This is a genomic window from Pseudomonas sp. 9_2_1 (genome assembly GCF_059295275.1).
This window is the reverse complement of record NZ_CM181239.1, coordinates 2,620,984-2,677,612: the sequence shown is the minus strand read 5'-3', so window position 1 is coordinate 2,677,612 and position 56,629 is coordinate 2,620,984. Positions and strand designations below refer to the sequence as shown.

Sequence of the window (56,629 nt, the reverse complement as noted above, 5' to 3'; positions counted from 1 at the left end):
ACCCGGCAATGTAATCGCAGTCAACCCGATGCACCTGGCCGTCTTTTTCAAACGTCAGGTAGGGCTTCTCTCCCTTGAGTTCATGCGGCTGGACATTGCTGGCCGCGTAGATGATCGGCGCACCATTGGCCTCACGGGCCTGCATCAGGTCACGGGTAACCTCGGTCTGGCCGTATACCATTACCGTCTTGCCCCCGGTCAGGGCCTTGAGGTCCAGGCGCTGACGGCGGCCGCCAACCAGCAACTCGACGCCCTCATGTACCAGGCCTTCACTGTCCATACGCCGGGATACGCCAGCTTCGCGCAGCAGATCGACGGTGCCCTGCTCCAGTACCCCGGCGCGAATGCGACCGAGCACGTACTCTGGCGTCTGGCGCTCGACAATCACATTGTCGATGCCGGCCTTGTGCAGCAGTTGGCCAAGCAGCAGGCCGGACGGACCTGCACCAATAATTGCAACCTGAGTTTTCATTGTTGTTATCTCTGTTCGGACAATGCCGGCCCCGCACTGGCAGTGGGTCGGCATCTGCTTTTAGGGTTTACCCTTGCATTTTTACTGGCAAAAACTGCCATAGAAGTGTGTTATTCCATGCAAAATCTGCACTTTTAAAAAATTCGTTCGATTAACGGACAGGCCAACCCGCATGAAATCCACCCTACCCGGCGTTCCCTTGTTCAAGTTGTACGGCGAAAATCAGGCCTGGCCGGGCACCGACCTGCTGCACTGCGAGTCGATCCCGGCGCGCAGCCGCCTGCACCATTGGGAGATCAAGCCGCACCAGCATGCCGAGCTGTTCCAGCTGCTGTATGTGCAGCGCGGCGAGGCCCAGGTGGAGATCGAAGGTTTACGCAGCGCCATTGGCGAAGCCGCCATCCAGGTGGTGCCGCCGATGACCGTGCACGGCTTTCGTTTCAGTGCCGATATCCAGGGCCATGTGCTGACCTTCGGCCCGGCACTGGTGGCGGCCCTGGAGCAGCGCCTTGGCGCGCCACTGACGGTGCTGGCCAACCCGGCGTGTTACCGGCTGGGCAAGGACCGTATGCACCTGCGCAGCCTGATCGACACCCTGCAGCAGGAATACCAGGGCAACGCCCCGGCGCGGGCGGCCCTGCTCGAGGCGTTGGTGACCGCGCTGATGGTGTGGATCAGCCGCCGCCAGCAACTGGGCCAGGCGCCGCGCAACCGTGATGAACGTGACCGCCAGTTGCTCGGGCAATACCTGCGCCTGGTCGAGGCGCATTACCGGGAACATTTGTCGGTGGAGGATTTTGCCGCGCGGCTTAATGTTCCAAGCCTGCAACTGAATCAGCTGTGTCGGGCGTTGAGTGGGCAGACAGCGCTGCAGGTCGTGCACCAGCGCTTGTTGCTGGAGGCGCGGCGGAACCTGGTGTACACGCGCATGAGCATCGGGCAGTTGTCGGATAGCCTGGGGTTCACCGACCCGACGTATTTCGCGCGGTGGTTCAAGCGGTTGAGTGGGCAGACACCCAATGGCTATCGGCGGGCGGTGCAGCCGGACTGATCAGTGCCTGCCTGTGCCGGCTCCTGCTTGACGTAAACGTCAACCTACCCTCAGGATACCGCCATACCCCACGCAGAGCCCGAGCATGAGCACCCAGACCTACAGCATCTCCGACCTGTCCCGCGAGCTTGACATCACCACCCGTGCCATTCGTTTCTACGAGGAACAGGGCCTGCTCAGCCCGGAGCGCCGCGGCCTGGAACGCATCTATTCGGCGCGCGACAAAGTCAGCCTGAAGCTCATCCTGCGCGGCAAACGCATCGGTTTCTCACTCGCCGAGTGCCGCGAACTGATCGAGCTGTACGACCCCACCAGTGGCAACCTCAAACAGCTCAACAGCATGCTGCTGAAAATCGCCGAGCGCCGCGCCCAGCTGGAACAGCAGATGCTCGACATCCACCAGATGCAACTGGAACTGGACACCGCCCAGGAGCGCTGCGAACAGGCCCTGGCCGCCACCCTGAACAACAAAGACCACCGCTGAACGCCACAGGAAACCCGCCATGCACTTGCCCAAAGAAGTCCGTCTGGTCGAAGTAGGCCCCCGCGACGGCCTGCAGAACGAAGCCCAGCCCATCAGCGTCGCCGATAAGGTGCGACTGGTGGACGACCTCACCGAGGCGGGCCTGGCCTACATCGAAGTGGGCAGTTTCGTCTCGCCCAAGTGGGTGCCGCAAATGGCCGGTTCTGCCGAGGTATTCGCCAGCATCCAGCAGCGCCCGGGGGTCACTTATGCGGCTCTGGCGCCAAACCTGCGCGGCTTCGAGGACGCCCTGGCCGCGGGCGTCAAGGAAGTGGCCGTGTTCGCCGCCGCCTCCGAAGCGTTCTCGCAGCGCAACATCAACTGCTCGATCAGCGAAAGCCTCAAGCGCTTCGAGCCGATCATGGAAGCCGCGCGCAACCATGGCGTGCGTGTACGCGGCTATGTGTCCTGCGTGCTCGGCTGCCCCTATGAAGGCAAGGTCAGTGCCGAACAGGTCGCCCCGGTAGCCCGCGCCCTGCACGACATGGGCTGCTACGAGGTGTCGCTGGGCGACACCATCGGCAGCGGCACCGCCGGCGATACCCGGCGGCTGTTCGAGGTGGTGTCGGCACAAGTACCACGGGCACAGCTGGCCGGGCACTTCCACGACACCTACGGCCAGGCCCTGGCCAACGTCTATGCCAGCCTGCTCGAAGGCATCAGCGTGTTCGACAGCTCGGTGGCTGGGCTCGGTGGCTGCCCGTACGCCAAAGGCGCTACCGGCAATATCGCCACTGAAGATGTGGTGTACCTGCTGCAGGGGCTGGGTATTGAAACCGGCATCGACCTTGATCGGTTGATCGCCGCCGGGCGGCGGATCAGCAGCGTGTTGGGCCGCGACAACGGGTCGCGGGTGGCACGGGCGCGCAGCGCACAATAAGTCATACGGCTGTCACATGTGCGTGGGTGGAGTGTTACCGCCCCCACGCTTCACAGTAGAAAATCGGGTAACAGGGAAACAAATCGACAGAATTTCAGGCGACGGGATTTTGCGCAAAATCGTTAAGCCATTGATTTTAAAGGCTTTTCAAAAGTTGGCACGCACCCTGCTATATCTTTGGTACAAGAACAACAAAAATGCGATACCCAATAAAAACAACAGGTAACGGCTCTGACATAACAAGAACAACACGGCAGAGGCGTAGCAAGCAGATCTTTTTGGAGTCGACACGCTTTTCAGGGGTACGCCCCGCGGTCTGGCACAGAACAATAAAACTACCACAAGGTAGCAGCAGCCAGGTTCGGATCAGCAATGATGAAGGCAGGTCAGCGCTCAAAAAAATACGTTTGCTCTTGACCCCGCATGGGGGTCGCTCGCAACACCAGGACAGGCTTACAAAAACAATAAAAGGCCCGTCCCAATAATAAAAAAAGAGCAGGCAGCAACGCTTTGAGGGGAGCTTAGGCTCCCCTCAGTGCTTCCCGTCCTCTTCCTCCTTCTGCTTTTCCTCGTTCTGCCCTTCTACCTTGTCTACCAGCATCGGCATCGTGCCCAGCACCAGCAGGGCCAGCACCGTGCTGATCAGCGCCGTGGCTTCGCGCCCCATGCCGGCAGCCGTACCGATTGCGGCGGTCATCCATAGCCCCGCGGCCGTGGTCAGGCCTTTCACGTGGCTGGTGTCCTGGCCGTTACCCTTGAGGATAGTGCCCGCACCCAGGAAGCCGATACCGGCGACGATGCCCTGGATCACCCGGCTCAGCGCCTGCTCATCAGCCCCGGCCATGCTCGGTGCCAGCACGAACAGCGCCGCGCCCAGCGAGACCAGCATGTGCGTGCGCACCCCGGCGGACTTGCCCTTGTGTTCGCGTTCGAAGCCCAGGACTGCACCCAGCACGGCCGCCATCAGCAGCCTTACGGAAATCTGGGTCACCTCGCGCCAGTCGGTGATATCGGCGAATTCGGCCTGGATCGTTTGCCAGATCAGCTCCATTGCGGCCGCTCCCACGCTGAGCATTGAATTGCCAGGACCGCGAAAGGACCGGGCCTGCCATCTGCAACTGTGGACCACTGCGCCTTTCATAAAGTGCCGCTCAGCCTGCCGATGCAGCATCTGCCTCTGCCCCGTGGTCCACCCTGTAACAACCCCAGGAGGACCACACCATGCCTGTTGAAGTCGACGAAACCACCCGCCGCTGCACGCTGGTTGGCGAAGACGTGCGTATCGAGGGCGACGGCCCGGACATCGAAATCGTCACCGACGAGCAGTTGCGCATGTCGGTAGCCCTGCTCGCAGGCCAGCGCGTGCCCATTACCGAAGCCGAGGCCGATGCACTTACCGTGGCGGGTGCGGTGGATAGCCGCAGGCATCTGAAGGCCAGTACGCCAGGCTCGGTAATCTGAGGCCTGGCGGGGCGCACCCCAGCAACTGATATGGTTTTTATCGTAAAATCTGAACCTGTGCTGATAACAGCTTCAGGGCCATAGTGCTCATGCCTGATCGAGGCCTGATGAGCACAGAACCATGAGCGATAGAGTCCCTTTCACAGAGATCACCACTGCCCCAGCCAGTCCCCGGACGCGACGCTACGACAGCGGCATCCACACCCGCAGCTTCACCGGGCTGTACCGCAACCTGCGCATCGGCTTCGCCGGTGTGCTGTTTGTGCTGTTTTTCGGCACCGCCTGGCTGAACTGGGATGGCCGCCAGGCCGTGCTGTGGGATTTGGAGAACAGCAAATTTCACATCTTCGGCGCCACCTTCTGGCCCCAGGACTTCATCCTGCTGTCGGCACTGCTGATCATCTGTGCCTTCGGCCTGTTTGCCATCACCGTGTATGCCGGCCGCGTGTGGTGCGGCTACAGCTGCCCGCAAAGCACCTGGACCTGGCTGTTCATGTGGTGCGAGAAACTCATCGAGGGTGACCGCAACCAGCGCATCAAGCTGGCCGCCGCGCCCTGGACCCCGGGCAAATTCGCCCGCCGCACGCTCAAGCACAGCCTGTGGCTGGCCATCGGCGTAGTTACCGGGCTGACCTTCGTCGGCTACTTCACCCCTATCCGGCCACTGGCGGCGGAGCTGTTCACGTTGCAACTGGGCGGCGTGGCGCTGTTCTGGGTGCTGTTCTTCACCGCCGCCACCTACATCAATGCCGGCCTGCTGCGCGAAGCGGTGTGCCTGCACATGTGTCCTTATGCCCGTTTCCAGAGCGTGATGTTCGACAAGGACACCCTCGCGGTGGCCTACGACCCGCGTCGCGGTGAAACCCGAGGCCCGCGCAAGAAAGGCAGCGACGCACGCGCCCAAGGCCTGGGCGACTGCACCGACTGCACCCTGTGCGTGCAGGTATGCCCCACCGGTATCGATATTCGCGATGGCCTGCAGATGGCCTGCATCGGTTGCGCCGCGTGCATCGACGCCTGTGACGGGGTGATGGACAAGATGGGTTACCCGCGCGGGCTGATCGGCTACAAGTCAGAACACAGCCTGCAGGGCGGCACCACCCACTGGCTGCGCCCGCGCCTGCTCGGGTACGCCGCCGCACTGGTGCTGATGATCGGTGCGCTGGTGCTGGCCCTGCAGTTGCGCCCGATGGTGTCGCTGGACGTTATCAAGGACCGCGGCCTGTTCCGCGAGAACGCCCTGGGCCAGATCGAAAACATCTACCTGCTGAAAGTCATCAACAAGACCGAGCGCACACAGCACTATGCACTGCGCTTGCTGGACGCCGACGGCTTCACCTTGCAGGGCAACAGCACCCTGGTGATCCCTGCCGGTGAAATGAGTGAACTGCCAGTATCGGTGGCGATGCTCGCCGAGCGCCCGACCAGCAGTTCGCAGACCCTGAATTTTGAAATCAGCGAACGTGACAACCCTGCTGTGCGCAGCGTGGCCGAGAGCCGCTTCGTCGCACCGATCAACCGCTGATCCCTTACACTGACACCACCTTGCCTGCCAGGCTTCGACAGAAGGCCAGAATGAAACGTTACGAACGCTTCGCCGACGACATCGCCGAACTGATCCGCTCCGGGGTGCTGGGCCCCGGCCAGCGCGTGCCTTCGGTGCGCTATGCCAGCCAGACCCACGGGGTCAGCCCGTCCACCGTGTTCCAGGCCTATTACCTGCTGGAACGGCGCGGGCTCATTCGTGCCCGGCCGCGCTCGGGTTACTTCGTCAACACCCACGCCCCACGCCAGTTCAGCGAGCCACAGGCGCTGCAGCCGGTCAGCGAGTCCACCGACGTCGACGTCAGCGCGCTGGTGTTCTCGATCCTGGATTCGATCAAGGACCCCAACACCATACCGTTCGGCTCGGCCTTCCCCAGCCCCGAACTGTTCCCGCTGCAACGTCTGTCGCGCTCGCTGGCCAGCGCCAGCCGCAGCATGGACCCGCGCATGGTGGTGACCGACCTGTCGCCCGGCAACCCGCAATTGCGCCGGCAGATTGCCCTGCGCTACATGGTGGGCGGGCTGATGCTGCCAATGGAAGAGCTGCTGATCACGAACGGCGCGCTGGAAGCATTGAACCTGTGCCTGCAGGCGGTAACCGAGCCCGGCGATCTGGTGGCCATCGAAGCCCCGGCCTTTTATGCCTGCCTGCAGGTGCTGGAGCGGCTCAAGCTCAAAGCAGTGGAAATCCCCGTGCACCCGCGCGAAGGCATGGACCTGGGTGTACTGGCGCAGACCCTGGAAAAACACCCGGTCAAGGCCGTGTGGTGCATGACCAATTTCCAGAACCCGGTAGGCGCAAGCATGCCGGAGGCGAAGAAGCAGGCCCTGGTAGAAATGCTTGCGCGCCATCAGGTGCCCTTGATCGAGGACGATGTGTATGCCGAGTTGTACTACTCGCAGCAGGCACCCAAACCCGCCAAGGCCTTCGACACCCAGGGCCTGGTCATGCACTGTGGTTCGTTCGCCAAAAGCCTGGCACCCGGCTACCGGATCGGCTGGGTCGCGGCCGGGCGCTTTGCGCAGAAGATCGAGCGGCTCAAGCTGATGACGTCGCTTTGCGCTTCGATGCCGGCGCAGGCGGCCATTGCCGACTACCTGCAGCACGGCGGATACGACCGGCACCTGCGCAAGCTGCGCTATGCCCTGGAGGGCCAGCAGGCCAACATGCTGGCCGCCATCGCCCGCTACTTCCCGGCTCAGACACGGGTAAGCCAACCGTCCGGGGGCTACTTCCTGTGGCTGGAACTGCCCGAGCAGATGGACGCCCTGAAACTGTTTCACATGGCCTTGGCCCAAGGCATCAGCATCGCCCCCGGGCCGATCTTTTCGCCCACCCGGCGCTTCGGCAACTGTATCCGCCTGAACTACGGCAGCCCTTGGCATGACGGCGCCGAAAGGGCCATGGAAACCCTGGGGCGGATCATCCGCTCGTTCTGATGCCTAACCACCCAATGGGCAGCATGCCGACCGGGTATCCGCCTACAGGCGAACAGGTTAAAGTCTTTGCCTTCTCCTGCTTCGGACCTCGGCATGTCATCCCGCGACCTGCTTTCCCTGCATCAACAAGTCGAAGCCCTGCAGCGGCAGAACGCGCTACTGGAGGCACAGGTTGCGAGCCTTCAAGGCCATGATCAGAACCTCTACCGTTCGCTGTTCGACACCATGGACGAAGGTTTCTGCATCATCGAGTTTTTCGACGGCCCGCACGGGCCGCTCAGTGACTATGTGCACGTGCTGGCCAATGCGGCGTACGCCAAACACGCCGGCATCGCCAACGTGGTCGGGCAGAAGCTGCGCGAAATGGTGCCCGACGAAGCGGATGGCTGGGTGGCACGCTATGGCGCGGTGCTGCGCACGGGCGAACCCTTGCAATTCGAGCAGGAACTGGTGGCCACCGGCCATGTACTGTCCGTTACCACTTTCCGCGTGGAGCCGGCCGAAAGGCGCCAGGTGGCGGTGCTGTTCAAGGACGTCACCGAACGACGGCGGGCGGAACAGGCCTTGCAGCGCCTGAACGAAGAGCTTGAACAGCGGGTGAATATCGCACTGGCGGAGCGCCGACTGTTTGCAGAGCTGATCGACCACAGCGTCGTCAACGTGCATGTGGTCGGTAACGACATGCGCTGGCTGGCGGTCAACAGCCAGGCGAAACACGACTTTCGGTTGCTGTATGGGCAAGCACCGGAGGTCGGCGATTACGTCCCGACGCTGATCGACGATGGCAGCGATGGCCAGACCCCAATTTTACCAATGTGGCAGCGCGCCCTGGCGGGCGAGCAGTTCACCGAAATCGGCCGCTTTGGTCAGGTAGCCGCACAACGCCATTACGAGCTGCGCTTCAACGCCCTGCGTAACGCCGAAGGTGAAATCCAGGGTGCCTACCTGTTTGCCTATGACATCAGCGAGCGGGTGCGGGAGCAAGAACGCCTGGCCAAGGCGGAGGAAGCCTTGCGCCAAGCGCAGAAAATGGAAGCCGTGGGCCAGCTCAGTGGGGGTATCGCCCATGACTTCAACAATTTGCTCGGCGGCATCCTGGGCGCCCAGGAGCTGATGCGCCAACGCCTTGAGCAGTCGCGCTTTGACGCCCTGGAACCGTTGCTGGAGCTGTCCAGCGGTTCGGCGCAGCGGGCTTCTTCGCTGGTGCACAGGCTGCTGGCCTTTTCTCGCCAGCAGACCCTGCAACCTTGCTCCACGCAAGTGGCCACGCTGGTAACCGGCATGGAGGAGCTGCTACGCCGCACCATCGGCCCGGCAATTACCCTGAGCAGCCAGTTCGCCAGCCAGTTGTGGCCAACGTTCATCGACCCGCCACAACTGGAAAGCGCCCTGCTCAACCTATGCATCAATGCCCGCGATGCCATGCCCGCAGGCGGTGCGATCGATATCATCGGCGACAACCTGCTGCTCGACCCCAATCAGGCCCAGGCACTGGAACTGCCAGCCGGCGGGTATCTGCGGCTGAGTATCATCGACGATGGCAAAGGCATGTCGGCAGAGGTGGCCGAGCGCGCCGTCGAGCCGTTCTTCACCACCAAACCGGCGGGCCAAGGCACCGGTCTGGGGTTATCCATGGCCTACGGCTTCGTGCGGCAGTCAGGCGGACAACTGCGGGTGCTGTCGGTGCTGGGTGAGGGCACGCGCATCGAACTGCTGCTGCCCCGCCACCACACGCAACCGCAGGCGCCGGCCCCCAGACCGCGCCGTACACCTTTGGCAAGAAGCGCGTCGACAGAGCAACGCATTCTGCTGGTCGAGGACCAGTCCGCGCTGCGCCTGGTGGTCTGCGAAGTGCTGGAGGAGCTGGGCTATCGGGTCGACGCGTTCGAAAACGGCCCCGCCGCCCTCGCCCACCTGCAAAACGCTGAGCGGCCAGACCTGCTACTGAGTGATATCGGCCTGCCCGGCGGCCTGAATGGCCGGCAGGTGGCCGAGCGTTGCCGTGAGCGCTATCCCGATCTGAAGGTGCTGTTCATCACCGGTTACGACGAAAGCGCGGCGCTCAGTGACGGCCAGTTGCTGCAGGGTACGCTGGTGCTGACCAAGCCGTTCGAACTGGAAGTGCTGGCCGAGCGGGTACGGGAACTGATCGAAAGTTGACGGGGGCGTTCAGCGCCCGCCGCTGAGGTCGATGAAGGTGCCGGTGGAGTAGGACGCCTTGTCGGAGAGCAGCCACAGGATGGCCTCGGCCACTTCCTCGGGATGCCCGCCACGTCCCATGGGCAGACCGGCTTCCAGCTTGCTGACCCGGTCGGGGTCGCCGGACAGCGCATGGAAACCGGTGTGGATATAGCCCGGCCGTACACCATTCACGCGAATGCCCTCGCCTGCCACTTCCTTGGCCAAGCCGATGGTGAAGGTATCGAGCGCGCCCTTGGAGGCGGCATAGTCGACATATTCGTTGGGCGAGCCCAGGCGCGCGGCCATCGACGACACGTTGACAATGGCCCCGCCTTGCCCGCCATGCCGGCGCGCCATGCGCAGCAGGGCGTGCTTGGTGCAGAGCATGGGGCCGACGACATTGGTCTTCATGACCTTTAGCAGGCGGAACTCGGACATGTCCTCGACGCGGCTCTGCTGGCCAATGGTGCCGGCATTGTTGACCAGTGCAGTGACCGGGCCGAGCTCCTCGTCGACGCGCCGGAACAGCTGGACAATCTCGTCTTCAACGCTGGCGTCGGCGCGCACGGCGATAGCCTGGGCGCCCAGAGCGCGGACCTGGCCGAGGATATCTTCGGCTGCCTGTTCGTCGGCGTGGTAGTTGATGCAGATGCGGTAGCCCTGACGGGCAGCCAGCAGCGCTGTGGCGGCGCCAATGCCCCGGCTACCGCCGGTGATGACGATGACTTTCTGCATGAATGTGCCAGTTGTTCGGGAAGGGAAACTCGACAATAGGCGAAAAATCTGCACAGTGGAATGACCAAGATCAGCGCTGTTGCTATAGATCTTGATCTTGATCTTGATCTTGATCTTGATCTTGATCTTGATCGTCGCGACTTCAGGAGGCCGAGCGCAGGCCTTGCGGAGGGAGGTGACGGGCAAGGATGCCCGTCAAGCGCTGGGCCCCAGGATGGGGCCTGCAGCGCGGTCCTCCCGGGAGCAAGGCCGGAGTGAGGGGACCCCGAAGCGAAGCGTAGGGGCCGGATGATGGGAGCGAGCGGTTTTTGGTTACTTTTTTCCAAGAAAAAAAGTGACTCGCCGTAAGGGCGAAAAGGTGAGTAAGCGTCGCCATCGCAAATGGACTGTTCGCCATATCTAAACCGGCGCATAAGCTTCAAGCTTCAAGCTTCAAGCCATGGGCATTCATATCAAGTAGACATTCATTAGCGAGGGTGGCGCTGATTCACCTTTCCGCCCTTACGGCGGGTCACTTTTTTTCTTGGAAAAAAGTAACCAAAAACCGCCCGCTCCCATCATCCGGCCCCTACGCTGCGCTTCGGGGTTCCCTCGCTCCGGGCTTGCTCCCGGGAGGACCGCGCTGCAGGCCCCATCCTGGGGCCCAGCGCTTGACGGGCATCCATGCCCGTCACCTCCCTCCGCAAGCCCTGCGCTCGGCCTCCTGAAGTCGCAACCTGTGTCGCCGGGACTATCGCGCGCTTAGAAGCAAAGCAAGAGCAGGAGCAGGAGCTGTTGCTGTTGCTGTTGCTGTTGCTGTTGCTGTTGCTGTTGCTGTAGATCTTGATCTTGATCTTGATCTTGATCTTCGCGACTTCAGGAGGCCGAACGCAGGCCTTGCGGAGGGAGGTGACGGGCAAGGATGCCCGTCAAGCGCTGGGCCCCAGGATGGGGCCTGCAGCGCGGTCCTCCCGGGAGTAAGGCCGGAGTGAGGGGACCCCGAAGCGAAGCGTAGGGGCCGGATGATGGGAGCGAGCGGTTTTTGGTTACTTTTTTCCAAGAAAAAAAGTGACTCGCCGTAAGGGCGAAAAGGTGAGTAAGCGTCGCCATCGCAAATGGACTGTTCGCTGCATCAAAACCGGCGCACAAGCTTCAAGCTTCAAGCTTCAAGCTTCAAGCTTCAAGCTTCAAGCTTCAAGCTTCAAGCCGCAGCATACCCATCAATGCCCCGCCGAAGCCGGCCCCGCCTTGGCCGTAAATGGCGGCTTGGCAAACCACACCAGCAATATCAACCCCGCAAACACCCAAGTCATCAACGTGAAGTAATCCACCGTCGACATCATGTATGCCTGCCCGTTGAGAATCTGCTCCAGCTGCGCATAACTCTGCGGGCTTGCCCCACCCAGTTGTTCAAGCGTATGCCGCGTAGTCGGGTCGAACTGGCTGATGTTCTCGCTCAGGTACGCATGGTGCTGGTCCGCCCGGCGGATCCAGATCCAGGTCGTCAACGACGCCGCAAAGCTCCCCCCCAGGGTACGCAGGAAAGTTGCCAACCCGGAGCCATCGGCAATCTGGTGCGGCGGCAGGTCAGACAGCAATATGCTCAACGTCGGCATGAAGAACAGCGCCACACCAATCCCCATGAACAGCTGCACCAACGCCACGTGCTGGAAGTCCACCTCACTGGTAAAGCCCGCCCGCATGTAGCAGCTGGCACCGATCGCCAGAAACGCCAGCCCCGCCAGCACCCGCAGGTCGAACCGGTGCGCATACTTGCCCACGAACGGCGACATGATCACCGGCAGCAGGCCGATCGGCGCCACCGCCAGACCCGCCCAGGTGGCCGTATAGCCCATCTGCGTCTGCAGCCACTGCGGCAGGATCAGGTTGATGCCGAAGAACCCCGCATAGCCCCCCACCAGCACGATGGTGCCCACCCGGAAGTTGCGGTGCACAAACAGCCGCAGGTTCACCACCGGGTGCCGGTCGGTGAGTTCCCAGATCACGAACACCGCCAGGAACACCACCGAAATCACACTGCCGATGATGATGAACGACGACTCGAACCAGTCCAGGTCGTTACCCTTGTCCAGCACCACCTGCAGCGCGCCAACGCCGATGATCAGCGTCAGCAGCCCGATGTAGTCCATCGGCTGGCGACTGGTAACCACCGGCCGCGAGCGCATCTGCTGGCGCACCACAGCGGCAGCGAACAGGCCGATCGGCACGTTGATGAAGAAGATCCACGGCCAACTGTAACTGTCAGTAATCCAGCCCCCCAGGATCGGCCCGGCAATCGGCGCCACCACCGTGACCATCGCCAGCAGCGCCAGGGCCATCCCCCGTTTCGCGGGCGGGTACACCGCAATGAGCAACGTCTGGGTCATCGGGTACAACGGCCCGGCAACCACCCCCTGCAACACACGAAAGCCCACCAGCTCAGGCATCGACTGGGCGATGCCGCACAGGAACGAGGCCACCACGAACAGAAGCGTGGCCCAGATGAACAGCTTCACCTCACCAAACCGCCGGCTCAGCCATCCGGTCAGGGGCAAGGCGATGGCGTTGCTCACAGCAAACGAGGTAATAACCCAGGTGCCCTGCTCGTAACTCACCCCCAGGTTGCCGGAAATGGTCGGCAGGGCGACGTTGGCAATGGTGGTGTCGAGCACCTGCATGAAGGTCGCCAGCGACAGGCCGATGGTGGTCAGCAGCAGGCTCGGTGGCGTGAACTGGGCCGCAGCATTGTTGCTCATCGTTGGGCCGTCTTGCCGGTTGCGCTGTTTTCGTGGATCAACCGGGCGATCAGGTTGTCCGCTTCGACCAGCTGACGGTCATACACCTGGGTGGTGTAGCTGGCCTGCTGCGGTGGCTGCTGGGCCAGGGTCGGGCCGCTCTGGTCGTGCAGGTCGACTTCCACCACGGTGGACAAGCCGATACGCAGCGGGTGGTCCTTGAGCTGGTCGGGGCTGAGGTGGATGCGTACCGGCACGCGCTGGACAATCTTGATCCAGTTACCGGTGGCATTCTGCGCCGGTAGCAAGGCAAAGGCGCTACCGGTGCCGGCCCCCAGGCTGTCGACCGTGCCGCTGTATTTGACCTCGCTGCCGTACAGGTCGGCGCTGATCTCGACCGGCTGGCCGATGCGCATGTCACGCAGCTGGGTTTCCTTGAAGTTGGCGTCGATCCACACCTGGTCCAGCGGGATCACCGCCATGGTCGCAGTGCCTGGCTGCAGGCGCTGGCCCAGCTGCACGGTGCGCTTGGCGACGTAGCCGGTAACCGGCGCTACCAGGGTGGTGCGGGCGTGGTCGAGGTAAGCCTGGCGCAGGTCGGCGGCAGCCGCCATCACCTCGGGGTGCGAGGACACTACCGTGTCGTCGACCAGCGCGCTGCTGGTGCTCAGTTGCTGGCGGGCACTGTTGACGGCGGCCTGGGCCACGCTCAGATCATCGCGAGCGTGGGACAGCTCTTCGGCGGCAATCGCACCGCTGTCGGCCAGCACCTTGCGCCGATTGAAGTCCTGCTGTGCCTTGCGCAGTTCTGCCTGGCGCGTCTCCAGCTGTGCCTTGAGCGAGTCGACATTGCTGTAGAGCCCGCGCACCTGGCGCACGCTGCGGGCCAGCTTGGCTTCGGCGGACTGCAAGGCCACTTCGCTGTCGGCCGGGTCGAATTGCAACAGCACCTGGCCGGCATGGACCAGGTCACCGTCATCGGCGCCGATGCTGGTGACGGTGCCGGTGACCAGCGGGGTGATCTCCACCACGTTGCCATTGACGTAGGCGTCATCGGTGCTCTGGTGCCAGCGCCCAACAAGGCTGTACCAGGCCCAGACGCCGACACCGCCAACGATGATCAGCAGCAGCAGGCCAAGCAGCCAGACCTTGCGTTTGCGCGACGGCTCGGGTGCGGCGGGGGGATTTTGAGTGTCTGCGGAAGTGGCCATGACAATACCTTGAATAATTCGTGACAGGGTTCAACGGTCGCCGAAGCGGCGGATCGTCAAAGGGTCGCCAGCGCCGAGCAGCACCTTGGCCAGCAGGCCTTCCAGGGTCTTCAGCTCCTCGGGTTGCAGCACACCGCACAGCTCGTTCATGGCCGCAGCGCCGATTTCCGGCAGGCGGTCGGCCAGGCGCTGGCCGTCGGCGGTGAGCGCCAGGCGCACCTGGCGGCGGTCATCGGCGCAGCGGTTGCGCACGATCAGCTCCTTCTGCTCGAGGCGGTCGAGCATGCGGGTCATCGAACCGCTGTCCAGGCCGAGGTAGCGGCACAGCTCGGCCGGAGTGTCCACCTGATACTGGGTGACGATGATCAGCACCTTGAACTGCGCGGCAGTGACGCCCTCTGATTCGAGGTGCCAGTCGAGGATGCGGTCCTTGAGGATCGCCGCGCGGCCAAGCAACATGCCGATGGCGCAGGTCTGGAAGTTTTCGGGTGAGAAATGGGCCATCAGGGACTGCTCGGGTAATTGTGTACAAATATTACTGCCTAGGCAGTGAATGTCAAAGCCTTGATTAGCTAGCTATGCAAAATTTCATGATATTTGCCCTACGCAGCCCTGGAGAGGCCTGTGGTAGCGGGCGTGCCCGCGAACACCGGCGCAGCCGGTGCCATGCACCGCGTTGGATTCTTCGCGGGCGCGCCCGCTCCCGCAAGGTACGCGGTGCACCCAGCATCAGTTCTTTTGGGATCTCCTACACGGTTCGCAGGCCCAACGCCTCGACCGCCCCGCAAGCAATCGCAATCCCCACCAGCTCGGCCAGGCTGGTGGCCTGCAACCGCTTCATCACCCGCCCCCGGTACAAGTCCACAGTCTTCACGCTGACGCCCAACCGCTCTGCAATCTCGCGGTTGCTCAAGCCTTGGGCCAGCGGCACGAACACATCACGCTCACGCGGCGTCAGGCCGTCGATGCGCGCTTGCACCTCGGCCAGCGCCTGATCGCACTTACGCGCCCGCTCGGCGGACTCCAGTGCGGCCTGCACGCTGTCGAGCAACAACTGGTCGCTGTAGGGCTTCTCGATGAAGTCGCAGGCGCCAGCCTTGAACGCACGCACCACGATCGGCACATCGGCATGGCCGCTGACAAAGATTACCGGCAGCGCCAAGCCGCGCTCGCGCATGGCCTGCTGTACGGCCAGCCCGCCCAGCCCCGGCATGCGCACATCCAGCAGCACGCAGGCCGCCCCATCGTCCACACAGGCGTCGAGAAACGCCTGCCCACTGGCGAACGGCAAGGCCTGCAGGCCCACTGACTGCAGCAACCATACGGTCGAATCACGCATCCCCTGGTCGTCATCGACCACATACACTTTCGCTTGCACCACTACCCCCTTTATCCCCTGCTCACCGCCAGCCGGCAGCACAGTACCAGGCCGCCGTTGTCACCGGCCCGCGCCCACAGGCTGCCGCCAAACCCTTCAATCAGGCTGCGGCTCATGCTCAAACCCAAGCCCAGGCCGTCGGCCTTGCTGGTGGTAAATGGCGTGAAGATGTCATCCAGCCGCCCAGGCGCCACGCCCGGGCCCTGGTCGGCCACCTCGACCCGCACACCGTCGCCTTCGCGCACGGCGCCGAGCAGGATACGTGAGGGCCGCTCGCCATGCTGCTCGCGGTTGGCATCGATGGCGTTGCGCAGCAGATTGAGCAGCACCTGCTCCAGCAGCACCCGGTCGGCGTACACCAAGGGCAACTGCGCGCTCATGCGCAACTCGACGGCCACCTGATCACGCGCGGCTTCCCAGGCGCAAAGGCGCATTGCTTCGCCAGCCACCTCGGCCATGTCCAATGCCTGCAGCCGGCGCGGCCCTTTGCGCAGAAACGCGCGCAGGCGGCGGATCACTTCGGCGGCGTGGGTGGCCTGCTCACTGATGCGCTGCAGGCCCTGCCCGACCCGCTCGCGGGCTTGCGGGTCGCGCTCCAGGCCCTGCAAATAGCGCTGGCTGGCATTGGCGTAATTGACCACGGCGGCCAACGGCTGGTTGATCTCGTGGGCGATGCCCGAGGCCAGTTCCCCCAGCGTCGCCAGGCGGGCACTGTGCGCCAGGTTCTCCTGGGCTTCGATACGCAGGGTGATATCGCGCGACACGCTGACCACTTCCACCACGGCACCGGTGTAGGTCTCGCGAATGGCCCGGCTGGCGATCTCGAACCAGCGATAACCGCCCGCCGCCTGACGCACCCGGCAGGTGGTGGTGTGGTAACCGTCCTGATCCAGCGCGGCGGCCGCCTGGCGCAGGACCTGGCGGCGTTCATGCGGGTGCAGCAGGCTGTACACGGCCCGGCCGCGCAGTTGCTCGGGCCACAGGCCAAGCAGACGATAAGCTGCCGGCGAGGCATCGAGGAAACGGCCGTCGGGGCTGTGTCGGGAAATCAGGTCGGTAGTGTTTTCGATGATAAGCCGGTAAAGGCGCCTGGCGCGGCTGGCTTCGCGTGCACCCTGGCGCTCTTCGCTGGCGTCACGGCAGCGACCTAGCACCTGCTGGCCCTGGTCATCAGGAATGAATGTCCAGAGCACCGCTCGCTCGCCAACCTGTACCTCGACATCGGCAATCGCCCGGTGCTGGCGCAGGCAGGCACGTACCAGGGCTGCGCAATTGGTCGGCAGCCAGTGGACCAGCGCCGGGCCTTCATCGACCCAGGCCTGCAACGTCGGGTTGAGCAGCAACGGGCTGGCGTCACTGGCCAGCAGCAGGCTGGGTTGCGGGTCCTTGGCAAGCAAGGGGGAAGCGGTCTTGTCCACGGCAGGCGGCTCGCTGATCTAGTAGTTTTACTATATTGCTATAGTCGATATTCCTACTACCATAGCGACTCGCGTAAAACAGCGACAGAGGGGAACGGCCCACCGCCCGCCTCCCGACACCCTGAACAGAGCTAACAATCAGCCATCGGGGGCCAGGCGCACAGGCTGTGCCTGCCTCCCTCACAGGATTACCGCATGTCGATCTATGCCCAGGGCCTGATGCCCGCTGCCGTCAACCATGTCGCCCTCACCCCGCTGAGCTTCATCGAACGCACCGCCACCGTATACGGCAACTATCCGGCGGTGATCCACGGCGCCATCCGCCGCAACTGGCAGCAAACCTACCAACGCTGTCGGCGCCTGGCCAGTGCACTGGCAGGCCGGGGCATCGGCAAGGGCGACACGGTGGCGGTGATGCTGCCCAATACCCCGGCCATGCTCGAAGCGCACTTCGGCGTGCCCATGACCGGGGCCGTGCTCAATACCCTGAACGTGCGCCTGGACGCCGAGGCCATCGCTTTCATGCTGCAGCATGGCGAAGCCAAGGTACTGATCACCGACCGCGAGTTCCACGCCGTCATCGAGGACGCTTTGGCATTGCTCGAACACCCGCCGTTGGTGGTCGATGTGGATGACCCGGAGTACGGCGAAGGTCGCGCAGTCAGCGAACTGGACTACGAGGCGCTGCTCGCCGAAGGCGACCCGGAATTTGCCTGGGAGTGGCCCGATGACGAATGGCAGGCCATTTCCCTCAACTACACCTCCGGCACCACCGGCAACCCCAAGGGCGTGGTCTATCACCACCGCGGCGCCTACCTCAATGCCCTGGGCAACCAGATGACCTGGGCCATGGGCCACCGCCCGGTGTACCTGTGGACCTTGCCGATGTTCCACTGCAACGGCTGGTGCTACCCCTGGACCATCACCGCCCTGGCCGGCACCCACGTGTTCCTGCGCCGGGTCGACCCGCAGAAAATCCTGACCCTGATCCGCGAACACCGGGTCAGCCACTTGTGCGGCGCGCCGATCGTGCTCAACGCCCTGGTCAACATGCCCGAGGCGGCCAAGGCGGCCATCGAGCACCCGGTCCAGGCCATGGTTGCCGGCGCCGCGCCACCGGCCAAGGTCATCGGTGCCGTCGAAGAGATGGGTATCCAGGTCACCCACACCTACGGCCTGACCGAGGTCTACGGCCCGGTCACCGTGTGTGCCTGGCATGACGAATGGGATGACTTGACGCTGGAAGAACGCGCGCGCATCAAGTCACGCCAGGGCGTGCGCTACCCGACCCTGGACGGCCTGATGGTCGCCGACCCGCAAACCCTCGAACCTGTGCCACGCGACGGCAACACCCTGGGCGAGATCTTCATGCGCGGCAACACGGTGATGAAGGGCTACCTGAAAAACCCCGAAGCCACCGCCGAAGCCTTCCGGGGTGGCTGGTTCCACACCGGGGACCTGGCCGTGTGGCATGCCGACGGGTATGTCGAGATCAAGGACCGGCTCAAGGACATCATCATTTCCGGCGGCGAGAACATCTCCACCATCGAAGTCGAAGACGCCCTGTACAGGCACCCCGCCGTACTGGAAGCCGCCGTGGTGGCGCGCCCGGATGAAAAATGGGGCGAAACCCCGTGCGCCTTCATCGCCCTCAAGCCAGGCCGCGAAGATGCCCGCGAGGCGGACATCATCAGCTGGTGCCGCGAGCACCTGGCCGGGTTCAAGGTGCCGAAGACCGTGGTGTTTGGCGAGCTGCCCAAGACCTCTACCGGCAAGATCCAGAAGTACGTGCTACGCGACCGGGCCAAAACCCTCTGATGCCTTGGTGGCCTGTTCGCGGGCTTGCCCGCGAACAGGCCAGCCCTGATCTCCTACTTTTCGAGAGCTCCCCATGACCACCTACTCTGCCCCCCTGCGTGACATGCGCTTCGTCCTGCATGACGTGTTCAACGCCCCGGCCCTGTGGGCCCGCCTGCCCGCCCTGGCCGAACGCATCGATGCCGACACTGCCGACGCCATCCTTGAGGAAGCGGCCAAAGTCACCGGCCAGCTGATTGCCCCGCTCAGCCGCAACGGCGACGAGCAAGGTGTGCGCTTCGACGCAGGCGAAGTCACCACGCCTGACGGCTTCCGCGAGGCCTGGCACACCTACCGCGAAGGCGGCTGGGTCGGCCTGGGTGGCAACCCGGAATACGGCGGCATGGGCATGCCAAAAATGCTCGGCGTGCTGTTCGAAGAAATGCTCTACGCCGCCGACTGCAGCTTCAGCCTGTATTCGGCGTTAAGCGCGGGCAGCTGCCTGGCAATCGATGCGCATGCCAGCGAAGCGCTCAAGGCTACCTACCTGCCACCGCTCTACGAGGGCCGCTGGGCCGGCACCATGTGCCTCACCGAACCCCATGCCGGCACCGACCTCGGGCTGATCCGCAGCCGTGCCGAGCCCCAGGCTGACGGCAGCTATCGCATCAGCGGCAGCAAAATCTTCATCACCGGCGGCGAACAGGACCTGACCGAGAACATCGTCCACCTGGTGCTGGCCAAGCTGCCAGACGCGCCGGCGGGGGCCAAGGGCATCTCGCTATTTCTGGTGCCCAAGTTCCTGGTCGAGGCCGATGGCCGCCTGGGCACGCGCAACGCCGCGCATTGCGGTTCGATCGAGCACAAGATGGGTATCAAGGCCTCTGCTACCTGCGTGATGAATTTCGATGACGCCGCCGGGTATCTGCTGGGTGAGCCGAACAAGGGCCTGGCGGCGATGTTCACCATGATGAACTACGAGCGCCTGTCCATCGGCATCCAGGGCATCGGCTGTGCAGAAGCCTCGTACCAGAGCGCCGCCCGCTATGCCGGCGAGCGCCTGCAAAGCCGCGCTGCCGGCGGCCCCCAGGCGCAGGACAAGGTGGCCGACCCGATCATCCACCACGGCGATGTGCGGCGCATGCTACTGACCATGCGCACCCTCACCGAAGGCGGCCGGGCATTTGCCGCCTACGTCGGCCAGCAGCTGGACCTGGCGCGCTATGCCGACGACGCCGGCGAGCGTGAGCATGCGCAGCGCCTGGTGGCGCTGCTGACGCCGGTAGCCAAGGCATTTTTTACCGACAACGGCCTGGAAAGCTGCGTGCTCGGCCAACAGGTGTATGGCGGCCATGGCTATATCCGCGAATGGGGCCAGGAGCAGCGTGTGCGCGACGTGCGCATCGCGCAGATCTATGAAGGCACCAATGGCATCCAGGCCCTTGACCTGCTCGGGCGCAAGGTGCTGGCCGACGGAGGCCAGGCGCTGGCCAGCTTTGCTGCCGAAGTGCGGGCCTTCAGCGTGGGTGCGCCGCTGCATCGCGAGGCCTTGCAAGCGAGCCTGGCACAGCTGGAGGCCACCAGCGCCTGGCTGCGTACACGTGCGGGTGTGGATGCCAACCTGGTCAGCGCGGTGGCGGTGGAGTACCTGCAGCTGTTCGGGCTGACCGCGTATGCCTACATGTGGGCGCGGATGGCGGCGGTGGCATTGGCCAAGCACGATGGGGACCCTGGGTTTTATGGGGCCAAGCTGGCATGTGCCGAATTCTTCTTCCAGCGTGTCTTGCCACGCAGCCTGGGGCTGGAGGCAAGTATTCGGGCGGGCAGTGGCAGCCTCTACGGGCTGGGTGCGACGCAGTTCTGAGAGCCTGACGCGGTCCTGCCTGTGTAGGAGCAGCCTTGTGCTGCGAAGAGGCCAGTGCAAGATGCATGGGTTTGCACATAACTTACTTCAGCAGGGACCCTGTGGGAGCGGGCGTGCCCGCGAACATTGGCGCAGCCGGTGCCATGCACCGCGTAGATTCTTCACGGGCGCGCCCGCTCCCACAGGCTACGCGGAGCGCCCAGCATCGGTTCTCTGCGCGCCAGCGCAGCCCAATGGGCTGGGCACTCTCCTACCCTAACCGTTACAGGCGTCATTCCCGCGCGCGAAGGGTTCTCAAACGCTGAAAACCATTGCAAATCCGACGAAAAACCGGCACAACTGATAGTCATTCGCCATTACGTTGGTTCTCGGCAGCCCTCTAGCAAGGGTAGAATGCGCAAAACCGGAGCCGCAATGAACCACGACCGCCTCAACCCCAGCCCTGACGATGCCATCACCGACGCCGCCGCGCACTGGTGCATGCGCCTGCACGCCGAAGATTGCACGGCGGCCGAGCGCGAGGCATTCGCCCGCTGGCTGGCGGCCGACCCTCGGCATGCCGAGGAATACCAGGCAATGCTGGAAATCTGGCAAACCGCCGACCTGCTGCCACGCAATGCCACCGTCATCGACTTCAACCCGCCCGCCCGGCAGGCCGCCCGCACACCCAACTGGCGGCCGCTGGCGTCAGCTGCTGCAATTGCCCTGGCGGTGCTGCCCCTGGCTGGCTGGCTGGGCTGGGAACAGGGCTGGCTGCCCAACCACTACCAGCACTTCGAAACTGGCGAGCGCATGCAGACCGTCGAGCTGAGCGACGGCAGTACGGTGCAACTGAACCTTAACACCGAGTTCACCTACCTCAACTACAAGGACCAGCGCCAGGTCACGCTCAAGCGCGGCGAAGCGTTCTTCAATGTGCAGCACGACAGCAGCCACCCGTTCATCGTGCATGCCGGCCGCGGCCAGACCCGGGTCACCGGCACCCAGTTCAACGTGTGGAAGTATCAGGACCAGGTCAAGGTCACCCTGGTGGAAGGTTCGGTACTGGTGTCCAGCGATGGCAGCGCCGGTGGCTATCGCCTTGGCCCAGGCATGCAGGCCAGTTATCACAAGGGCGACTTTGAACCGCAGCTGGAACAGAGCAACGACTACGGCAACAGCCTGGCCTGGCGTGGCGGCAAGCTGGTGCTCGACAACCTGAGCCTGGAACAGGCACTGCCGGTGATCAACCGCTACCTCGACACCCCGCTGCTGCTGGCCGATGCTGCCACCGGGCGCATTCGCATCAGCGGCATCTACAACACCCGCGAGGTTGGGCGCCTGGTCAACAACCTGCCCAAGGTGCTGCCGGTCTATCTGACCCGCAGCAAGGACGGCAGCACTGTGCTCAATCGCATCTCGCCGCCGCCCCACAAGCGCTGACGCCCGCTCCCCTCAAAGCGTCATGGCCGCCAACCAGCCAAACGCCAGCAGCGGCAGGTTGTAGTGGAGGAAAGTCGGCACCACGGTGTCCCAGATGTGGTGGTGCTGGCCATCGACGTTCAGGCCGGAGGTCGGGCCCAGGGTCGAGTCCGAGGCGGGCGAGCCGGCATCGCCCAAGGCACCGGCAGTACCGACGATGCACACCGTGGCCAACGGGTCGAACCCGAGCTGCACACACAGCGGCACGAAAATCGCGGCCAGGATCGGTACGGTAGAGAACGACGAGCCGATGCCCATGGTTACCAGCAGGCCCACCAGCAGCATCAGCAAGGCACCCACACCTTTGCTGTGGTCGATCCACTGCGCGGACGTTTCCACCAGGCTCTGCACTTCACCGGTAGCCTTCATCACGTCGGCAAAACCGGACGCGGCAATCATGATGAAGCCGATCATGGCCATCATCTTCATGCCTTGGGTGAACAGGTCGTCGGTGTCCTTCCACTTGACGATGCCCGACAGCGAGAAGATCAGGAAACCGACCATGGCGCCGATGATCATCGAATCCAGCAACAGCTGGACGATGAATGCCGCACCGATCGCCAGCCCGGCCACCAGCAGGGTCAACGGGTTGTACTGCACGCTCACCTGCTCTACCTGCTCGATGCGCCCCAGGTCATAGTCGCGCTTCTTGCGGTAGCTGACGCATACCGCCAGCAGCAGGCCTGCGAGCATGCCGGCGGCGGGGATGGCCATGGCGTGGGTGACATTGACCCCGCTTATGTCAACACCGGCGCGGGCAACGTTGGCCAGCAGAATCTCGTTGAGGAAGATGTTGCCGAAGCCCACGGGCAGGAACATGTACGGGGTGATCAAGCCGAAGGTGATCACGCAGGCGATCAGCCGACGGTCGATGCGCAGGCGGGTCAGCACGTACAACAGTGGCGGCACCAGCAGCGGAATGAAGGCAATGTGGATGGGCAGGATATTCTGCGACGACACCGCCACCACCAGCATCAGGCCGATCATCAGCCATTTGACCTTGCCGCCATTGGCATGGCCCTGGCGGTCGATCATGGTCAGGGCCCGGTCGGCCAGGGCATGGGCCAGGCCGGACTTGGCGATGGCCACCGCAAAGGCGCCCAGCAGCGCATAGGACAAAGCCACCGTGGCCCCGCCACCCAGGCCGCCGTTGAAGGCCTTGAGCGTGCCTTCGATGCCCAGGCCACCCACCAGCCCCCCCACCAGGGCGCCGATGATCAGGGCGATGACCACATGCACGCGGGACAGGCTGAGTATCAGCATGATGCCGACCGCGGCGATCACTGCATTCATGGTTGGCTTACCTCATTACGACGGAAAAAGCGCGAACTCTGAAGCAGTGGGCGGCAGATGTCAAAAGCGCCATGTTGCGGCGGATTTCGCAGAGGCCGAGATTTAAATTGACTGTTTGAATAAAGAAAAAATGGAGGGGGCCGATATCGTGAGAGGCCAGGCCCCTGTCGGCCCAATCCGAAACCATCCCAAAGCCACCCCAGCCCCAAAGCCATAACCCTTACTGCTCAAAAAAAAAGGGATCCGCCCCATGCCTTTGCGACAACTCTCCATCCAGTGGAAGATCACCCTGCTCGCCGGCCTCTGCCTGGCCGGCATCGTCACCTTGCTCGTCGGCCTGTCGCTGTACCGCATGGACCACAGCTCGGACCTGGTCAAGGCCAGCAGCATGCAGATGCTGACCGAGGCCGCCCAGTCGCGCATCGAGTCGCAAGGCGAAGTGCAAGCGTTGAACATCCGCCGCCAGTTCATGGACGCTTACCAGTACGGCGCGGGCTTCGCCCGCCAGGTGCTGTTCCTGCGCGAGCAGGCAGAAAAACGCTTTCTCGATGCCTTCGACCTGCGCGAAGACCTGACCCGCCAGGTGCGCGCCGCCCTGCAGGCCAACCCCGACCTGCTGGGCTTGTCGCTGGTGTTCGAGCCCAACGCCCTGGACAACAAGGACAGCCTGTTCGCCGACAAGGCCGAACTGGGCAGCAACGAAACCGGGCGCTTTGCCCTGTACTGGTCGCAACCGCGCGCCGGCCAGCTGACCGCCATGGCACTGCCCGAGCATGACATGGCCGACACCCAGATCGGCCCCAGCGGCCAGCCGGCCAACACCTGGTGGGTATGCCCGCGCAATACCGGCAAGGTGTGCGTGGTGGAGCCCTACTTCTACACCATCGATGGCCAGCAGGTGCTGATGACCAGCATCGTTTTCCCGCTGGCCGTCAATGGCAAGATCATTGCCACCCTGTCCATCGACATCAACCTCAACAGCCTGCAGGCCCTGAGCCAGGAGGCCAGCCGCAGCCTGTACGAAGGCCGCACCACGGTCGGCATCCTCAGCCCGGTCGGCCTGCTCGCTGGCTATAGCGCCGACGCCAGCAAGCTGGCCCAGCGCTTCGACCAGGTCGACCCGGCCAAGGGCGCCGAACTGGTGCGCAAGCTGGCCGATGGCAAGCTGAGCATCCTGCACGACCAGCAGCGCCTGAAGGTGCTGGCCGCGTTCCGGCCGATCCCCGATGCCCAGCCTTGGGGCGTGTTGCTGGACGTGCCGGAAAACGCGCTGACCGGGCCCGCCGAAGCACTGCAGCAGGAACTGGACGCCCTGAACACCAGCGGCACGCTGCTGGAGCTGGGCCTGGGCCTGGCTGCGGCCATTGCAGGCTTGCTGATGGTCTGGCTGATGGCCCGAGGGGTTACCCGTCCCATCCTCGGCGTGGCCAGCATGCTCAAGGACATCGCCAGCGGTGAGGGTGACCTGACCCGCCGCCTGACCTACCACAAGCAAGACGAACTGGGCGAGCTGGCAGGCTGGTTCAACCGCTTTCTCGACAAGCTGCAGCCCACCATTGCCGACGTCAAACGCTCGGTGCAGGCCGCCCGCGGCACCGCCGACCAGTCCTCGGCTATCGCCACTGAAACCAGCGCCGGCATGGAGCAGCAGTACCGCCAGGTCGACCAGGTGGCTACTGCCTCGCACGAAATGAGCGCCACCGCCCAGGACGTCGCCCGCAGCGCCGCGCAGGCCGCACAGGCAGCGCGCGATGCCGATCAGGCCACCCGCGAAGGGCTGGCGGTGATCGACCGCACCACGCACAGCATCGACGCCCTGGCCGCCGACATGAGCAATGCCATGGCCGAAGTCGAAGGCCTGGCACAGAACAGCGAGAAGATCGGTTCGGTGCTGGAAGTGATCCGCTCGATTGCCGAGCAAACCAACCTGCTGGCCCTCAACGCCGCCATCGAAGCCGCCCGCGCCGGTGAGGCCGGCCGTGGCTTCGCGGTGGTCGCCGACGAGGTGCGCAACCTGGCCCAGCGTACCCAGGAATCGGTGGAAGAAACCCGCCAGGTGATCGAGGCGCTGCAGAACGGCACGCGCGAAGTGGTCGGCGCCATGGACAACAGCCACCGCCAGGCGCAGAGCGGTGTGCAGCAGGTGGGTCAAGCCGTCACCGCGCTCCAGCGCATCGGCCAGGCAGTGACGGTGATCACCGACATGAACCTGCAGATCGCCTCGGCCGCCGAGGAGCAAAGTGCGGTGGCGGAAGAGATCAACAACAACGTGGCAACCATCCGCGATGTCACCGAATCGCTGTCGGGCCAGGCCAACGAGTCGGCGCGTGTCAGCCAGTCGCTGAACAGCCTGGCCAACCAGCAGCAGGCGCTGATGGACCAGTTCCGCGTGTAACCACGTCGGGGCCGACGCTTGTCGGCCCTCGCTCATGCCTCGAACACGCCTCCACCCAGAATATGATCCAGCAGGACCAATGCGCCATGCACATTGGGCCGTGCCCCCATTGGCAGTACATCGGTGTCGGCTAGCCTCGCGTCGTCGTAGCCAGACTGCATCACCAGTTGGTGCATCTGGTTGCCGTTGAGGTAGATGTGATGGTGCTGCATGGCATAGGACTGGATGAGACTCAGTGCACCACACACCATGGGTGTGGCGCTCGAAGTGCCACCATAGGTGGCGGTGTAGTCCCGGTCACTACCGGCAAAATCCTGCAAGTCCGAATAGGAAAGCGTGACTACCCTGTCGCCCCAGGCATTGAGCATCCGATAAGGATAGTGGTGGTTGGAATACAGATGGGGCTTGCCATCGTATGACCGGCAAGCCCCCACCAGGATGACGCCTGCATCACCATGGTCCTGGAAATAAGACCAGTTGCTCAGGTCCACACCTTCGCTCTGCCGTGTACCTTTATTCGCGATGGTCTGGTTACTGCCATTGGCCGCAGCATTTACCACCACCGCACCACGCTGCGCCAGTTGCTTCATCACTGACCACCAGAGTTTGTCGTGCAAGGCGGGCAGCATGGTGCTCAGCACACTGACATGGGCCGTCTGGCGATTGATCCCGACAATGTCACCAGGCTCTACGTTGCGCAGTAGATCCTTGAGTGCCTGGTAGCTCCCCTGTGCATCTGTCTTGATGTGGTTGTACACGTACAACTCGCTGTCATGGCTGATCCCTGTTGCGCCGAAGCCATTGCGTGCGGCCAGTATCAGCCCGACTGAAGCAGTGCCGTGGTCCGCGTAGGTTTGAGGTTCTATCGAGACAATTTTCAGATTGGGGTTGTCCCGCAAGTCTTCATGCCGGGCGTGCAGCCCTTCATCGCTGAAATGGATACGGCTACCTTTGCCAGTCACATCGCCCGTCCACGCTTTTCGTACATTCAGCCCCTGCCAGCGCGGCCCCGGCTGATCCAGGTAAGTCTGACGCGCTTCGAAATCAGGCGTTGCCGTGGCATTTTCGTGTGCGCGGTTACCGGCCACCACTGCAGCCCCCGTCAATACCGTCGCTATCAGGCCTGCAATACCGAGTACGAAAATATTGGGGGGCGCGACTGGCGGCAAGAAATGCATGTTCTGCACGTAGTCCAGAGCCGAAAGCGTCTTCAACAGCTCGATGTACGTGTCGTTGAGCATGCTCGCAGGCTGGTCGAGCAGACAGCAATCACGCAGCGCTTCAAGCTTGTGCTCATCCCGCTCCTGCTCGCTCAGCACTGGCCGGGGCATCAACACCGTTTTCAGATTCGGCCAGTAGCGAACCAGAACCGAACCGGAGGTTGGCTCCAGGTCATTCAGCAGGCGCGCATGGCCACCTTCGCTGAACACCACAATCAACGTCGGGCAAGACACGCCCGGCGCCAGCACGGGCAGCGCTTGGGCGAGCAGTTCGGGCACCACCGTTGGCGCAACTTCGCGTTTGCGACGTGCGTCAGTCGAAGACAACGGCACTTTGTCCAGAACACTACGGTTGATCTCCTCGGCCTGGATATCGAGCACCAGCGGCGGCATGTCGATCACACCAGCAGCCCCGGTCGGCCGGTTCATCGCCCGTGCATGCTCATCCAGCAAGACCACCCTGGGCAGTATGGAATAGACGCCCGCTGCTTCTTCCGCAACCAACGTGGCCGGGCAACCGTGGTCGCTCAGTTTGCCGCTGCGCGCCTGGGAATAGGCTGAAACACCTTTGAACGACACCGGCCCATCCGGCCCGGCCCGTTCGAGTTCGTAGCGGATGCGGTTGACCTTGTGCAGGTCGGGCCCGCTACAGCGAACGTGCAACTTGCCGTCGAAGCGGAAGTTTCGGTAATAGACAAAGTCAAGGTTCAGGGTCATGGGATGAGGCCTCGCGAAAAAGTGGTCGCCACATGGCGGCGACCACCTTTGCAACCTGCCAGCCCCGGTGGCACTGGGGCCCCGTTCCCTGGCAGCAACGCAGGCTTGCGCGGGCGTCGTCTACACTTGCCGGCAGCCACCCACCGGCAACCCACGAGGCCCTGATGAAAACAATTCAAGCGCTGCTGGCCGGCCTGCTGCTGGCTGCAGGCGTGGCCAGCACCGACAGTGCTGCATCGGCAGATCGCCACACACCTATCCACTTCGGCGCCCTCACCTGGGAAAGCGGGGCACTCACCACCGAGATCCTGCGGCTGATCACAGAGCACGGTTATGGCTACCTCACCGCCACCCTGCCCGGCAGCACCGTGAGCCTGGAAGTGGCGCTGGCACGCAACGACCTGCAGGTGATCGCCGAGGAATGGGCCGGGCGCAGCCCTGCCTGGATCAAGGCCGAACAGGCCGGCCAGGTGTTCGCCCTGGGCGACACGGTGAAAAATGCCGAAGAAGGCTGGTGGGTACCGGACTACGTGATCAACGGCGACAACCAGCGTGACTTGAAACCCGCTGCGCCAGGCCTTAAAACGGTCGAAGACCTCAAGCGCTACCCAGAGGTGTTCCGCGACCCCGAGTCACCCGGCAAAGGGCGGTTTCTCAACAGCCCCAGCGGCTGGACTTCGGAAACGGTCAACACCCAGAAACTGAAGGCCTATGGCCTGGATGAGTTCTACACCAACTTCCGCAGCGGCTCCGGGGCAGCGATGGATGCAGAAATCAGCGCAGCCATCCGCCTGGGCCATCCCGTGCTGTTCTATTACTGGAACCCGACGCCGTTGATGGGGCGCTACAAGCTGGTACGCCTGGAAGAACCCCCGTTCGATGCCCAGGCGTGGGCCACCCTCACCGATGCCGGCAACCCCAATCCAAAAGGCAGCCAGTCGCTGCCCGCCAAGCTATCGATAGGCGTTTCCAAAGCCTTCCGCGAGGGCTATCCCGAGCTGGTGTCGATGTTCGAAAAAGTAGACATCCCGATTGACCGTCTGAACCAGGCACTGGCGGCAATGAGCGAAAATCGCACGCCCCCTCGCGAGGCTGCCCTGGCGTTTCTGCGTGACAACCCCGAGGTGTGGAAAGCCTGGTTGCCTGCCGAGGTCACGGCCAAGGTCGAGGGCAGCTTGTGAACGACGGCTTTCCCAAAGCCCTGCAATTCTCCTTTGCCGACAGCATCAACCGGCTGGTCGACTGGCTGGTGCTGCATTACGGCGATCACCTGCGCAGTGTCTCGGACCAGCTGCTGCAACTGCTGGTCGGCCTGGAAAACCTGCTGCGGCTGACACCCTGGTGGCTGTTGTTGCTGGTGGTCGGCACGCTGGCCTGGCACGCCAGCCGCAGCCTGCTGCGCAGTATGGTGCTGGTCGCGTTGCTGGCATTCATCGGCATGCTCGGGCTGTGGGACAAACTGCTGCAGACCCTGGCCCTGGTGCTGGTCAGTACCGGCCTGTGCGTGCTGGTGGGTGTACCGCTGGGCATCCTCCTGGCCACCCGCCCGCTGGCACGGCGGCTGTTGCTGCCGATGCTCGATGTGATGCAGACGCTGCCGGCCTTTGTCTACCTGATCCCGGTGCTGATGTTGTTTGGCCTGGGCAAGGTGCCCGCTGTGTTTGCCACGCTGGTCTACGCCCTGCCACCGCTGGTACGGCTGACCGAGCTGGGCCTCAGCCAGATAGACCAGTCGTTGCTGCAGGCCGCCCACGGTTTGGGCGCCAGCCGTTGGCAGCGGCTCCGGCGGATTGCCTTGCCGCTGGCGCTGCCCAGTATCATGGCCGGGCTCAACCAGTCGGTAATGATGGCCCTGTCGATGGTGGTGGTGGCATCGATGATCGGCGCGCGCGGGCTGGGTGAGGACGTGCTGGCGGGTATCCAGACCCTGAATGTGGGCCAAGGGGTAGAGGCCGGGTTGGCCATCGTTGCGCTGGCCATGGTGATCGACCGGATCAGCCAGGCGTATGGGGGGAGCAGGCGCTGAATCGGGTAGCCTGGATCGGCGCCAAGGGCGATCCCCGTGCGCCTTGCCGCCAATCCCCCCGAGCCTGACAATGCAACCCTGCCAACACAAACCGGCCCCCTCGGCATGTCCCTCAAAGCCCTGCGCACCCTGGTGACCATCGCCCGTCACGGCACCTTTGCCCGTGCCGCCGACCTGCTAAGCCTCACCCCCTCGGCAGTGAGCCTGCACATCAAATCGCTGGAAGACGAACTGCAGGTGACGCTGTTCGACCGCAGCCGCCGCCAGGTCGTGCTGACCGAAGCCGGCCAGCTGGCGGTGGCCCGTGCCGAAAGCATTCTGGCCGCTTATGACGAACTGGCCGACGCCCTGGCAAGTGGCCCTGGCCTGCGCGGCCGCCTGCGCCTCGGGGCCATCCATACCGTGCTGGCGCGGCGGCTGCCCAGGGCCCTGGTGTGGATCAAGGCCCACCACCCGCAACTGCACATCAGCGTGGCCTCCGGCATGTCGGCAGAACTGGCGCGGCGCGTGGAAGACGGCGAGCTCGACGCGGCGATCACCACCGAACCGGTCAGCCCCTACCCGCAGAACCTCGACTTCACGCCCTTGTTCGAGGACCGCTTCTGGGCCATTGCCAGCCCTGAGCTGGCCGGCCACAGCGTGCCGCAGCTGCTGGCCAGTCAACCCTTTCTGCGCTTCGACAAACGCGCCTGGGCCGGGCGACAGATCGAACAGGAACTGCGCCGGCAGCACTTGCAGGTAAGCGAGCAGATGGAACTGGACAGCCAGGAAGCCCTGGCACGCATGGCGGTGATGGGCCTTGGGGTGGCCATCATCCCAATGGCCGATGACGACCTGCAACGCCTGCCACCGGCCACCTGCCTGCCATTTGGCGAGCCCCAGCTGACCCGGCGGGTGGTGTTGCTGGAGCATGAAAAAAGTCAGCGGCGGCATTTGAGTGCAGTATTGAAAACCGCGCTGGAAGCGTGAGGGCGCCGAGGCCACAGCGCGGGCCGGAGTAACATGCATTTTTCCTCAATGGTCAGTTAAGAAAACAACGTTTCTACAAATCAGTTGCCGCCAGTAATGTGATCCCGTACCCGACTACGGAACGTCACCCATGCTCCAGTTGCTGCTGACCACCTTGCTGCCGATAATCTTGCTGATTGCCTTGGGCAGCTTCCTGCGCCTGCGCAGGTTTCTGGCTGAAAGCTTCTGGCCCGGGGCCGAGCGCCTCAGCTACTACGTACTGTTGCCGTCACTGTTCCTCCACGGCCTGGCCACCGCCAACCTGGACGGCGTACCGGTACTGGGCATGGTCGGTGTACTGATGCTCTCGACACTGGCGGGGGCCGTGCTGCTGGTGCTCTACCAGGGCGCGATCAACCACGATGGCGCCGACTTCACCTCGGTGTTCCAGGGCGGCATCCGCTTCAACAACTACATCGGTGCCACCCTGGCTGCGGGCATCTATGGAAGCGCCGGGATTGCCCTGGCGGCGGTGGCCAACGCGGCCATCGTGCCGCTGGTCAACCTGCTTTGCGTGCTGGTGTTTGCGCGCTTCAGCGCTCGCCATAGCTCGCCCGCCACGGTGCTGAGGGCGATCTTCGCCAACCCGTTGATCGTCGGTTGCGCAGGCGGCCTGTTGCTACGGGTAACTGGCCTTGGCCTGCCGGCCGGCATCGAACCTACGGTCAAGGCCCTGGGCCAGGCTGCCCTGCCGCTTGGGCTGCTGTGCGTTGGCGCGGCCCTGGGTGGCGCCCGCCTGGGCCAGCAGGTGCGGCCGCTGATGGCGGCATCGGCGTTCAAGTTCCTGGTCATGCCGCTGACCACCTGGGGCCTGTGCCGGGTGCTCGGCCTGAGTGGCCAGGCCGCCGTGGTGGCGGTGCTGTTCCAGGCTCTGCCTACCGCTTCGTCATCCTATGTGATGGCCCGTCAAATGGGCGGCAATGCGCCCTTGATGGCGACGATCATAGCCCTGCAGACCGTGGCCGCCGCCGCCACACTGCCTTTGGTATTAATGCTTACGCTTGGCTAGACTCAGATTCAACCCACACTTCGGAAGCTTGGACCATGCGCCTATCGTGGATGGTAGTTGGCTTGACCTCGGCCCTGCTCGCAGGCTCCTTGCAGGCCGCTGACCCGGCCAAGGCTGCGGTCGCCGAGGACAAGGCCGAAGTGCTGGAGCAGAAAGTGGCGAACGATGCGCCTGCGCCGAAAAAGGCGGAAACCCTGACACCGAGCGAAGCGAAGGCCGTCGACCCTGCCGGCCAGGCGCCGCTGGACGACAGCATTACCTGCCTGGCCCGCACCATTTACTGGGAGGCCAAGGGCGCCGACGCCAAGGACATGGCCGCCGTTGCCAGCGTGGTGCTCAACCGCCTGGGCCATGATGGTTTCCCGGACACCATCTGCGGGGTGGTCAAGCAGGGTGTGGAGACCAAGGCCTGCCAGTTTTCCTGGTGGTGCGACGGGCGCTCCGACCAGGTCGAGGAAGCGCAGCGTTACGACGTCGCCAAGGAGATCGCACGCAAGGCGCTGAACCAGCAACTCAAGGACCCCACCGGGGGTGCACTGTACTTCCATGACCGCACGGTGCGCCCGGACTGGGCCAAGGCCTATCGACGCACCGCGCAGACCACGCACTTCCTGTTCTACAAGCCGAACCAGGCGTTGGCACGCTAGATCTGAAGTCGAGCGTTCCCGTGAAGCGTCGATGTTACGAATGATTACCAAACCGCCGCACTTTTCCGGCGACCAGTGGTCTACTCCCTCTTGTGCCGGCAGCAACCCACGCCGGCGTTTTCATTGCTTTGCATGACCCCGGGCCAAAAGCCCCGGGCTTGTGTAGGATGAGCAGCGCATACCACGACGCTGCCAGTCACAGGGAGATCCACATGCGCGTCCTGCCATCACTTGCCGCCTTGTCACTGGGCCTGGTCGTCTCGACCGCGGCGCTGGCTGTTACCGGCGAAGAGGCGCAACTGATCGACTCGATCAACGTCTACCGCAGCAAGGCCCAGCCCTGCGGTGGCGAGGCATCGCTGGAGCTGCCGCCGCTCAACAGCGATACCCGCCTGGCGCTGTCGCCAGAGGGTACCCGCGACCTGCAGCAGGCCATGACCCGCGCCGCCTACCCCATGGTCAACGTCCAGGCCATAAGCCTGTCCGGGCCGCGCGATGCGCGCGCCGCAATGCATGCCATTGAAGAAAGCTTCTGCCAAGTGGTGCTCGACCCGCAGTTCGTCGATATCGGCGTCAGCCAGGAGGGCCGCGACTGGCGCATCGTGCTGGCGCGGCCGCTGCTCAGTGGCCGCCTGGGCGACTGGCAGGCCGAGGGGCAGAAGGTGCTGCAGGCAATCAACGACGCGCGCAAGGTGCCTCGACAATGCGGCGGCCAGCCCTTCGCCGCCGCCCCCGCGCTGGCCTGGAGCACTGCGCTGGCCGGCGTCGCCGCCAACCACACGCGGGCCATGGCCAACCAGAACTTCTTCGACCATATCGACAAGGATGGCCGTACCCCCGGTGACCGTGCAGAGCTGGCTGGCTACCTGTATCAGCAGATCGGCGAGAACATTGCGGCCGGGCGCGACACTGCGCACAAGGTAGTCGAGGGCTGGCTGGACAGCCCGGGGCATTGCGCAACGCTGATGAATCCGGACTTCCGTGAGCTGGGTGCTGCCTATGCAGTAGACCCGAAGAGCGACGCAGGGATCTACTGGACAGGGTTGTTCGGCTCGCCGCAGTAAGCCTGCCTGAGCGCCAGCGCGGTACAACCAAACCGCCGCCGCACGCACTTGCCCAAGTGACTGGCGTCGGCAAAACCCACCTCATCGGCAATTTGCATCAGGCTGTGGCTGGAGTTGCACAAGCGCCAGCGCGCCTGCTGCAAGCGCATCTCCAGCCACCAGGCCTTGGCGCTCACGCCGTGGCTGGCCTGGAACTGCCGGTCCAGTTGCCGCCGGCTGATGCCCAGTTGCGCAGCCAACTGCTCCACCGCCACTGGCGTGCCCAGGTGATGGCGCATCAATGCCTGTGCCCGCTCCGCTTGCCGTCCTGGCCCGCCGCCGAGTTCCAATGAGCGCAAGGCATGGCGGCTGTCGCGGGTTTCATCCACGAGCATGTCGGCAAGCCCCGAAGCGCAGCTTGTCGAGAAAGGCACCGAACGGCAGCAGGGCAAAATCCGGCAAGGGCGGATAAGCAAGCGGATGTCAGGCTGCATGAAGCTGTGTCCAGAAATCACCGTCGAATGTCCGGATCATACCCTGACAGAGAAGACCTGGCGCCATAGACTGGCGCTCTTCGGACCAACAAGGCGTTTCCCGACATGGCTCTCGACACCTGGCTTATTTACCTGCTGGCAAGCATCGGCCTGTCGCTGACGCCAGGCCCGAACAGCCTGCTGGCGCTGACTCACGGGGCCCTTTATGGCGCGCGCCGAACGTTGTTCACCATCGTTGGCGGCGTATTCGGCTTCAGCGCGCTCATTGCCTTGGCCATGTTCGGCCTGACAGCGTTGCTGCAGACCTCGGCCTCGCTGCTGGAAGTGCTGAAGTGGGTCGGCGGGGCTTACCTGGTCTGGCTGGGAATTCAGCTGTGGCGCAGCCCCGGTCTGCACCTGGAACTGAACGAGCGCAGCGCCCGTCTTGGCAACGCCGGCCTGTTCCGCCAAGGCCTGCTGTCGGCCCTGGCCAACCCCAAGGTGTTGCTGTTTTACGGTGCGTTCCTGCCGCAATTCATCGACCCGCAGCGGGGGTTGCTGCTGCAGTTCGTGGTGATGGCGGCGACCTTTGCCAGCGTGGAGTTTCTGGTCGAGTACCTGCTGGCGCGCCTGGCATTTCGCATTCGCCCTTGGCTGGCCAAAGGCGGCAAGGGCTTCAACCGCTGCTGCGGCAGCCTGTTTGCCGTGATTGGCGTGGCCCTGCCGCTTGGCCGCTGATGCCCAGGCTGGGGCGCTCAGCCTCGATGCGCTCTGGCCAGGAAAACCAGCAAGGCAATGCCCGGCAACCCTGCCCCCACCAACGTGATGCCTTGCCAGCCAAACTGGCTGAACACCGCACTGGCCACCGCCGAACCCAGCGCCCCACCGAGGAAGATGCTGGTCATGTAAACCGCGTTCAAGCGCCCGCGGCTGGCCGGGTCCAGCGCGTACACCTCGCGCTGACCAATGACCATGTTCATCTGCACCGCGAAGTCCAGCAGCACTCCGGTAAGCCCCAGACCGATCACGCTGTAGCCCGGCGCGGTCAGGCCCAGCAACAATGCCGCCGGAGCCAGCAACAATGCCAGCAGCGAGCCGGCCCGCGCATGTCCGGCGTCGGCCAGGCGGCCGGCCAGCGGCGCGGCTACGGCCCCTACCGCGCCCACCAGGGCAAACACCGCGATCTGGCTTTGCGACAGCCCATGCTCACCTGCCAGGGCCATCGGCACCGCTGTCCAGTAAAGGCTGAACGCTGCAAACATCAATGCCTGGTACAACGAACGCTGGCGCAGCAATGGATACCGCCGCAGCAACGTGAGCAGCGACAGCATCAGCTCGGCATAGCTGGCCTTGTGCTCAGGCCGCCGCTGCGGCAGGGTCAGGCCCAGCAGCAGGATGATCGCCAGCATGACCCCGGCAGCGCCAATGAACACCGCCCGCCAGCCGAAGTGGTCAGCCACCAGGCTCGACAACGGCCGCGCCAGCAGGATACCCAGCAGCAGGCCGCCCATGATATTGCCCACCACCCGCCCGCGCTGCTGCTCCGGTGCCAGGTGCGCGGCCAGCGGGATCAGCATTTGCACCGCTACCGAACTGAAACCGATCAGCAGCGCGTAGCCCAGGAACAAACGGCCCTGGCCGCTGCTGCTGGTGCCCGCCAGCAACAGGCTGACGCAGGCCAGCACGGCGGTGGCCACCATCAGGCGGCGGTTTTCCAGCAGGTCGGCGAGCGGCACCAGCAACAGCAGACCAAGCGCATAGCCCAGCTGCGTGAGGGAAACGATCAGGCTGGCATGCTCGGTGGACAGCCCCAGGTCCGGGGCGATCAGCGCCACGATTGGCTGGGCATAATAGATATTGGCGACTATTGCGCCACAGCAGAACGCCAGCAGCACGACCAGCGTGCGGCTGAGGCCGGCGGCTGCAGGCTGCGCGGTGGCAAGGGTGGGATTCATGGCGGTGTCCTCGGCGAGGGGGGTGGAATATGTCGGCTACCTTACCCAGTCGCGGGCGGGTCGAGAATCCGGCGACGACGCAACGCGGCTTTGCGTGCAGCGCAACGCTAGGTGCGCGGTTGCAGCAAATTTTCGCAAAAGTCGATGAACGCGTTCACCCGCCGCGAACCTCGGTGATTGGGCAGGTACAGCGCATTGATGCTGTCATTGGCTGTGCCAGGGCTTGCCCGCCAGGCGGGGAACAATCGCTGCAGCCGCCCGGCGAGCACATCCTCGCGCACCAGCCAGTCGGCCAGCAGCGCAATGCCACTGCCCGCCAGTGCAGCTTCGCGGAGCATGTCGGCATTGGCGCTGCGCAATGGCCCGCGCACGTCCAGTTCCAGGCTGTCCTGGCCCTGGGTCAGGCGCCAGGGACGGGCTTTTTGCCCATAGCGAAAGCGCAGGCAGGCATGATCAAGCAACGCCTTTGGGTGCTGCGGCGGCTCACCCCGGGCGAGGTAGGCCGGGCTGGCTACCAGCCAACGCTCGAAGCGCCCCAGCTGACGACACACCAGCTCGTCATTGGGCGAGGGGTCGCCGAGACGAATCGACAGGTCATAACGCCCGTCGAGCAGATCATCCAGGCGGTCGCTGAGGTCGATGTCCAGCTCCAGCGCCGGGTGCTGCGCCAGGAACTGCCCCAGGTGCGGGGCGACGACGCGCCTGCCGAACTCCACGGGCAAGCACAGGCGCAACACGCCGACCGGCGCCTCGCCACGGTCGGCAACGCTGGCATCGGCTTCATCCAGGGCTTCGAAAATACCCCGTGCGCGTTCGTAATAACGGGCGCCCGCTTCCGTCAGGCTGACCTGGCGGGTCGAGCGGTTGAGCAAGGTGGCGCCCAGTTCGGCCTCCAGAGCATCGACCAGGCGCGTCACCGACGATGTCGCCAGCCCCAGCCTGCGTGCAGCGGCAGAAAAACCCTGGGCATCGATGGTGGCCACGAACATCTTCATTGCCTGGAGTTTGTCCATTTGCCGCCCACGCTCCAAAACTCAGAAAGTTCTTACAAACCGCCGGGCCGGTCAAGAAGCGCGCTGCTGGGCAATAGCGTTCATAGTGGAATCAAATCCTTCCCATGAGGCTTTCCATGACACTGACCAACCTGCTGACTGCCCTGCCCGCCGCCGACCCAACCTGCGCCGAACGCGTGGACGAACTGCTCAGCCGCCCGGGCGTGCGCGTCGAGCGTATCGTCTCCAGCGGCCAAGCCAGTCCGCCAGGTTACTGGTACGACCAGGCCGAGGGCGAATGGATCGTGCTGCTCAGCGGCGCCGCCGGCCTGCGTTTCGAGCTCGAAAACCATACCCGGCTGCTGGCGCCGGGCGATTGCCTGGACATCCCACCGCACTGCCGCCACCGGGTGGAATGGACGGCACCTGGCATGCCGACCGTCTGGCTCGCCGTGTTCTATGCCAGTGCCACCCCGTGGCCCACCTGAAAGGCCGCCCGTAGTGTCTGCAGGAGCAGCACCAAGCTGCTCTTGGCACAAACGCGGTCGCCACTCGACCAAAGTATCAATGCAAATTTAATAACCTGCATGAACACCCCGTTTAATGCTTTTTTCACCGCCTGATCTAAGCTTTTAGCCACACCTTGGCAAGTTCAGCCCTGCGACAATCAGCCTCACAAAGTTATGTACTAACTTGTTAATTAGCAAGCTAAGGGCTTAAACTGCGCCCATTCCACCTGCTGAGATCCCTGGCATGAAAGAAACACCGCGCGCGTCTGGCGCCACAAACATCATCCTTGTCGGCCTGGGCGTGATCATCGCCCTGCTCGGCCTCCTCCTGGCCGCTGGCGGCATCAAGCTGGCCGGCCTGGGCGGCTCCTGGTACTTCCTGATCGGCGGCCTGGCCATGGCCATTGCCGGTATCCTCATCGCCCGCCGCAAAAAGGCCGGTGCCTGGCTGTACGCGGCGTTTCTGGTCGGCACTGCCGCCTGGGCGCTGGTCGATGCCGGCCTGGTGTTCTGGCCGCTGTTCTCGCGCCTGTTCATGTTCGGCGCGATCGGCATGGCGGTGGCGCTGGTCTACCCGCTGCTGGCCCGCGCCAACGGTGCCAACAGCGGCCGTGGCGCCTACGGCATTGCCGCGGTGATGGCCGTGGTACTGGTGATCGCCGCCGGCAACATGTTCGTTGCCCACCCAAGCGTCGCTCCTACCGGCAAGGGCCCGGGCATGACCCCGGTCGAAGCCGGCAAGGAACAGAAGGACTGGGCCCACTACGGCAACACCGAGGGTGGCAGCCGCTTCGCCGCGCTGGACCAGATCAACCGTGACAACGTCGACAAGCTGAAAGTGGCCTGGACCTACCACACCGGTGACGTGGCCATCAGCGACGGCAACGGCGCCGAAGACCAGCTGACCCCGCTGCAGATCGGCAACAAGGTGTTCATCTGCACGCCGCACAACAACCTGATCGCCCTTGACGCCGACACCGGCAAAGAGCTGTGGAAAAACGCAATCAACGCGCAATCCAAGGTCTGGCAGCGTTGCCGCGGCATGGCTTACTTCGATGCGACAGCCGCCATCGCCCAGCCGACCCAGCCGAACAGCTCGCCGATCGCTGGCGGCAGTGTAGCGGCTGGCGCCAACTGCCAGCGCCGCCTGCTGACAAACACCATCGATGGCCGCCTGATTGCCGTCGACGCCGACAATGGCGAGTTCTGCCAGGGCTTCGGCAACAACGGCCAGGTCAACCTGATGGAAGGCCTGGGCAACGTGCCAGACTCCTTCTACCAGCTGTCCTCCGCACCATTGATGGCCGGTACTACCGTGGTGGTTGGCGGCCGGGTCGCCGACAACGTCCAGACCGACATGCCAGGTGGCGTGATCCGTGGTTTCGACGTGATCACCGGGGAAATGCGCTGGGCTTTCGACCCGGGCAACCCGGAAGATCGCCAGGCGCCTCAGGGTGACAACACCTACGTGCGCAGCACCCCGAACAGCTGGGCACCGATGTCCTATGACCCGGCGATGAACACGGTATTCCTGCCGATGGGCTCGTCCTCCACCGACATCTATGGCGTTGAACGCAACAAGCTGGACCACACCTACGGTGCTTCGGTACTGGCCCTGGACGCCACCACCGGCAACCAGAAGTGGGTGTTCCAGACCGTGCACAACGACCTGTGGGACTTCGACCTGCCGATGCAGCCAAGCCTGATCGACTTCACCAAGGACGACGGCCAGTCGGTACCTGCGGTGGTGATCGGCACCAAGGCTGGGCAGATCTACGTGCTCGACCGCGCCACCGGCAAGCCGCTGACCCAGGTTGACGAAGTACCGGTCAAGCCAAGCAACATCCCCAACGAGCCGTACTCCCCCACCCAGCCGAAGTCGGTTGGCATGCCTCAGATCGGCGCGCAGACCCTGACCGAATCTGACATGTGGGGCGCAACCCCGTATGACCAGCTGTTGTGCCGTATCGACTTCAAGAAGATGCGCTACGACGGCCTGTACACCGCACCAGGCACCGACCTGTCGCTGAGCTTCCCGGGTTCGCTGGGTGGCATGAACTGGGGCAGCCTGTCTACCGACCCGGTACATGGTTTCATCTTCGTCAACGACATGCGCCTTGGTCTGTGGATCCAGATGATCCCGTCGCAGAACAAGGGTGACGCGGCCTCCGGGGGTGAAGCACTGAACACCGGCATGGGCGCGGTACCGCTCAAGGGCACCCCGTATGCGGTGAACAAGAACCGCTTCCTGTCGGTAGCCGGCATTCCGTGCCAGGCGCCGCCGTTCGGCACCCTGACCGCCATCGACATGAAGACCCGCCAGGTAGCCTGGCAGGTACCGGTCGGTACTGTTGAAGATACCGGCCCGCTCGGTATCCGCATGCACCTGCCGATCAAGATCGGCCTGCCAACCCTCGGCGGCACCCTGTCGACCCAAGGCGGCCTGGTGTTCATCGCAGGCACCCAGGACTTCTACCTGCGCGCCTACGACAGCAGCAACGGTAACGAAATCTGGAAGGCTCGCCTGCCAGTGGGCAGCCAGGGCGGCCCGATGACCTACGTCTCGCCGAAGACCGGCAAGCAGTACGTAGTGATCACCGCTGGCGGTGCACGCCAGTCGACTGACCGTGGCGACTACGTGATTTCTTACGCGCTGCCGTAAGACCCCGTCGCCTGCTTCGCGGGCATGCCCGCTCCCACAGGTTCTGCCTTGAACCTTGTGGAAGCGGGCGCGCCCGCGAATTGCCTGAAGAACTTTTCGAGACACAGCAATGCCATCCGCAATCCGCATCACCCCTACCCTGCTGCTGGCCCTGGCCAGCACCACCGCCCTCGCCGACGGCGACCTGATGACCCGCAACACCCTCACCGGTGACTGGGGTGGCCTGCGCCACCAGCTGGAAGACGACGGCGTCAAGTTCACCGGCGACTACAGCGGCGAAACCGCCTACAACGCCCACGGTGGCCTGCACCGCTCGGCGCGCTATTCGCAGAACCTGAAGCTGGGCGTGCAGTTCGACCTGTCGAAACTGTACGGCCTGGACAACGGCGGCAAGGTCCAGCTGACCATCAACGACCGCCGCGGCAACAGCGCCTCGGAAGACCTGGTCGGCAACCGCTTGCCGATCCAGGAAAACTACGGTGGCCTGTACACCCGCCTGACCGAGCTGAGCTACGAGCGTACCCTGTTCACCCCGGCGCTCAACGTCAAACTGGGCTACATGGCAATGGGCAACGACCTTGGCGGCCTGGACAGCGGCATCCTGTGCAACTTCATGAACGCCGGCTTCTGCGGCCACCCGCTGAACATGTCCGGCGGCAGCGGCTGGACCAACTACCCCAACGCCCACCTGGGCGTGCGCGTGAAGTACGACCTGTCGCCGGCCTGGCAGTTGCGCGTGGCTGCGTTCAACGTCGACCCAGAGAGCAACGGCAACTCCAGCCGCGCCTGGCACCTGGGCCCCAAGCACACGACTGGCACCGTGGTGCCGGTGGAGCTGGTGTACAAGCTGCAGGGTGACCTGCCGGGCGAGTACAAGCTGGGCTACTACTACGACAGTTCCGACGTGAAACGCGTCGGCAGCGATGATGAGGTATCCGGTCGCGGCGGCCACTACCTGCTGGTAGACCAGGCGATCTGGAACGACCCTGCGTCCCCAGGTCGCAGCCTGCATGCGTTCGGCCAGTACTCGGCATCGAGCAAGGCGGCCTCGCCGTTCACCAAGTGGTATGGCACCGGCGTGGTGCTGTACAAGCCGTTCGAGGGGCGCCCGAAGGACACCGTGGCATTGGGGTACGGCCGCGCCGTGCCCAACCCGCGTAGCCGCGATGTGCTGGAAGATGCTGCGTTCAACGCTGGGCAGCAGTTCCCCGATATCGACAGCGCCGAGCAGCTGATCGAGCTGAGCTATGGCTATCAGGCCACGCCGTGGCTGAACCTGCGCCCGGATGTGCAGTACATCATCGAGCCGGGGGCGTTTTCCGGCAAGGACATCGACAATGCACTGGTGGTAGGTCTGCAGGTAAAAGCAACCTTCTGAACCGGTTGCCGGGGCTGCTTTGCAGCCCTTCGCAGGCAAGCCCGCTCCTACACCGACCGCACAGGTTTCAAGGATTGTGCAATTGATGCAGGGGCGGGCTTGCCCGCGAAGAGGCCAGCACGATCAATCCTGCTTGAGGTAATCCACCAGCCTGAGCAGCATGGCATCACACCCCTGCAACTGCTCGACGCTGACAAACTCGTCAGGCTTGTGCCCCTGGTCCATGCTGCCAGGCCCGCACACCACGGTCGGGATGCCGGCCTGGTCGAACAACCCGCCCTCGGTGCCAAACGCCACCGTGCCGAACTCGTCAGAGCCGCTGAGCAACGCCACCAGCCGCGCCGCTTCGCTGTCTGCCGGCGTGGCCAGCCCCGGGTAGGCGCTCAGCGGCTCCAGCCGAATGGCGCTGGCGGCATCGACCTTGCGCATGCGCGGCAGCAGCTCGGCCTCGGCGTAGGTCTGCAACTGGTCGGCCACTGCCTGCGCCTCGAACCCTGGCAAGGCGCGCACTTCGAAATCGAATTCGCATTCCGCCGGCACGATATTCAGCGCCCTGCCGCCTTTGATCACGCCGGTCTGCACCGTGGAGAACGGCGGGTCGAAGCGTTCATCATGCTGCTCTGGTTGTGCGAGCACCGCGCCGATTTCACCCAGTTTGCCGATCAGTTTCGCCGCGTATTCGATGGCATTCACCCCGTAAGGCGCATACGCCGAGTGGCAGGCCGCGCCATGCACCTGGCAGCGCATGGCCAGCTTGCCCTTGTGCCCGAGCACCGGCTTTAGCCCTGTGGGCTCGCCAATCAGACACAGCTGCGGCTTGTGCGGGCGCTGTTCGAGTGCAGCGAGCATCGAGCGCACGCCCAGGCAGCCGACTTCCTCATCATAGGAGAACGCCAGGTGCACCGGCATGCGCAACGGCTGGGCAAGGAATGCGGGGACGGCCGCCAGCACCGAGGCAATGAAGCCCTTCATGTCGGCTGTACCACGGCCATACAGGCGCCCGTCGCGCTCGGTCAGGGCGAACGGCTCGACACTCCACGCCTGGCCGTCCACCGGCACCACGTCGGTATGCCCGGACAGCACCACGCCCCCCACGTCGCTAGGGCCGATGGTGGCGAACAGGTTGGCCTTGGTGCCCTCGGGGTTATGGAACAGCTCGCTGTGCACACCCTGCTCGGCCAGGTAGTCGCGGATGAATCCGATCAGCGCCAGGTTGGAATCGCGGCTGACCGTGGTAAAGCCGATCAGCCGGGCCAGCAGCGCGCGGCTGGCGAATTCACTCATCGCCCGGCACCCCGTAGCTTGGCGCGGCGGTGGGGTCCAGTGCGCGGGTGACGTAGTCCTGCATCTGCGGGCGATAAGCTTGCCACAGGCCATCGAGCACACCGATCGGGTCGGCATCGGCCCAGTCGACACGAAGGTCCACCAGCGGCCAGGTCAGCTCGCCAGCAATTTTCAATGCGGCCGAGTGTACCGGCCCCGCCTCGCCGCCAGCGGCCATCGCCGCATGCATTGCCGCCAGCAGGCGCTCGGCCAGGTGCCCGCCAGCCTGCTCGAACGCCAGCACCATGGCGTCGATCACCTGGGTGGAGGCCAGCAGGTTGCCTGCCGCCGCGCATTGCTCCCCTGCCACGGCATGGTGCGTGCCCAACGCTTCGCGGCCGGTGAACACCGCCACCTGACCGTGGCTGTCGATCACCGTGACCTGGCGGTACTCGCTCCAGCCATTGGCGCTCAGCACCCGATCCAGTGCTGCGGCGGGCGGCATTTGGCCTTGCTCCAGTGCGTCGAGAATCTGCGGACCAAGCGCCGGCAAGGTGATGTTCTGGGTAGAGACCGCACCCACGCCTGCACGCACCCACGGGCAGCGTGCGCCTACGGCGATGCTCGACGAGCTGATGGCGATACCGACCTGGCCGGTTTCCTGGCAACGACCGATGATGGAGAACGTCATGTCATGGTTCCTGTTGTGCTGTGCGATACACGGCATTCTGGGTCGAACCTTGCAGTGGGCGAAACGACCTTTTTCCGAGGGGTTAGGCAGGAAAAAACTGTGCTCTGGCAGACATCGAGCGCCGCCCGCCAGAAATCACCGGATGCACGTGCCCCACCCTCCCCCCAAAGCAACAAAATCGAGGGGTTCGCCGTTTTATCGGCAAGCCCCAGCTAAATACTATTTTCGCCATTTCCCCGGCATCCCTAGTCTGGCCCCAGGCAACGGCGGTCCTCCAAACCGACCTGACAAAAACCGCCTGAACAAGGGCTCGGACATGACACTGAACAACTTCGAAATCGACACCCTCGTCGTCGGCGCCGGCCAGGCCGGCGTGGCCATGAGCGAACACCTGAGCAAGCTTGGCGTGCCGCACCTGGTGCTTGAACGCAACCGCATCGCCGAGGCCTGGCGCACTGGCCGCTGGGATTCGCTGGTGGCCAACGGCCCGGTCTGGCACGACCGCTTCCCGGGGCTGGAATTCAACCTCGACGCCGACGCCTTCGCCGGCAAGGACCAGGTAGCCGACTATTTCGAGCAGTACGTACGCAAGTTCAACCTGCCCGTGCGCACCGGCATAGAAGTGAAGCGCGTGGTGCGCAACAGCGACCGCCCAGGCTTCACCATCGAAACCAACGAGGGTGTGATTCGTGCCAACCGCGTAGTCGCCGCCACCGGCCCGTTCCAGAAGCCGGTGATCCCGGCGATCGCGCCGAAAGACGCAAGCCTGCACCAGATCCACTCGGCGGCGTACTACAACCCTGAGCAACTGCCGCAAGGCGCGGTGCTGGTGGTGGGTGCCGGCTCCTCGGGCGTACAGATCGCCGAAGAGCTGATGCGCGCGGGTCGCCAGGTGTACCTGTCGGTCGGCGCCCACGACCGCCCGCCACGTGCCTACCGCAACCGCGACTTCTGCTGGTGGCTGGGGGTGCTGGGTGAATGGGATGCGGAAATCGCCAAGCCCGGCCGCGAACACGTGACCATCGCGGTGAGCGGCGCCCGTGGCGGCCACACCGTAGACTTCCGCGCCCTCGCCCACCAGGGCATGACCCTGGTCGGCCTGACCCAGTCGTTCGAAAACGGCGTGGCGCGCTTCCAGAACAACCTGGTCGACAACATCAACCGTGGCGACGACAACTACCTGGCGCTGCTGGATGCCGCCGACGCCTACATCGAGCGCAACGGCCTCGACCTGCCGGAAGAGCCCGAAGCCCGCACGCGCCTGGCCGACCCGGAGTGCATGCGCAACCCGCTGCAGCAACTGGACCTGACCGAGGCCGGCGTCACCAGCATCATCTGGGCCACCGGTTACGGCGTGGACTTCAGCTGGCTGCAGGTCGACACCTTCGATGCCAACGGCAAGCCCCAGCACCAGCGCGGCGTGGCCCGTGAGCCGGGTGTGTACTTCCTTGGCCTGCCGTGGCTGTCGCGCCGTGGCTCATCGTTCATCTGGGGCGTATGGCACGACGCCAAGCACGTCGCCGGCCATATCGCCACGCAACGCACCTATACCGCCTACCGCGACAGCGACCAGCGCGCAGCGGATGAGCAGCAACCCGCCAAGATCAGCAACGTCAGCACCCTCGGAGCCCACTGATGCCTACCCATACCCGCATCCGCATGTTCAACACCAAGGCCACCTACCCCAACCAGACCCTGGACAACGACCTGTGCCAGGCGGTGCGCGCCGGCAACACCATCTATGTGCGCGGCCAGGTGGGTACCGACTTCGAGGGCAAGCTGGTGGGCCTGGGCGACCCCCGGGCACAGAGCGAGCAGGCGATGAAGAACGTCAAGCAGTTGCTTGAGGAAGCCGGATCGGACCTGTCGCACATCGTCAAGACCACCACCTACATCACCGACCCGCGCTTCCGCGAGCCGGTGTACAAGGAAGTGGGCAAGTGGCTCAAAGGGGTGTTCCCGATTTCCACCGGGCTGGTGGTTGCCGGGTTGGCCCAGCCGGAGTGGCTGATGGAGATCGATGTGATCGCCGTGGTGCCGGATCAGGAATGACCGGCAAGCTGCGCGGCGGATCACAGCCTGCCGTGCAGCCACCTTCGGGTAGCCTGCGCCGCCGCTTGCAAGCGTTGTTCTGCCTGCACACCTGCACACGGCACCTCAACGCTGATACACAGGTCCCTGGGCAAGGCGGCGAGAAAGCAAGCTCCCACAGGAATGGTGCGAACCTCGAGCGTTGTGCTGTCCCTGTGGGAGCTGGCTTGCCGGCGATGGGCCGCGTAGCGGCCCCGGCGATTCAGTCTAGAAGCCGACCGTCGCCGAGAGCAGATAAGTCCGCGGGGTAGACAGCGTCAGCCCCGGCTCGCTGTCATCCGAAGCCCCCGCCGAACTCCAGTAACGATCATCCAGCACGTTCTCGACACTGGCGCGCAAGGTCACCTCGGTAGCGTCTACCTTGAACGCATAACGCGCCCCCAGATCGTAACGCTCCCAGCCATCGATCTGCTTGCTGTTGTTCTGGTCCAGGTACTGCGAGCTCGAATGAATACCGCGCGCCGTCAGGGTGAGGCCGTTTACCCCCGGTATATCCCATTCGGCGCCAAGGTTGACGTTGTACTCGGGCGTGGCCGGCGCGCGATTGCCATCGAAGTTGCCGCCAACGGTATCGGTCAGTTCGCTGTCGATATACATCACACCGCCCAGCACCCGCACACCTTGCACAGGCTCGCCGAACACGCTCAGCTCGATCCCGCGGTTGTCACGCTTGCCATTGGGCCCGAACACCCGTGACGTGGCATTGGTCTCGTAGGCCGGCTGGCGAATGCGGAAAGCACTGGCGGTGAAGGCGACCTTGCCCAGGTCATACTTGGCCCCCACCTCAACCTGGCGGCTGGTAAATGGCGGGAATATCTGGTCTTCGTTGATCGAGGTCGACGGCGCGATCTTGCCCTGGCTCAGGCCCTCCATGTAGTTGGCGTACAGCGATAGCTGGTCAGTGACCTTGAGCAGCACGCCGCCCGAAGGCGAGACCTTTTCTTCGTCGTAGGCGGTGTCACCCTTGACCCCATCGCTCCAGTCATCCACTTGCACCCGCTGCCAGCGCGCGCCCAGGGTCAGCAGCAGGCGGTCATCGAAAAAGCCGAGGGTGTCGGCCAGGGCCACACCGGAAAAGCGGTTTTCCGTGTAGACCTCGGGGTCGATGCGGGTCGGTGTACCTGGCGTCGGTGTCGCCACCGGGTTGTACAGGTTGCTGGGCGCCGAGGCATAACGCGCTCCGCCGTTGGTGAAGTCCATGTAGAAGTAGGTAGCGGCCAGGTTCAGTTCGTGGCTGACCGGCCCGGTATGGAACCAGTTGCGCAAGCCGGCCATGGCGGTACGCACGCTTTCATCCCGGGTGAAATCCCGTGGCTGCACGGTGAAGTCACCGGCATCGTTGAGGATCGACACATTGTGGCGCAGGAAGTCGTGGTTGCTCTCGCGTGCTCCGACCGCGCCATAGGCCAGCAGCGACTCGCTGATATCGTACTCGGCATGCAATGCACCAAAGGTGTCATTGGTGCGCGCCTTGCTCCAGGCCTGGGCATAGTTGTGGCGCACGTCGTTGGCATCCGGCACCTTGGCATTGGCACCGATCAGTACCCGCTCCTGGGGCGCGTCGGTATCACGCTCGGTATGGCCCAGGTCTGCCGACAGGCGCAGCCGCTCGCCGCGAAAATCCAGGCCCAGCACCGCCATTTCGCGATCGACGCTCTGATGGTCCCATTCGGTGTCACCCGACTGCTTCACACCATTGAAGCGCACGCCAAACTGGTCGCCCTCGCCGAAACGGCGGCCAACGTCCACTGCGCCGCCTGCCTGGCTACCCGAAGCGAAGCTGCCGGTGAATTCGGTGATCGGTTTGTCGCCTGCCCGCTTGGGCTGCACGTTGATACCACCGCCGACACTGCCACGCGGCGAAATACCGTTGATCAACTGGCTGGGGCCTTTGATGATGTCGACCCGCTCGGCCATTTCCATGTCGATCGAGTAGGTAGGCAGAATGCCGTAGAGGCCGTTGTACGCCACATCGCTGTTGAACAGGCTGAAACCGCGGATGGTGAACTGCTCGAAGCGCCCACCAGCCGGGTTGGTGGCGCGTACCGACGGGTCACTGGCGATCAGCTCGCCCAGGGTCCGTGCCTGCTGGTTCTTTGCCAATTCGCTGGTGTAGCTGGTGATACTGAACGGGGTATCCATGAAGTCCCGCGAGCCAAGCAGGCCTTGCCCACCCTGCCGCGCCACCTGGCCACCGGCATAGGGCTGCGTATCGCCGCTGGCGGCCAGGCCACCGACAATGCTGGTGGGGGCGATTTCCAGGGCGCCACCGGCCTGGGGCGCCGGCACCAGTGTGAAGGCACCCTCGCCCACTGGCAGCAGCTGCAGGCCACTGCCGCGCAACAACTGCATGAACCCTTCGTCGACACTATAGCTGCCGGACAGGCCAGTGCTCTGCCGGCCCTGGACCAGTGCGGGGTCCAGCGAAAGGCTGATCCCGGCCTGGTCTGCAAAGCGGGTCAATGCGGCACCCAGGCTGGCGGGTGCTACTGCATAGGTGCGCCGGGCCGGCTCATCGGCCCACGCCGGGACGCACAACAACAGGCTCATGGCGAACAACGGATGTGCTGCGCGCGCCAGTGGGCGCAGGCGGCAATAAGTCACTGCAGGCATCGAACAAGGCTCCCCTTTATTTTCTACTACCGGTAATGACCGGTGAGGAAAAAAAAGGGGACAGCCTCAAACACGATTTTCTCGCGCAGCCAGGCTGACCCAATAGCGCGTGCGCGTCTGCACCTGCAATGGCAGGCTGGCGGCGAGCAAGGCCAGCACCCGGTCGGTGTCGTCCAGGCGGAACGTACCGGTCACGCGCAGGCGCTCCAGCTCTGGTGCCCAGCGCAGCACCCCTGGGCGATACCTGCGCAACTCGTGCAGCAGCTCGCCCAAAGGCCGATCATCCAGCCGCAGCACGCCTTCGCGCCAGCCCAGCCGCCATTCGTCCAGGCCTGTAACCGGGCCGACGCCAGCCGCCTGCAGGCTAGCCTGCTGCCCGGCCTGCAGCAGCAATGCCGGGCCGTGCAGCGGCTGCAGGCGCGCCGCACCGTTGAGCACCGACACGCGGCAGGCCTGATCGAGCAGTCGCGCACAGACCTCGCCAGCGCCCAGTACCACCTGACCATAGGGCACCTGCAGGGTCAGGGTCAGGTTGCCCGGTACCTTGACTGCCACCTCGCCGCGCAGCAGCGTCAGCCGGCGTCGGCCCGCGTCGATGTCGACCGCGCTATCGGTGTTCAGCTGCACCAGGGTGCCATCGCTGAGCATCAACTGCCGGCGCTCCCCTGCCGCAGTCCGCATGTCGGCGGTCCAGGCATCCAGCGGCAGTTCGCGACTCGCCAGCCAGGCCGCCGGCAGCAACGCCGCCACCCCCAATGCCTGCTTGAGCAGCGCCCGGCGGCCGGCATCCGGGCGGTCGAGGGTGGCCATGGCCAGTGCACCCGGCAGCGCCGAAAAACGCTGACGCAGCAACAGCGCCTTCTGCCAGGCGCCTTCGTGCAGGGCGTTGCTGGCACGCCATTGTTCCAGGCGCGTCAGGTCCGCCTCGCTGGCGCCGCCAGAATCCAGCAGCGCCAGCCAGCCGGCGGCTGCTCGCAGCGCATCGCGAAGCCCAGGGGAATGGTCAGTCATTGCAAATCGGCCAGCAGGCAATGCTCATAGGCTTGCGCCATGTAGCGCTTTACCGAGCGTTCGCAAACGCCCAGCCGCTGGCTGATCTCGGCGTAGCCCAGGCCTTCCAGCTGGCTCCAGAGAAAGGCCTTGCGCACCGGGGCTTTCAGGCCATCGAGCAATTCATCCAGCGCTTGCAGGGTTTCCAGCAGAACCCAGCGCTGCTCTGGCGAAGGCACGTGCTGCTCGGGCAACTGCGCCAATGCTTCGAGGTAGGCTTGTTCCAGGCTGCGCCGCTGGTAGAAGTTGCTGAGCAGGCGCTTGCCCACGGTCAGCAGGTAGGCGCGTGGCTCGCGGATGTCTGCCAGCGGCTGGGCACTGGCGAGGATGCGCAGGAAGGTATCCTGGCTGAGGTCGGCGGCGTCCCAGGCATTGCCCATGCGCCGGCGCAGCCAGGTTTCCAGCCAGCCGCGGTGCTCACGGTACAAGGCAGGCAGGCTGGGTTGCGATGGCGGCGCGGCGTCGATCATGGCGAAGGCCCTGCAGTGGCGCAAATAGGATTAATTCTAATTTACACTGCACCACAGCACCAAGCGCTTTGTTACCCGTCAGGCAATCGCCGCGTCCACCAGCACCTGGGCTTCCTGCACCAGGCGCTGCAGGTGCGCCTCGTCGATGAAGCTTTCGGCGTAGATCTTGTAGATGTCCTCGGTGCCCGACGGGCGCGCGGCGAACCAGCCATTGGCGGTCATCACCTTCAGCCCGCCGATGGCCTGGCCATTGCCCGGGGCATGGCTGAGGATCTTCACGATCGGCTCACCGGCCAGCTCGGTCGACTTCACCTGCTCCGGCGCCAGCTTGCTCAGCAGGGCCTTCTGCCGGGCGTCGGCCTTGGCCTCGACGCGGGTGGCGTACGGCTTGCCGAGCGCTTCGGTGAGGTCGGCATAGGCCTGGCTCGGGTTGCGACCGGTACGCGCGGTCATCTCGGCAGCCAGCAAGGCGGGGATCAGGCCATCCTTGTCGGTGGCCCACACCGAGCCGTCGCGGCGCAGGAACGACGCACCGGCGCTCTCCTCGCCACCAAAGCCCAGCGAACCGTCGAACAGCCCTTGGGCAAAGAACTTGAAGCCTACCGGCACTTCATAAAGGTCGCGACCAAGGCGCGTGGTGACGCGGTCGATCATGCCGCTGGACACCACGGTTTTGCCGACGGCAGCGTCGCTGCGCCACTGCGGGCGATGGCGGTACAGGTAGTCGATGGCCACGGCCAGGTAGTTGTTCGGCTGCAGCAGGCCATCGGCGGTGACGATGCCGTGGCGGTCGTGGTCCGGGTCGCAGGCGAAGGCCACGTCGAAGCGCTCGCGCAGGCCGATCAGGCCCTGCATGGCGTACGGCGAGGACGGGTCCATGCGGATCTGGCCATCCCAGTCGACGGTCATGAAGCGAAAGGTCGGGTCGACCTCGGTGTTCACCACTTCCAGGTCAAGCTTGTAGTGCTCGGCAATGGCCGACCAGTAGCGCACCCCTGCCCCGCCCAGCGGGTCTACACCGAGGCGCAGCTTGGCGCTGCGGATGATGTCGAAATCGATCACGTTTTCCAGGTCGGCCACATAGCTGCCTACGTAGTCGTGGCGCTGGGTGGTCGGTGCCTGCAGCGCCTGGGCATGGTCCATGCGCTTGACGCCCGCCAGGTCAGCCGCCAGCAGCTCGTTGGCCTTGGCCTCGACCCACTTGGTCACGTCGCTGTCGGCCGGCCCGCCATTGGGCGGGTTGTACTTGAAGCCACCGCTTTGCGGCGGGTTGTGCGACGGGGTAATGACGATGCCATCGGCCAGGCCCTGCTCGCGGCGACGGTTGTAGCAGAGGATGGCGTGGGACACGGCCGGCGTCGGCGTGTACTCGTCATCCTTGGACAACATCACCTGCACGCCATTGGCCGCCAGCACTTCCAGGGCGCTGGCGGTGGCCGGTGCCGACAGTGCATGGGTGTCGGCGCCGATGAACAGCGGGCCATCGATGCCCTTTTCCTGGCGGTACAGGCAAATGGCCTGGGTGATGGCCAGCACGTGGTACTCGTTGAAACTCAACTCCAACGACGTGCCCCGGTGCCCAGAGGTGCCGAAGGCCACTCGCTGAGCCGCCACGGCAGCGTCCGGGCGGCCGGTGTAGTAGGCGGTAAGCAGGCGGGGAATATCGACCAGCACGCTGGCCGGAGCCGGCTTGCCTGCCAAAGGACTGAGCGTCATGCAAAAACCTCGAGTTCAACGGATGTTGGTGTTGGAGCGTGCAGTGTACTGAGAGTTGCAATGCCGTGCGATGGGCGGTAGCAAAGAAAAGAACAGCTGACGCGCCCCTTGTAGAAGCGGCCTTGCGTCGCGATCGGGCCGCAAGGCCGCTCCTATAGACTCCGCGCATGCCGCTCATCTTGCGGATGCCGGTCTAGAGTAGAGGCCATACCCATCGAATACGAGGCCCCATGGCTTTCCACCGTCTGACCCGCACCCACCCACGCCTGAGCATCGCCGCCGCCGTCGGCCTGCTCGGGGCGTGGCTCATCCCCGCCGACGACACCGTGCAGCATATCCTCGCCGGCTGGAACCTTGGCGTATGGCTATACCTGCTGCTGGTGCTGTACCTGAGCTGGAACGCCAGCCCGGAAAAGGTCCGCAAGGTCGCCCGGGTCGAAGACGAAAACGCCGGCCTGGTCCTGCTCACCGTGTGCATTGCCGCCATCGCCAGCCTTGCCGCAGTGACCTTGCAACTGGTGTCCAGCCGCGATCTGCAAGGTGCTGACCAGGCCCTGCATTACCTGTACACCGGCCTGACCGTGGCAGGGTCCTGGCTACTGATCGGCTGCATATTCAGCCTGCACTACGCGCGGCTGTTCTACACAGGGCAGAACCATGAACCGCCGCTGCGCTTCGCCGATGGCGAGCGCAACCCGGATTACTGGGACTTCCACTACTTCTCCTTCACCATCAGTGTGGCGGTGCAGACTTCCGATGTGGGTGTGGCCGGACGGGGATTGCGGCGGGTGGTGCTGGCGCATTCGCTGGTGGGGTTCGTGTTCAATACGGCGATTCTGGGATTCACCATCAATATCGCGGCAGGGCTACTGGGCTGAGCGCGCCGCTCGTCCGAAAGTATCAGAGCATTATCATGGAGATATGCACCGCGACAGCTCAAGGAAAACGTTTGCTTGGCCAGTTGCCGCCCGGCATGCCCCCGAAGCTATGTGATCTCTGTCATGCATTAGTACATTTGTCGTATTTGCAGCCGAGAATCACCCATGGCAGGTGCTATCTTTACCTTCCCGGCGGCCGCATCGATGTGGCCACTTGCTCACCACGTCCAGGTACGGACAAGGAGGCTGGCATGAACAAGATGACGTTCCCCAACGCCTGCCAGGTGATGCGCTGGCATTTCCACCCGCTGGGTTTCGAAGCCAACATGGATGCGCCACGCAGCATGATCGCGCGGCTGTTCGACCGCGCTACCGGGGAGACCGTACTGGCCATTGCCGGCATCCCTTGCGCGGCCATCATGGCCGCCGCCGATGTCGAACGCATCATCGAGGCCGTCGAGGCCGAGATGGATGCTTTCTTACCCGCCTTTACCCTGCGCGCTGCGGTCTAGACTGCTGCCGTATTTTTCTCGCCCAGGGCCTGCAACCTGCTCATGAACTGCTCGGCCGGCACAGGTTGCCCAAGCAGGTAGCCCTGCAGCGAATCACAGCCCAGGCGGGTCAGGAAAGCCTGTTGCCTGTCGGTCTCGACCCCTTCGGCCACAATCCGCAGCCCCAGCGCCTGGCCCAGGGCGACGATTGCCGAGACGATTGCCGCATCGTCGCTGTCCTGCTCCAGGTCACGGACGAAACCGCGATCGATCTTCAGCTCGTTGGCCGGCAGGCGCTTGAGGTACATCAGGCTGGAATAACCGGTACCAAAGTCATCGATGGACAGGTCCACGCCCATGTCCGACAGGCGCTGCAGCACGGCCAGGCTGGCATCAGCGTCGTGCATGGCAGTGGTTTCGGTGATTTCCAGGGTCAGGCAGTTGGCCGGCAGGCCGTTCTGCTCAAGCGCCTTTGCCACGCTCTCGACCAGCCCTGCGTGGCAGAACTGGATAGCAGACAGGTTCACCGCCATGCGCCACCCCTGGTGGCCCTGGTCCAGCCATTCACGCATCTGGCGGCATGCCTCGCCAAGCACCCACTCACCGATTGGAATGATCAGCCCGGTCTTTTCCGCCAGGCCAATAAAGCGGTCGGGCAGCAACAGGCCCTGCTGCGGATGCTCCCAGCGCAGCAACGCCTCGGCACCGATCGGCTGGCACGCCTGGGCATCGAATTTGGGCTGGTAGTGCAGGCGGAACTGGCGCTGCTCAAGGGCCTGGCGCAAGTCCTGCAACAGCTGCAACTGCTGGCGGGCGTTACTGTTCATCGACACGTCGAAGAAGCTGTAGCCGTTCTTGCCGGCGCTTTTGGCGTGGTACATGGCGGCGTCGGCGTTGCGCAGCAGCTCGTGCTGGTCCTGGCCATTGCCCGGGTAAAGAACGATGCCCAGGCTCGCTGACAATTGCAGGTCGTGCTCGGCCACGCGGAATGGCCGCGATACCAGGTTGACCTGCTTGACCGCCACGTCCATGGCATCGTCCGGTTCCTGCAACTCCACCAGCAGGACAAATTCGTCGCCGCCAATGCGCGCCAGTGTGTCCTGGCTGTGCAGATGCCCGCGCAGGCGCCCTGCCACGGCCTTGAGCAGCAGGTCGCCGATATGGTGGCCGAACGCATCGTTGACCGGCTTGAAGCCGTCCAGGTCGATGAACATCAGGGCAAAACAGCCGCCCTGCTCCGCCACCTTGGCGATGGCTTGCTCGATGCGGTCGGCCAACAGGGTGCGGTTGGGCAGATCGGTGAGAGTATCGTGCAGGGCAAGCTGCGTGAGCTCCTGATTGGCCAGAGTCAGCGAACGGGCCAGCTCGGCGGTGCGTGCCTCCAGGCGGGCGTCCAGCACCGAGGTCAGCAAGGCCACCGCCAATACCGCCAGGGTGGTGATCAGCACCAGGTAGACCAGGCCGTCACCCTGCAGGCCGCTGCCCAGCGCGCCGCAAAAGCTGCCCTCGGGGAAATTCGCCGCCGCCATGCCGGTGTAGTGCATGCCGACGATGGCAAAGCCCATCACCACCGCCGCCAGACCACGGATCTGCCTGACATAGGGCGTGTGCTTGCGCAGGCGGAAGGCGATCCACAGGGCCGCTGCTGATGCCCCAACCGCTATCAGCAAGGAGGCACCGAACAAGGCTGGGTCATAGTCGATTCCCGGCAGCATGCGCAGCGCGGCCATGCCGGTGTAGTGCATGCAGGCGATGCCCGCCCCCATGATCAGCGCACCAAAGCCCAGCTGCAGCCAGGGCAGACTTGGTTGGCTGACCAGCCACAAGGCAAAGCCTGAAGACAACACGGCAATCAGCAGCGAGAACGCGGTCAGGGGCAGGTCGTAACCCAGGTCGATGGGCAGGCTGAAGGCGAGCATGCCGATAAAGTGCATCGACCATACGCCGATGCCCATGGCCAATGCGCCACCCCCCATCCACAAGTATGCAGCCCGGCCCTTGGCCGTGGCGATACGGCCGGTAAGGTCCAGGGCGGTATAGGACGCCAGGATCGCCACGCACAGCGAAATCAACACCAGCGAAGAGGAGTAGCTACCGGTCAACATGGGGAGTTCCAGCGCGGGACAGGGGGGCCCGGAAAAAGCTGACGATTGTACTCAAGCTTTGCCGAAACGCACGGGGTTTTTGCGAATGGGAATGGATCCAAAGATCGCGCCCTTCACTGTGCTTTCAGGGCTGCTGTGCAGCCCATCGCCGGCAAGCCAGCTCCCACAGGGTCCGCACTGTCTCAAGCAGTGTGTGGTGCCTGTGGGAGCTGGCTTGCCGGCGATGAGGCCGTCACAGGCATCATAAGGCTTGGAAAGCGAGTCAATCCTGCTCGGCAAACGCCTGATCGGCGTCCCAGCCCCCACCCAGCGCGGCAACCAGTTGCACACTGGCCACCAACCGCCCCTGCAGCAGGTTCAACACACTGCGCTCGTTGCTCAGCGCCGTGGTCTGCACATTCACCACATCCAGGTAGCCGATCAGCCCGGCACGGTACTGGTTCTCGGTCAGGCGCAGCGACTCGCGGGCTGCATCCAGCGCCTCCTGGCGCACCACCGCTTCGTCGCCATACACCTTCAGCTGCACCAGCAGGTTTTCCACTTCCTTGAAACCGTCCAGCACGGTCTGGCGGTACTGCGCCACGGTCTGGTCATATACCGCCACCGTGCGGTCCACTTCGGCACTGCGCTTGCCGGCGTCGAACAGGTTCAGCGCCAGCTGCGGGCCCACCGACCAGTAGCGGTTGGGCAGCTCGATCCAGTTGTTGAAACTGCTGCTGGAATAACCGCCACTCATGCTCAGGCTCAGGTCCGGGAAATACGCCGCCCGCGACACGCCGATATTGGCGTTGGCCGCCATCACGTTACGCTCGGCCGAGGCAATGTCCGGCCGCCGCTCCAGCAACTGCGAAGGCAATGAAACCGGAATCTGCGGCAGAGCCGGAATGTTCTTGCTGTCGGCCAGGGCAAAGTTGGCCGGCGTCTTGCCCATCAGCACGGCAATGGCGTTCTCGAACTGCGCGCGCTGCCAGATCAGGTCGATCAGGTCGGCCTGGGTGCTCTTCAACTGGGTACGCGCCTGGGCCACCGCATCGGGGCCGGCGACACCGGCCCGGTACTGGTTTTCGTTCATTCGCAGCGAGCGTTCATAGGCCGCCACGGTAGCTTCCAGCAAGCGCTTCTGCTCGTCGATTACCCGCAGTTGCAGGTAGTTCTGCACCAGCTCCGACTGCTGGCTGAGGCGGATCGAGGCCAGGTCGGCCAGGCTGGCTTCAGCACTGGCTTCATTGGCGTTCAGGGTTTCGCGCAGCTTGCCCCACAGGTCGATCTCCCAGCTGACGCCCAACTGTGCGTTGTAGGTGTCGCGGATGCCGCTGCTGCTGCTGGACAGGCTCGAGCTGGAACTGCCCGTACCCTGGGCAGAGCGGTTCTTGCCGACCGTCAGGTCCAGGCTGGGGAACAACCCTGCCCGGCTGCTGCGCACCAGTGCCTGGGCCTGGCGATACTGGGCTTCGGACTGCGCCACGGTCTGGTTGCTGCGGTTCAGCTCTTCGACCAGCGCGTTCAGCCCGGCATCGCCGTACAGTTCCCACCAGGCCCCGCGGGCGATGGCATCGGACGGCGTGGCCTGGGTCCAGCCTTCGGCGTGCTTGAACTGCGCCGCCGGGCTGTCCAGCTCGGGGCGGTGGTAGTCCGGGCTCAAGCTACAGGCACTGAGCAAGGCCGCGCACAATCCGGCACCCAGCAGGCGCGAGCCGCGGCCACGGGTCAGCACTTGCAGGGCACGGTGAAGTGGGGTCTGGGCAAAAGTCATAGCGGGGTATCCAGGGCGGCGTCGGTGCGCACGCCGCGCCAACGGTTGAA

Annotated in this window: 47 protein-coding genes and 2 pseudogenes (2 of these 49 running past the window's edge); 27 read left to right on the top strand and 22 right to left on the bottom strand. The window is 64.1% G+C overall.

What is annotated here, in order from left to right; translation table 11 throughout:
• On the bottom strand, nt 1-472 hold the 5' portion of the coding sequence (gene pobA, locus AC5O5I_RS12010; RefSeq protein WP_172221247.1) for a 4-hydroxybenzoate 3-monooxygenase. Its footprint begins 716 nt before the window's first position; only the first 472 of its 1,188 coding nucleotides appear in the window; the start codon lies at nt 470-472; the stop codon falls past the left edge of the window.
• A gap of 172 nt (nt 473-644) precedes the next feature.
• Here pobA and AC5O5I_RS12005 point away from each other — a divergent pair, with 172 nt between their 5' ends.
• From AC5O5I_RS12005 to AC5O5I_RS11995, 3 genes are all read left to right on the top strand, one after another.
• Nucleotides 645-1,523, top strand: coding sequence for a helix-turn-helix domain-containing protein (locus tag AC5O5I_RS12005; protein ID WP_172221244.1), 879 nt, complete (start codon nt 645-647; stop codon nt 1,521-1,523).
• A gap of 85 nt (nt 1,524-1,608) precedes the next feature.
• Complete coding sequence (locus AC5O5I_RS12000) at nt 1,609-2,007, top strand: MerR family transcriptional regulator (RefSeq protein WP_172221241.1); 399 nt, start codon at nt 1,609-1,611, stop codon at nt 2,005-2,007.
• A gap of 19 nt (nt 2,008-2,026) precedes the next feature.
• Nucleotides 2,027-2,926 carry a hydroxymethylglutaryl-CoA lyase gene (locus tag AC5O5I_RS11995; RefSeq protein ID WP_172221238.1) on the top strand — a complete coding sequence of 300 codons (900 nt, stop codon included), beginning with the start codon at nt 2,027-2,029 and terminating at the stop codon, nt 2,924-2,926.
• A 532-nt stretch (nt 2,927-3,458) separates the two neighbouring features.
• Here the strand turns inward: AC5O5I_RS11995 and AC5O5I_RS11990 are convergent.
• Complete coding sequence (locus tag AC5O5I_RS11990; protein WP_172221235.1) at nt 3,459-3,977, bottom strand: MgtC/SapB family protein; 519 nt, start codon at nt 3,975-3,977, stop codon at nt 3,459-3,461.
• Nucleotides 3,978-4,147: 170 nt separating this feature from the next.
• On the opposite strand from AC5O5I_RS11990, the gene AC5O5I_RS11985 reads away from it, so the two are divergent.
• The 4 genes from AC5O5I_RS11985 (at nt 4,148) to AC5O5I_RS11970 (ending at nt 9,532) form a co-directional block, all read left to right on the top strand.
• Nucleotides 4,148-4,387 (top strand): DUF3203 family protein, encoded by a 240-nt coding sequence (locus AC5O5I_RS11985; RefSeq protein WP_172221232.1) that lies wholly within the window; start codon nt 4,148-4,150, stop codon nt 4,385-4,387.
• 121 nt (nt 4,388-4,508) lie between these two features.
• On the top strand, nt 4,509-5,912 hold the full coding sequence (gene ccoG, locus AC5O5I_RS11980) for a cytochrome c oxidase accessory protein CcoG (RefSeq protein WP_172221229.1): 1,404 nt from the start codon (nt 4,509-4,511) through the stop codon (nt 5,910-5,912).
• 50 nt (nt 5,913-5,962) lie between these two features.
• Nucleotides 5,963-7,372 carry a GntR family transcriptional regulator MpaR gene (gene mapR, locus AC5O5I_RS11975; RefSeq protein ID WP_172221226.1) on the top strand — a complete coding sequence of 470 codons (1,410 nt, stop codon included), beginning with the start codon at nt 5,963-5,965 and terminating at the stop codon, nt 7,370-7,372.
• A 93-nt stretch (nt 7,373-7,465) separates the two neighbouring features.
• Complete coding sequence (locus tag AC5O5I_RS11970) at nt 7,466-9,532, top strand: PAS domain-containing protein (RefSeq protein WP_172221223.1); 2,067 nt, start codon at nt 7,466-7,468, stop codon at nt 9,530-9,532.
• Nucleotides 9,533-9,541: 9 nt separating this feature from the next.
• Here the strand turns inward: AC5O5I_RS11970 and AC5O5I_RS11965 are convergent, their stop codons facing one another.
• A complete protein-coding gene (locus AC5O5I_RS11965; protein ID WP_172221220.1) occupies nt 9,542-10,288 on the bottom strand; it encodes an SDR family oxidoreductase in 747 nt (248 codons plus the stop codon).
• Between the two features lie 663 nt (nt 10,289-10,951).
• On the opposite strand from AC5O5I_RS11965, the gene AC5O5I_RS11960 reads away from it, so the two are divergent.
• On the top strand, nt 10,952-11,107 hold the full coding sequence (locus AC5O5I_RS11960) for a hypothetical protein (RefSeq protein ID WP_494512799.1): 156 nt from the start codon (nt 10,952-10,954) through the stop codon (nt 11,105-11,107).
• A gap of 380 nt (nt 11,108-11,487) precedes the next feature.
• Here AC5O5I_RS11960 and AC5O5I_RS11955 read toward each other — a convergent pair whose 3' ends face one another.
• The 5 genes from AC5O5I_RS11955 to AC5O5I_RS11935 all read right to left on the bottom strand — a co-directional run bounded on the left by AC5O5I_RS11955 (nt 11,488) and on the right by AC5O5I_RS11935 (nt 17,009).
• Complete coding sequence (locus AC5O5I_RS11955; RefSeq protein WP_172231344.1) at nt 11,488-13,023, bottom strand: DHA2 family efflux MFS transporter permease subunit; 1,536 nt, start codon at nt 13,021-13,023, stop codon at nt 11,488-11,490.
• On the bottom strand, nt 13,020-14,213 hold the full coding sequence (locus AC5O5I_RS11950; RefSeq protein ID WP_172231341.1) for an HlyD family secretion protein: 1,194 nt from the start codon (nt 14,211-14,213) through the stop codon (nt 13,020-13,022). The genes AC5O5I_RS11955 and AC5O5I_RS11950 overlap by 4 nt, the downstream gene beginning before the upstream one ends.
• Nucleotides 14,214-14,243: 30 nt before the next feature.
• A complete protein-coding gene (locus AC5O5I_RS11945; RefSeq protein WP_172231338.1) occupies nt 14,244-14,717 on the bottom strand; it encodes a MarR family winged helix-turn-helix transcriptional regulator in 474 nt (157 codons plus the stop codon).
• Nucleotides 14,718-14,961: 244 nt separating this feature from the next.
• Nucleotides 14,962-15,594, bottom strand: a complete 633-nt coding sequence (locus AC5O5I_RS11940; RefSeq protein WP_172231335.1) for a response regulator transcription factor — start codon at nt 15,592-15,594, stop codon at nt 14,962-14,964.
• A gap of 8 nt (nt 15,595-15,602) precedes the next feature.
• The gene (locus AC5O5I_RS11935; protein ID WP_494512629.1) at nt 15,603-17,009 is read right to left on the bottom strand and encodes a sensor histidine kinase; all 1,407 of its coding nucleotides are present in this window, start codon (nt 17,007-17,009) and stop codon (nt 15,603-15,605) included.
• 195 nt (nt 17,010-17,204) lie between these two features.
• Here AC5O5I_RS11935 and AC5O5I_RS11930 point away from each other — a divergent pair, with 195 nt between their 5' ends.
• From AC5O5I_RS11930 to AC5O5I_RS11920, 3 genes are all read left to right on the top strand, one after another.
• Entirely contained in the window at nt 17,205-18,827 is a 1,623-nt protein-coding gene (locus AC5O5I_RS11930) for an acyl-CoA synthetase (RefSeq protein WP_494512628.1), read from the top strand.
• 73 nt (nt 18,828-18,900) lie between these two features.
• Nucleotides 18,901-20,670: an acyl-CoA dehydrogenase C-terminal domain-containing protein gene (locus AC5O5I_RS11925; protein WP_494512627.1), complete on the top strand. Its 1,770-nt coding sequence runs from the start codon at nt 18,901-18,903 to the stop codon at nt 20,668-20,670.
• Nucleotides 20,671-21,084: 414 nt separating this feature from the next.
• Entirely contained in the window at nt 21,085-22,092 is a 1,008-nt protein-coding gene (locus AC5O5I_RS11920; RefSeq protein ID WP_494512626.1) for a FecR family protein, read from the top strand.
• A 12-nt stretch (nt 22,093-22,104) separates the two neighbouring features.
• On the opposite strand, the gene AC5O5I_RS11915 is transcribed toward AC5O5I_RS11920, so the two are convergent.
• On the bottom strand, nt 22,105-23,424 hold the full coding sequence (locus AC5O5I_RS11915) for a Na+/H+ antiporter family protein (protein ID WP_172228108.1): 1,320 nt from the start codon (nt 23,422-23,424) through the stop codon (nt 22,105-22,107).
• Between the two features lie 250 nt (nt 23,425-23,674).
• Here AC5O5I_RS11915 and AC5O5I_RS11910 point away from each other — a divergent pair.
• Nucleotides 23,675-24,961 (top strand): annotated as a pseudogene (locus AC5O5I_RS11910) (methyl-accepting chemotaxis protein); the annotation flags it as partial.
• Between the two features lie 102 nt (nt 24,962-25,063).
• Nucleotides 25,064-25,819 carry a methyl-accepting chemotaxis protein gene (locus AC5O5I_RS11905; RefSeq protein ID WP_494512755.1) on the top strand — a complete coding sequence of 252 codons (756 nt, stop codon included), beginning with the start codon at nt 25,064-25,066 and terminating at the stop codon, nt 25,817-25,819.
• A 32-nt stretch (nt 25,820-25,851) separates the two neighbouring features.
• On the opposite strand, the gene AC5O5I_RS11900 is transcribed toward AC5O5I_RS11905, so the two are convergent.
• Complete coding sequence (locus AC5O5I_RS11900; RefSeq protein WP_494512625.1) at nt 25,852-27,756, bottom strand: S8 family serine peptidase; 1,905 nt, start codon at nt 27,754-27,756, stop codon at nt 25,852-25,854.
• 164 nt (nt 27,757-27,920) lie between these two features.
• Between AC5O5I_RS11900 and AC5O5I_RS11895 the strand changes: the two genes are divergently transcribed.
• From AC5O5I_RS11895 to AC5O5I_RS11870, 6 genes are all read left to right on the top strand, one after another.
• The gene (locus AC5O5I_RS11895) at nt 27,921-28,937 is read left to right on the top strand and encodes an ABC transporter substrate-binding protein (protein ID WP_172228114.1); all 1,017 of its coding nucleotides are present in this window, start codon (nt 27,921-27,923) and stop codon (nt 28,935-28,937) included.
• Complete coding sequence (locus AC5O5I_RS11890; protein WP_172286258.1) at nt 28,934-29,782, top strand: ABC transporter permease; 849 nt, start codon at nt 28,934-28,936, stop codon at nt 29,780-29,782. The genes AC5O5I_RS11895 and AC5O5I_RS11890 overlap by 4 nt, the downstream gene beginning before the upstream one ends.
• Before the next feature lie 105 nt (nt 29,783-29,887).
• Nucleotides 29,888-30,751, top strand: coding sequence for a LysR family transcriptional regulator (locus tag AC5O5I_RS11885; protein WP_172229602.1), 864 nt, complete (start codon nt 29,888-29,890; stop codon nt 30,749-30,751).
• Nucleotides 30,752-30,881: 130 nt separating this feature from the next.
• Nucleotides 30,882-31,799, top strand: coding sequence for an AEC family transporter (locus AC5O5I_RS11880; protein ID WP_172229605.1), 918 nt, complete (start codon nt 30,882-30,884; stop codon nt 31,797-31,799).
• A gap of 35 nt (nt 31,800-31,834) precedes the next feature.
• Nucleotides 31,835-32,446 carry a cell wall hydrolase gene (locus tag AC5O5I_RS11875; RefSeq protein ID WP_172229608.1) on the top strand — a complete coding sequence of 204 codons (612 nt, stop codon included), beginning with the start codon at nt 31,835-31,837 and terminating at the stop codon, nt 32,444-32,446.
• Nucleotides 32,447-32,658: 212 nt separating this feature from the next.
• Entirely contained in the window at nt 32,659-33,510 is an 852-nt protein-coding gene (locus tag AC5O5I_RS11870; RefSeq protein WP_172229611.1) for a CAP domain-containing protein, read from the top strand.
• Here the strand turns inward: AC5O5I_RS11870 and AC5O5I_RS11865 are convergent.
• Nucleotides 33,477-33,896 (bottom strand): annotated as a pseudogene (locus tag AC5O5I_RS11865) (helix-turn-helix domain-containing protein); the annotation flags it as partial. The gene AC5O5I_RS11870 and the pseudogene AC5O5I_RS11865 overlap by 34 nt on opposite strands.
• A 192-nt stretch (nt 33,897-34,088) precedes the next feature.
• Between AC5O5I_RS11865 and AC5O5I_RS11860 the strand changes: the two are divergent.
• Complete coding sequence (locus tag AC5O5I_RS11860) at nt 34,089-34,700, top strand: LysE family translocator (protein ID WP_172229614.1); 612 nt, start codon at nt 34,089-34,091, stop codon at nt 34,698-34,700.
• A gap of 17 nt (nt 34,701-34,717) precedes the next feature.
• On the opposite strand, the gene AC5O5I_RS11855 is transcribed toward AC5O5I_RS11860, so the two are convergent.
• Nucleotides 34,718-35,917, bottom strand: coding sequence for an MFS transporter (locus AC5O5I_RS11855; protein WP_172229617.1), 1,200 nt, complete (start codon nt 35,915-35,917; stop codon nt 34,718-34,720).
• Nucleotides 35,918-36,024: 107 nt separating this feature from the next.
• Nucleotides 36,025-36,930, bottom strand: coding sequence for a LysR family transcriptional regulator (locus AC5O5I_RS11850; RefSeq protein WP_172286263.1), 906 nt, complete (start codon nt 36,928-36,930; stop codon nt 36,025-36,027).
• A gap of 116 nt (nt 36,931-37,046) precedes the next feature.
• On the opposite strand from AC5O5I_RS11850, the gene AC5O5I_RS11845 reads away from it, so the two are divergent.
• From AC5O5I_RS11845 to AC5O5I_RS11835, 3 genes are all read left to right on the top strand, one after another.
• Nucleotides 37,047-37,397, top strand: coding sequence for a cupin domain-containing protein (locus AC5O5I_RS11845; protein WP_494512624.1), 351 nt, complete (start codon nt 37,047-37,049; stop codon nt 37,395-37,397).
• 265 nt (nt 37,398-37,662) lie between these two features.
• Nucleotides 37,663-40,080 (top strand): glucose/quinate/shikimate family membrane-bound PQQ-dependent dehydrogenase, encoded by a 2,418-nt coding sequence (locus AC5O5I_RS11840; RefSeq protein WP_172226897.1) that lies wholly within the window; start codon nt 37,663-37,665, stop codon nt 40,078-40,080.
• A 109-nt stretch (nt 40,081-40,189) separates the two neighbouring features.
• Nucleotides 40,190-41,458: a carbohydrate porin gene (locus tag AC5O5I_RS11835; RefSeq protein WP_172226900.1), complete on the top strand. Its 1,269-nt coding sequence runs from the start codon at nt 40,190-40,192 to the stop codon at nt 41,456-41,458.
• Between the two features lie 123 nt (nt 41,459-41,581).
• Here AC5O5I_RS11835 and argE read toward each other — a convergent pair whose 3' ends face one another.
• Both argE and AC5O5I_RS11825 read right to left on the bottom strand, forming a co-directional pair.
• Nucleotides 41,582-42,742 carry an acetylornithine deacetylase gene (argE, locus tag AC5O5I_RS11830; RefSeq protein WP_172226903.1) on the bottom strand — a complete coding sequence of 387 codons (1,161 nt, stop codon included), beginning with the start codon at nt 42,740-42,742 and terminating at the stop codon, nt 41,582-41,584.
• Complete coding sequence (locus AC5O5I_RS11825; protein WP_172226906.1) at nt 42,735-43,412, bottom strand: DUF1028 domain-containing protein; 678 nt, start codon at nt 43,410-43,412, stop codon at nt 42,735-42,737. Before AC5O5I_RS11825 ends, argE begins: the two co-directional genes overlap by 8 nt.
• Nucleotides 43,413-43,728: 316 nt before the next feature.
• On the opposite strand from AC5O5I_RS11825, the gene AC5O5I_RS11820 reads away from it, so the two are divergent.
• Nucleotides 43,729-45,048 (top strand): flavin-containing monooxygenase, encoded by a 1,320-nt coding sequence (locus tag AC5O5I_RS11820; RefSeq protein WP_172286616.1) that lies wholly within the window; start codon nt 43,729-43,731, stop codon nt 45,046-45,048.
• Nucleotides 45,048-45,464, top strand: a complete 417-nt coding sequence (locus AC5O5I_RS11815; protein ID WP_172226911.1) for a RidA family protein — start codon at nt 45,048-45,050, stop codon at nt 45,462-45,464. The genes AC5O5I_RS11820 and AC5O5I_RS11815 overlap by 1 nt, the downstream gene beginning before the upstream one ends.
• Before the next feature lie 246 nt (nt 45,465-45,710).
• On the opposite strand, the gene AC5O5I_RS11810 is transcribed toward AC5O5I_RS11815, so the two are convergent.
• From AC5O5I_RS11810 to pgm, 4 genes are all read right to left on the bottom strand, one after another.
• Complete coding sequence (locus tag AC5O5I_RS11810) at nt 45,711-48,116, bottom strand: TonB-dependent siderophore receptor (protein ID WP_494512623.1); 2,406 nt, start codon at nt 48,114-48,116, stop codon at nt 45,711-45,713.
• 66 nt (nt 48,117-48,182) lie between these two features.
• A complete protein-coding gene (locus tag AC5O5I_RS11805; RefSeq protein ID WP_494512622.1) occupies nt 48,183-49,127 on the bottom strand; it encodes a FecR domain-containing protein in 945 nt (314 codons plus the stop codon).
• On the bottom strand, nt 49,124-49,636 hold the full coding sequence (locus tag AC5O5I_RS11800; protein WP_172226920.1) for a sigma-70 family RNA polymerase sigma factor: 513 nt from the start codon (nt 49,634-49,636) through the stop codon (nt 49,124-49,126). Before AC5O5I_RS11800 ends, AC5O5I_RS11805 begins: the two co-directional genes overlap by 4 nt.
• A 78-nt stretch (nt 49,637-49,714) precedes the next feature.
• Nucleotides 49,715-51,352, bottom strand: a complete 1,638-nt coding sequence (pgm, locus tag AC5O5I_RS11795; protein WP_494512621.1) for a phosphoglucomutase (alpha-D-glucose-1,6-bisphosphate-dependent) — start codon at nt 51,350-51,352, stop codon at nt 49,715-49,717.
• Between the two features lie 230 nt (nt 51,353-51,582).
• Here pgm and AC5O5I_RS11790 point away from each other — a divergent pair, with 230 nt between their 5' ends.
• Together AC5O5I_RS11790 and AC5O5I_RS11785 are read left to right on the top strand one after the other, a co-directional pair.
• Complete coding sequence (locus AC5O5I_RS11790; RefSeq protein ID WP_172220039.1) at nt 51,583-52,230, top strand: DUF1345 domain-containing protein; 648 nt, start codon at nt 51,583-51,585, stop codon at nt 52,228-52,230.
• Nucleotides 52,231-52,481: 251 nt separating this feature from the next.
• On the top strand, nt 52,482-52,742 hold the full coding sequence (locus tag AC5O5I_RS11785; RefSeq protein WP_172220042.1) for a DUF1652 domain-containing protein: 261 nt from the start codon (nt 52,482-52,484) through the stop codon (nt 52,740-52,742).
• Here AC5O5I_RS11785 and AC5O5I_RS11780 read toward each other — a convergent pair.
• The 3 genes from AC5O5I_RS11780 to AC5O5I_RS11770 all read right to left on the bottom strand — a co-directional run.
• Complete coding sequence (locus tag AC5O5I_RS11780) at nt 52,739-54,826, bottom strand: putative bifunctional diguanylate cyclase/phosphodiesterase (protein WP_172220045.1); 2,088 nt, start codon at nt 54,824-54,826, stop codon at nt 52,739-52,741. The two genes, AC5O5I_RS11785 and AC5O5I_RS11780, sit on opposite strands and share 4 nt — an antisense overlap.
• Nucleotides 54,827-55,088: 262 nt before the next feature.
• Nucleotides 55,089-56,579 (bottom strand): efflux transporter outer membrane subunit, encoded by a 1,491-nt coding sequence (locus AC5O5I_RS11775; RefSeq protein WP_172220048.1) that lies wholly within the window; start codon nt 56,577-56,579, stop codon nt 55,089-55,091.
• Nucleotides 56,576-56,629 carry the final stretch of an efflux RND transporter permease subunit gene (locus AC5O5I_RS11770; protein ID WP_172220051.1) on the bottom strand. The gene runs 3,054 nt beyond the window's last position, so only the last 54 of its 3,108 coding nucleotides appear in the window; the start codon falls outside the window, past its right edge; the stop codon is at nt 56,576-56,578. The genes AC5O5I_RS11775 and AC5O5I_RS11770 overlap by 4 nt, the downstream gene beginning before the upstream one ends.

What these genes read in the sequence shown, in the direction of transcription:
- AC5O5I_RS11885 (WP_172229602.1), top strand. Translation starts at nt 29,888, where the DNA reads ATGTCCCTCAAAGCCCTGCGCACCCTGGTGACCATCGCCCGTCACGGC.
- ccoG (WP_172221229.1), top strand. Translation starts at nt 4,509, where the DNA reads ATGAGCGATAGAGTCCCTTTCACAGAGATCACCACTGCCCCAGCCAGT.
- AC5O5I_RS11905 (WP_494512755.1), top strand. Translation starts at nt 25,064, where the DNA reads ATGGAGCAGCAGTACCGCCAGGTCGACCAGGTGGCTACTGCCTCGCAC.
- AC5O5I_RS11850 (WP_172286263.1), bottom strand. Translation starts at nt 36,930, where the DNA reads ATGGACAAACTCCAGGCAATGAAGATGTTCGTGGCCACCATCGATGCC.
- AC5O5I_RS11835 (WP_172226900.1), top strand. Translation starts at nt 40,190, where the DNA reads ATGCCATCCGCAATCCGCATCACCCCTACCCTGCTGCTGGCCCTGGCC.
- AC5O5I_RS11925 (WP_494512627.1), top strand. Translation starts at nt 18,901, where the DNA reads ATGACCACCTACTCTGCCCCCCTGCGTGACATGCGCTTCGTCCTGCAT.
- AC5O5I_RS11895 (WP_172228114.1), top strand. Translation starts at nt 27,921, where the DNA reads ATGAAAACAATTCAAGCGCTGCTGGCCGGCCTGCTGCTGGCTGCAGGC.
- AC5O5I_RS11775 (WP_172220048.1), bottom strand. Translation starts at nt 56,579, where the DNA reads ATGACTTTTGCCCAGACCCCACTTCACCGTGCCCTGCAAGTGCTGACC.
- argE (WP_172226903.1), bottom strand. Translation starts at nt 42,742, where the DNA reads ATGAGTGAATTCGCCAGCCGCGCGCTGCTGGCCCGGCTGATCGGCTTT.
- AC5O5I_RS11875 (WP_172229608.1), top strand. Translation starts at nt 31,835, where the DNA reads ATGCGCCTATCGTGGATGGTAGTTGGCTTGACCTCGGCCCTGCTCGCA.
- AC5O5I_RS12005 (WP_172221244.1), top strand. Translation starts at nt 645, where the DNA reads ATGAAATCCACCCTACCCGGCGTTCCCTTGTTCAAGTTGTACGGCGAA.
- AC5O5I_RS11915 (WP_172228108.1), bottom strand. Translation starts at nt 23,424, where the DNA reads ATGAATGCAGTGATCGCCGCGGTCGGCATCATGCTGATACTCAGCCTG.
- AC5O5I_RS11855 (WP_172229617.1), bottom strand. Translation starts at nt 35,917, where the DNA reads ATGAATCCCACCCTTGCCACCGCGCAGCCTGCAGCCGCCGGCCTCAGC.
- AC5O5I_RS11790 (WP_172220039.1), top strand. Translation starts at nt 51,583, where the DNA reads ATGGCTTTCCACCGTCTGACCCGCACCCACCCACGCCTGAGCATCGCC.
- AC5O5I_RS11815 (WP_172226911.1), top strand. Translation starts at nt 45,048, where the DNA reads ATGCCTACCCATACCCGCATCCGCATGTTCAACACCAAGGCCACCTAC.
- AC5O5I_RS11845 (WP_494512624.1), top strand. Translation starts at nt 37,047, where the DNA reads ATGACACTGACCAACCTGCTGACTGCCCTGCCCGCCGCCGACCCAACC.
- AC5O5I_RS11825 (WP_172226906.1), bottom strand. Translation starts at nt 43,412, where the DNA reads ATGACGTTCTCCATCATCGGTCGTTGCCAGGAAACCGGCCAGGTCGGT.
- AC5O5I_RS11995 (WP_172221238.1), top strand. Translation starts at nt 2,027, where the DNA reads ATGCACTTGCCCAAAGAAGTCCGTCTGGTCGAAGTAGGCCCCCGCGAC.
- AC5O5I_RS11985 (WP_172221232.1), top strand. Translation starts at nt 4,148, where the DNA reads ATGCCTGTTGAAGTCGACGAAACCACCCGCCGCTGCACGCTGGTTGGC.
- AC5O5I_RS11880 (WP_172229605.1), top strand. Translation starts at nt 30,882, where the DNA reads ATGCTCCAGTTGCTGCTGACCACCTTGCTGCCGATAATCTTGCTGATT.
- AC5O5I_RS11800 (WP_172226920.1), bottom strand. Translation starts at nt 49,636, where the DNA reads ATGATCGACGCCGCGCCGCCATCGCAACCCAGCCTGCCTGCCTTGTAC.
- AC5O5I_RS11920 (WP_494512626.1), top strand. Translation starts at nt 21,085, where the DNA reads ATGAACCACGACCGCCTCAACCCCAGCCCTGACGATGCCATCACCGAC.
- AC5O5I_RS11955 (WP_172231344.1), bottom strand. Translation starts at nt 13,023, where the DNA reads ATGAGCAACAATGCTGCGGCCCAGTTCACGCCACCGAGCCTGCTGCTG.
- AC5O5I_RS11990 (WP_172221235.1), bottom strand. Translation starts at nt 3,977, where the DNA reads ATGGAGCTGATCTGGCAAACGATCCAGGCCGAATTCGCCGATATCACC.
- AC5O5I_RS11820 (WP_172286616.1), top strand. Translation starts at nt 43,729, where the DNA reads ATGACACTGAACAACTTCGAAATCGACACCCTCGTCGTCGGCGCCGGC.
- pgm (WP_494512621.1), bottom strand. Translation starts at nt 51,352, where the DNA reads ATGACGCTCAGTCCTTTGGCAGGCAAGCCGGCTCCGGCCAGCGTGCTG.
- AC5O5I_RS11970 (WP_172221223.1), top strand. Translation starts at nt 7,466, where the DNA reads ATGTCATCCCGCGACCTGCTTTCCCTGCATCAACAAGTCGAAGCCCTG.
- AC5O5I_RS11945 (WP_172231338.1), bottom strand. Translation starts at nt 14,717, where the DNA reads ATGGCCCATTTCTCACCCGAAAACTTCCAGACCTGCGCCATCGGCATG.
- AC5O5I_RS11860 (WP_172229614.1), top strand. Translation starts at nt 34,089, where the DNA reads ATGGCTCTCGACACCTGGCTTATTTACCTGCTGGCAAGCATCGGCCTG.
- AC5O5I_RS11805 (WP_494512622.1), bottom strand. Translation starts at nt 49,127, where the DNA reads ATGACTGACCATTCCCCTGGGCTTCGCGATGCGCTGCGAGCAGCCGCC.
- AC5O5I_RS11810 (WP_494512623.1), bottom strand. Translation starts at nt 48,116, where the DNA reads ATGCCTGCAGTGACTTATTGCCGCCTGCGCCCACTGGCGCGCGCAGCA.
- AC5O5I_RS11870 (WP_172229611.1), top strand. Translation starts at nt 32,659, where the DNA reads ATGCGCGTCCTGCCATCACTTGCCGCCTTGTCACTGGGCCTGGTCGTC.
- AC5O5I_RS11930 (WP_494512628.1), top strand. Translation starts at nt 17,205, where the DNA reads ATGTCGATCTATGCCCAGGGCCTGATGCCCGCTGCCGTCAACCATGTC.
- AC5O5I_RS12000 (WP_172221241.1), top strand. Translation starts at nt 1,609, where the DNA reads ATGAGCACCCAGACCTACAGCATCTCCGACCTGTCCCGCGAGCTTGAC.
- AC5O5I_RS11785 (WP_172220042.1), top strand. Translation starts at nt 52,482, where the DNA reads ATGAACAAGATGACGTTCCCCAACGCCTGCCAGGTGATGCGCTGGCAT.
- AC5O5I_RS11965 (WP_172221220.1), bottom strand. Translation starts at nt 10,288, where the DNA reads ATGCAGAAAGTCATCGTCATCACCGGCGGTAGCCGGGGCATTGGCGCC.
- AC5O5I_RS11840 (WP_172226897.1), top strand. Translation starts at nt 37,663, where the DNA reads ATGAAAGAAACACCGCGCGCGTCTGGCGCCACAAACATCATCCTTGTC.
- AC5O5I_RS11900 (WP_494512625.1), bottom strand. Translation starts at nt 27,756, where the DNA reads ATGACCCTGAACCTTGACTTTGTCTATTACCGAAACTTCCGCTTCGAC.
- AC5O5I_RS11780 (WP_172220045.1), bottom strand. Translation starts at nt 54,826, where the DNA reads ATGTTGACCGGTAGCTACTCCTCTTCGCTGGTGTTGATTTCGCTGTGC.
- mapR (WP_172221226.1), top strand. Translation starts at nt 5,963, where the DNA reads ATGAAACGTTACGAACGCTTCGCCGACGACATCGCCGAACTGATCCGC.
- AC5O5I_RS11960 (WP_494512799.1), top strand. Translation starts at nt 10,952, where the DNA reads ATGCCCGTCACCTCCCTCCGCAAGCCCTGCGCTCGGCCTCCTGAAGTC.
- AC5O5I_RS11950 (WP_172231341.1), bottom strand. Translation starts at nt 14,213, where the DNA reads ATGGCCACTTCCGCAGACACTCAAAATCCCCCCGCCGCACCCGAGCCG.